The sequence below is a fragment of the Cryobacterium sp. N19 genome, assembly GCF_002929595.1.
Lineage (GTDB): Bacteria > Actinomycetota > Actinomycetes > Actinomycetales > Microbacteriaceae > Cryobacterium > Cryobacterium flavum.
Genome location: NZ_PJJR01000047.1, coordinates 56,930 through 114,600, shown reverse-complemented (window position 1 = coordinate 114,600; position 57,671 = coordinate 56,930). Strand labels below are relative to the sequence as shown.

Below are 57,671 nucleotides of genomic sequence, written 5' to 3'. Positions count from 1 at the left end.
GGACGGAATGCGCAGGGTCAGGTTGGCGCTGGCCGGCTGCACGTCGGTGGCCGGGTTTTCGCTGCGGCTGTCGACCCGGCCGCCGGCCTGTTCCGTGATCGTGACGGCCGATTCGCTCGCTTTCACCGGGTCGGTGGCGGTGATCGAGAGGGATCCGGTGGTGATGACATCGCGGCTGGAGGTGTTCACGTCGCCGGTGGTGCCGGTGACGGAGGACTTATCGCCCGCGGCAGGAGCTACGCCGCCGGAGACGCTTTCCGACGAATTTCCCGAATCGCGGTTCACCGAGCTGCCGCTGTTCGTCGTGCATCCCGCCAGCAAAACGGCCGACAGAAAAACCGCGATCACACCCCAAGTTCGTCTCATGTCTCACTGTATTGGCGCGCCGACGCCCGGGACTGGAGGCAGTCTGGGAGTCGGATCACAATTGGGACTCGATGTCTGTCCCCCGAAGTAAGGTCGTGGGGTCGGCGGTTCAGCCCGACTCGCAACGACCAGGAGGACGACATGGGATTCATTGACGATGCCAAGGATGCACTCGACGCCACCGGCAAGAAGATCGGCCGGGCTGTGGATGACGCCAAGGACCGCGTCGAAGACAAGGCCGATGAGGTCAAAGCCGACGCCAAGGTGAAGAAGGCGGAGGGCGACGTGAAGCACGCCGAGGCCGAGCGGGGCGTCACCGAGGCCAAGAATGACTTCAAAGCCACGCTGCGCGACGATAATTAGATATGACCTGGTGGGCGGAGCGGATGCGCAGAGCGCGTCGGCCCCGCCCGCCGCTCTTGCACGTCGCAACGGATGCCGGCAGCGGCCCGGTCGTCATTCTCGTGCACGGCATCGCGTCGTCGTCGGTCACCTTCTACGAGGTGATCCCGATGCTGACGCCGAATCACCGGGTGATCGCCGTCGACATTCTGGGCTTCGGCCAGTCGCCCGCGCCAGACGGGTGTGAGTACCGGCTGGAGGATCATGTCGGGGCCTTGGCCGCGACCATCCGCTCGCTGAAGCTGAAGGAACCATTCGTTCTGGTCGGGCATTCGCTTGGCAGCCTGATCAGTACCCGGTATGCGGCCATGGAACGGCACGGTCGGTTCTGGGCAGCGTGGCGCCGGCTGGCCGCCCGCGGACCGGTCTCCCGCTTGCTGCTGGTGGGACCGCCGGTGTATCTGTCGCCGAGTGATATCGGGGATCCGCGGGTGCGGGCCCGGGTGAGCGCCTACCTGCGTGCCTACGATTTTCTGCGCGCCAACAAGGAGTTCACACTCGCCAACGCCGCGATCATGTCGCGCCTGCTGCCCAAGGGCATCTTCGAGCTGACCGAGAAAACCTGGACGCCGTTCATCAAATCGATGGAGCACTGCATCGAATCGCAGACCGTGGTGAGCGACATCGCGAGCCTCACTGTGCCGGTCGATGTGATCTATGGGGCGCTCGACGCGTTCATCGCGCAGGGCAGCATGACCGTGATCGAGCGGATGCGCCACGTCACCATGCACCGCGTGGAGGCCAACGACCACATCATTCGGAAGCGCCTTGCCCGGGTGCTGGTGAAGGTGATCGACGGCTAGACGGCCGGGAAGGTGACCCCGGTGAGCTCCTCGGAGAGCGACCAGAGGCGGCGGGCATCCGCTTCATCGAGGGAGCGCGGGGGCAGCTTGGCCGGCGCGGGGCTGCCGGTGAGTTCGCCGAATCCGCCGGGGCCGTAGTAGCCGCCGCCGGCCGCGGCCGGGCTCGTCGCCGCGTAGAGTGCGGGCAGGATGCCCTGGTCGATCTGCTGCCACATCCAGCCGATGCGGTGGCTGGCTTCGTTCACGGCGAGGAAGACCTTCGCCGACGCGCCGTTGTGCGTGGGCCCGGTGATCTGCAGGTTCGTGACGGTCGCGCCGGGGTGCGCGGCGACGCTGCGTACTCCCCAGCCCCCGACAATGCTGCGCCGGTTGAGTTCGCGCGCGAACATGAGCGTCGCCAGTTTGGAGAGAGCGTAGGCGCGGTGCGGGCGGTAGCGCAGGCTCTGCAGGTCGGTGAAGTCGAGGCGGCCGGTGCGGGCGATCAGGCTTGAGAGGCTCACGACCCGGCTGGTTTCGGCGGCGCGCAGCAGCGGAAGCAGGTGGGCGGTGAGCGCGAAGTGGCCAAGGTGGTTGGTGCCGAACTGCAGCTCGAACCCGTCTTCGGTCTCGTCGCGCACGGGCGGCATCATGAGGCCGGCGTTGTTGAGCAGGATGTCGATCGGGCGGCCCTCCTTAGTGAGTTCCTCGCCGAATCCGGCGACGCTTGACAGCGACGCGAGGTCGAGGTGACGGATGCTGAGGGTCGCGTCGGGGTTCTCCTCCTTTATCCGTTTGATGGCCTCGCTGCCCTTCTCCTCGTTGCGCACGGCGAGGATGACCTCGGCGCCCGCCCGGGCGAGGCGGCCGGTGAGTCCGAACCCGAGTCCGCTGTTGGCGCCGGTGACGACGGCGAGCTTGCCGCGCAGGTCGGGAACCTGGATATCGGGGAGGGTCTTGGTGCTGGTCTTCGTCATGAGGCTCCCGTTGTCGTGGTGCTCTATTGAACCCGTTCGGGCGGGGGAAGTCACGCGGCTGCCGGTGTGCCGGGCACATTCACGGGTGCGCACTGGCCGGTCTGCGACTGCTCCGCGGCTGCGATTTCGCTCCAAGACAATGCCCCAACTCCCGCGCATTGGCGCAGCCCCCGCGAATCAGCGCACCTCCCGCGCAGCGTGGCGCCACCTCGCCGGGCCACGTCCCGCCTGACCCACCTGCTCGCACCCTCGCTGAGCTTGCCCCGCTTCTCGCCTGACCCCTCACTCTCGGGGACGGGGCCCAGGCCCCGTCCCCGGGCCCAGTTTACAAACTGGGCCCAAGGCCCGGGCCCGGGCCCCGTCCGTCTTGCCGGCGCCCTGCGGGCCGGAGCGCTCAGCCCTGCGGCGGGTCGCCGATGCGTTCGAGGGCGTCGACGATGAGCGCCCAAAACTTTTCGTGGTCCAGGTCGACGGCCACCTGGGTGGTGCAATCCGATGGGGCCGGCGCGCGAAAGTCCGCTACGGTCATGCCGAGGGTGAGGGTTCCGGCCAGTTCCACGTCGAGCGGAGCCTTCCGCACGGTGATCACACTCGGATCGATCACGTAGGCGACCGCGCACGGGTCGTGCACCGGTGGAAAGTCGAAACCCTGTGCATCCTTGTAGGTCTCGGCGAAGAAGGCCAGCAGATCGCCGACGAACCGGGCCGGCGCCGTGCCGACGGCCGCGATGCGGGCGACGATATCGGGGGTGGCGAGAGCCTGGTGGGTCAGATCGAGCCCGATCATGGTCAACGGCCACTTCTCGTTGAAGACGATGTGGGCGGCTTCGGGATCGATGACGATGTTGAACTCGGCCGTGGCCGACCAGTTGCCCACGTGGTAACCGCCGCCCATCAGCACGACCTGTTTGACCCGCTCGACGATGCGCGGCTCCTTACGGGCGGCGAGGGCGATGTTGGTCAGCGCGCCGGTCGGCACGAGGGTGATCTCACCCGGCTCGTGCGCCATGATCGTGTCGATGATGAGGTCGACGGCGTGCCGGCCGTCGAGCTCGAGCGTGGGTTCGGGCAGCACCGGGCCGTCGAGGCCGGACTCGCCGTGAATCGACGGCGCCGTCTCAATCTGCCGAACCAGTGGGCGCGGGCATCCGGCGGCAAATGGCACCCCGGTGATGCCGGCCACGCGGGCGACCGAGAGAGCGTTGCGGGTGACCTTGGCGAGGGTCTGGTTGCCCATCACGGTGGTCACGGCGACGAGGTCGATGTTCGGATTGCCGTGCGCGAGCAGCAACGCGATCGCATCGTCGTGGCCGGGGTCGCAGTCGAGGATGATTTTGGTGGGCACAGCTCAGGGTACGTGGTCGTGCGCTTTCCGGGCCCGGTGCAGTCTGCAAGACGCAGCGAGGACGGGCGACCAAAGCGACGGGAGGCGCGGCATCCGCTCACCGCATTTCTGATGGTCCGTCCAGAGCGCCTCCGATAAGCTGGGCGCGCGGTTGTAGTTCACATCCGTCCCCGTACCGAGGAGCTTGTTCGTATGACTTTGATCGAGGAATTCCTCATGCCCGGCGGCGGCACGAGCATCAACACCCTGCCCAAGGTCTCCCTGCACGACCACCTCGACGGCGGCCTGCGCCCGCAGTCCATCATCGAGCTGGCCGACTCCATCGGATTCGTGCTTCCCACAACGGATGCTGACGCCCTGGGCGAATGGTTCTCCGACCAGTCCAACGCCGGCTCGCTCGTGGAATACCTGAAGACCTTCGACGTCACGACGGCCGTGATGCAGACCCGCGAGGGCCTCAGCCGCGTCGCCCGCGAATTCGTTGAGGACCTCGCCGACGACGGAGTCATCTACGGCGAGATCCGCTGGGCTCCCGAGCAGCACCTAGCCCGCGGACTCACTCTCAACGAGGTCGTCGAAGCCGTGCAGGACGGTATCGAAGCAGGCATCGAGAACGTCGAGCAGTCCGGCCGCAGCATCCGCATCGGCCAGCTCATCACCGCCATGCGCCACGCGAACCGCGGCCTCGAGATCGCCGAACTCGCCGTGCGCTACCGGTTCGACGGCGTCGTCGGGTTCGACATTGCCGGTGCCGAAGCCGGCTTCCCGGCCGGAAACCACCGGGCAGCCTTCGACCTGCTGGCCCGCGAATTCATGCCGGTCACCGTGCACGCCGGCGAGGCCGACGGACTCGACAGCATCCGCGGCGCCCTGTTCGACGGCCGCGCCCTCCGCCTCGGCCACGGCGTGCGCCTGGCCGAAGACGTCACGATTGAACGTCAGGACGACGACAACACCTTCGTCACCCTCGGCCCGGTGGCCCAGTGGGTGCGCGACCGCGAGATCACGCTCGAACTGAGCCCCTCCTCGAACCTGCAGACCGGAGCGGTCGCCGCCTGGGGCGAGGAACTGTTCGACCACCCGTTCGACCTGCTCTACCAGCTCGGCTTCAAGGTCACCGTCAACACCGACAACCGTCTGATGAGCGACACGACCCTCACTCAGGAGCTCGCCCTGCTCTCGGATGCCTTCGGTTACGACCTCGGCGACCTCGAGACCTTCCAGCTCAACGCGGCCCACGCCGCCTTCCTGCCGCTGGAAGACCGCGAAGAGCTCGTCGAAGCCATCGAAGCTGGCTTCGGCGACGCCTGAGACCGGCCGCCCGAGCCGGCACCTCCACGACCCGGCTCACCCGCACCACCCGTTTACCCGAAAGAAATCATGCCTCTCCCGCACCTCCCGCTAAACGCCATCACCATCGGCGCGCACGCTGACGACTGGCCGGCCGCCATCACGGCGGCCGGTGACGCCCTCGTGCGTTCCGGCGCCGCGACATCCGCTTATACCGAGCGCATGATCGCGGTGATTCGCGAATTCGGCGCGTATATCGTGATCGCGCCGGGCCTGGCGCTCGCGCATGCCCGTCCGGGAGCGGATGTTCTCACCGACGGACTCTGCGTCGTCACCCTCGCCGAGCCGGTCGCCTTCGGGCACCCGCACAACGACCCGGTCAGCGTGATCGTCGGTCTGGCCGTGACCGGCGCCGACGACCACCTGCAGTTCGTCGCCGAACTCGCCAACGTGTTCAACGACCCGAAGGTGATTTCGGCGCTGGCCGGCGCGACCACCGCCGAGTTCGTGCAGAGCGTGTTCGGTCGATCATGAAGATCGTCGTGATGTGCGGAATCGGCCTGGGCACTTCGGCCATCCTCAAGGTCAATGCCGAGCGCGCTCTCGAACGCCTCGACATCGACGCTAGTGTGCAGGCCACGGATGTCGCCGGTGTGCGCGCCGCCGCCGCCGACGCGCAGGTCATCCTGACTTCGTCGGAACTCGTCAACGCGATCGGCAAGACCAACGCCGACGTCATCGTCATCAACAACTACTTCGACGTCGACGAACTCGTCGCCAAGCTTGAGGTCGCCCTGGGCTCCTAGCCCCCGCTTTGTGCGCACGCGGGTAGCGTTCGGTGCCCGCATTGCGGACGGTTTACGCATCGCCGATGGTGCCCGCATTGTGGACGGGGCCCAGGCCCCGTCCACGGGCCCAGTTTATAAGCTGGGCCCCGGGCTATAAGGTGGGCCCGGCGTGCCGATTCCCCCCTTGGAACTTTCCGGGCCCGGTCCCGGAAACCGGGCCCATGATAGATCATGTGCCCGGTCCCCGAAGGTGGGCCCGGCACCCGCACGCCGTCGCCCACTCGGCGAGCGCCGCAAAATGGATACCCGCCAGCGCGAGCACGCCGCGCGGCGGCATCCGCTCGCCGAGCCGTGAGTTTCAGCCCGGTTTAAGCAAAAATGGCCTGAAACTCAAGGGTCGGCGAACGAAACTCACAGCTCGGCAAAACTGACGCTACCGCTCCCTCAAACCAACGGAAGCGGATGCCGCAGCCCAAGCCGCGCCGCGGCATCCGCTCACGACGCTGTGGCATCGTTTCGCGACCAGTACGGCCAGGCACGAGGAGTACGGTTATATGCGTATACATGTACTGACCTAATTGCCTGAAGCATTAGAAAGAAGAGAAAATGCGCGCCGTCGTATTTGAGGCTTGGAAGACTTTCCCGACTTTGAAGGACATCGAGAAGCCCACACCCGGTCCGGGTGAAGTGCTGCTGAAGGTGGCCGGTGCGGGCGCGTGTCACTCCGATGTTGCCGTGTACAGGGATTTCGAGGCAGCCACAGCGCCCCCACAGCTCGCGCCCAGTTATGTGCTGGGTCACGAAAACTCCGGCTGGGCCGAAGAGCTCGGGGAGGGAGTCGAGGGCATCACCCTCGGCGACGCCTTCCTGGTCTATGGCCCGATCGGCTGCGGACACTGCGTGGCGTGTTCCCGGGGCGAAGACACCTACTGCTCCAACGCTGCCACGATGCCGTACCTGGCATCGGGCCTCGGCCGCGATGGCGGCATGGCCGAATACATCGTGGTTCCGGCACGCAATCTGGTGCCGCTCGGCGATGCCGATCCAATTGCGGCCGCGCCGTTGTCGGACGCGGGCCTCACGCCGTATCACGCGATCAAGAATTCCCTGCCAAACCTCGCTGGCGGCGGCAAGTTCGCCCTCGTTGTCGGGCTGGGCGGCCTCGGCCAGGTTGCCGTGCAGATCCTCACGGCGCTCACCGGCGCCACCGTGATCGCGACCGATTCCAAAGCGGATGCCATGACTCGCGCAGAAGCGCACGGCGCCATCACCGTGGCCAGCGGCCCGGACCAGGCCGCGAAGATCCGCGAAATCACCGGTGGACGCGGCGTCGACGCCGCCTTCGATTTCGTGGGAATCGCCCCGACCATCGCCCTCGCCACCTCCGTCATGGCGACCAAGTCGCGCCTCACCGTCGTGGGGATCGCGGGGGGAAAGTACGAGTGGTCATTCTTCACCACGCCCTACGAGTCCACCTTGACGAACACCTATTGGGGAACCATCGAGGACCTCTACGAGGTCGTGGCCATGTACAAGGCCAGGCAGATCACGCCCGATGTCGAACTCTTCGCCATGGAAGACGCCCTCGAGGCGTACCGCAAGCTCGAAGCCGGAGAACTCACCGGCCGCGCTGTCGTCGTGCCGCACCTCGCCCGGTAGCCCGCCGCTGGCTGCGCGCCGGCGGAGGCGTGGCATCCGCTGCACCGTGGACGGGGCCCAGGCCCCGTCCACGGGCCCAGTTTCTAAACTGGGCCCCGGGCCATAAGGTGGGCCCGGCGAGCGGATTCCCCGCCACCCCGCCTTCCGGGCCCGGTCCCGGAAACTGGGCCCATGATCAATCGTGGGCCCGGTTCTCGAAGGTGGGCCCGGCGCGCCGATGCCGCCCTCACGCCGCTGACCGGCCGCGCCGCGCGACTCCGAAACCCCGCACTCCTCCTAGTCCGAAACCCCGCACGGCGCGTGGGCACGCCCAATGACCGCACGACGGGCCTATGCTCAGCGGCATGAGCGACAATGTGAAGCAGGGTGCCAGGGCCGAACATCGCTGGCCGGCCGTACTCGGGTTGCTGATTGCGCTCGCGCTCTACGCGACGCTGCCCAGCACGTTCCTCCCCGGCCTGCGCTACACGGTCGTCGCCATCGGTATCGCCCTGCTGATCCCGCTCATCGCCCTGAACCCGCATCGGCTGCACCGGGAGACCCGCTGGTCGAAATATATCGCCACTGGCCAGGCCTTTCTGCTGGTCGTCGCCAACGAGGTCGCGCTCGTGCAGCTCGTTATCCAGCTCACCTCGAGCGGCAAGAGTGACGGCCCGACCCTGCTGCTCGCGGCGCTGCAGGTGTGGGTGACCAACGTGATTGCGTTCGCCCTGGTCTACTGGGAACTCGACCGCGGCGGCCCGGTCTCCCGGCGGCATGCCGACCGTGCGGACTTTCCCCCGGCCGACTTTCGCTTTCCGCAGGACGAGGACCACGACGCCATCGACGAGGTCGCGGCCCGCTCCTCGCGGCGCATCGGCTGGGTCGCGTCATACTTCGACTACGTGTACTTCTCGCTGTCCAACTCCATGGCGTTTAGCCCGACCGACACGATGCCGCTCTCGCTGCGCGCCAAGTCGCTCATGGCGCTTGAATCGTTCGGCGGCTTCGTGCTGCTCGCCCTCGTGATCGCCCGGGCGGTCTCCCTGCTCGGCTAGCCGCCCCCGAACCACCGCGCCGCGGACGGGGCCCAGGCCCGAGCCCTGGGCCCAGTTTATAACCTGGGCCCGTGGACGGGGCCTGGGCCCCGTCCATGAAAGCCCGAGCACTGAGCAGCGCCCGCGCGCCCAGCCGCACCACCTACGCGATCAGCGCTCGCATGCCCCGATCGAGCTCATCGAGCGCCGCCTGCGCCGCAGCGCGCCGCTCGACCAACGTACCGACCGTGCTGCGGGTGTCGATGTACACCTTAAGTTTCGGCTCGGTTCCGCTCGGGCGCACCATGACGCGCGACCCGTCCGTCAAACGGATGCGCAACACGTCACTCGGGGGAAGGTCGCCCAACCCCCAGCGAAAGTCGTCGATCTCGTCGACCCGAATGCGCCCGACGTGGGTCGGCGGGGACTCCCGCAGACGCGTCATCACGAGCGCGATCGTGGACAGTTCGGACACCCGCACTGAGATCTGACCCGACGCGAAGTGTCCGAACTTCTCGCTGAACAGGTCCAGGTAGCCGGCGAGAGTGGTCCCCTCCGACTTGAGGTCGCTCACCAGCGAGAGCAGCGCGACCGCGGCCGAGATGCCGTCCTTGTCGCGCACGGTCTCCGGGTTGACCAGATAGCCGAGCGCCTCTTCGAAGCCGTAAATCAGGTTAGGCACCCGCGATACCCACTTGAAACCGGTGAGGGTTTCCACGAAACGCAGGCCGTAGGCATCCGCTACCGCGTGCAGGGCGGGAGACGACACGATGGAACACGCGAGTGCGCCGGCCTCCTCAGTGATAACAGCGTCAGGGTCAGAACCAGCCAGCGCAGCGGCCCGCCAGCCGAGAATCGCGCCGACCTCGTTGCCGCTCAATCGACGGTAGCCGCTCGCGCTGGACAGATCGGGGATGGCCACGGCGAGGCGGTCCGCATCCGGATCGTTGGCGATGATCAGCTCGGCGCTCACCTCGCGGGCGGTCTCGTAGGCGAGATCCATGGCGCCGGGCTCTTCCGGGTTCGGAAACGCGACGGTCGGAAATGCGGCGTCCGGGGCGATCTGCGCGTCGACCAGAGTCGGCAGGTCGAAGCCGGCCTTGACGAGCACGCGGCGGGTGGTATCCCAGCCGACCCCGTGCATTGCGGTGTACACCGCGTTCACCTGCGCGCGCGGCGTGTGCGCGATGCCGGCTGTCGCCGCGATGTAGGCGAGCACGACGTCTTCCTCGGCGGTCTCATACGTCCCGCGCGGAAGCTTCAAGACGTGCTCGTCGGCGGCGACGCGCAGAATCTCGTCCGAGATCGCCTTGTCGTCGGGGGAGACGATCTGCGCGCCGTTGTTCGCGCCGCCCAGATACACCTTGTAGCCATTGTCATTGGGCGGGTTGTGCGACGCGGTCACCATCACACCGCAGCTCGCGTCGAAGTGCCGCACCGCGAACGCGAGAACGGGCGTCGGCAGCAGACGCGGCAAGAGGATGGCGCGCACCCCCGCGCCCGCCATCAGCGCCGCCGTGTCGGTCGCGAAGACGTGCGAGTTCTTGCGTCCGTCGTAGCCGACGACCACCGATGGCGTCACGCCGGGCGCTGCGTGCCGGCGCAGGTAGGTGGCGAGGCCGGCCGCGGCCTGCGAGACGAGCACGCGGTTCATGCGGTTCGGTCCGGCGGAAATTTCACCGCGCAGCCCGGCCGTGCCAAAGGCAAGGCGGGTGTCAAAGCGCGAGTGTAGGTTCGACAGGGCCACCGTGTCGCCATCGTCGACGGCATTGATGAGAGCGCGCAGCTGCGCCTGCGTCTCCGGATCGGGATCCTGATTCAGCCAGGACCTGGCCGCCTGCAGCAGCGCCGCTGTGCGGTCGCTCGGAGTCTCCGGCGCCTCGTGCGCGACCGGAGCCGTTGCGAGGTCGTCGACATCGTCGTTTGCCGTGCCATCAGGGCTCATCGTCTGGATGGCAACGGTCCGTTCTGAGCCGGCATCGTCGCTGTCGTGCACGATGGTCTGCATGGCGACGGTGGGCTCGGAGCCGGCATCGTCGCTGTCCTGCACGATCGGCAGGGCGCGGGTCGGGGTGTGCACTTCGTCGGCCGCGTCGGGGTCGGTGACGTGCGGCGCGGCATCCGAGGTGGCTGGCTCCGAGGTGGCTGGCGGCGTTGCGGGCGCGGTAACGGGCGCACCGACGGGCGCAACGACCGGCGCGGTGACCGGCGCAACGACCGGCGCAGTGACCGGCGGGGCCGAAGGGGTCACGTCGGCCGCGGCATCCGCTGGCGGGCCGGAATGGCGACCGCCGCTGCGCGAAACCGTCGGGGCGTCGTTCTCGGAATCGCCACGCTCGCTGCCGGTCACAGCTTGGCCACGATCCGGGCGAGGAGCGCGCTGATCACGGGTTCGGCCAGCGCGCCGGCCTCGATCACTTCGCCGTGACTGAGCGGGGTCTTCTGAATGCCGGCGGCGAGGTTGGTGATGAGCGAGAGCCCGAGAACCTCCATGCCGGCCTGCCGGGCCGCGATGGCCTCGAGCGCGGTCGACATTCCCACGATGTGGCCACCGATGGCCTTGGCCATCTGTACCTCGGCGGGCGTCTCGTAGTGCGGCCCGCGAAACTGGCAGTACACGCCCTCGTCGAGGGTTGGGTCGATGCCGCGCGCGAGATCGCGCAGTCGCTTCGAGTACAGGTCGGTCAGGTCGACGAAGTTCGCGCCCTCGATCGGGGAATCGGCAGTCAGGTTGATGTGGTCGCTGATCAGTATCGGGGTTCCGGGCTTCCACGATTCACGGATGCCGCCGGCCCCGTTGGTCAAAATCATCGTTGTCGCACCGGCCGCCGCCGCCGTGCGCACACTGTGCACAACCCGGCGCACGCCGTGGCCCTCGTAGTAGTGCGTGCGGGCGCCGATCACGAGGGCGCGCTTGCCTCCGGGAAGCAGGATTGAGCGCAGCGTGCCGGCGTGGCCGTCCAGCGCTGGAGCGCTGAACCCGGTGATATCTGCGGCGGCCACGGTGTGCGTGGTCTCGCCGATCAGGTCGGCGGCCTTGGCCCAGCCGCTGCCGAGGGTGAGAGCGATGTCGTGCCGGGGCACTCCCGTGATGCCGGCGATCTCCGCAGCGGCCGAACGTGCTGCCTCAAACGGATCTGTTTCGGGCAGGTCTAACGGGTTGATCTCGTTCGTGAACATTTCACTACTCTAGAACCCCCACCTTGAGCACGGAGATTCTGCGCGAATTCTGCTCATCGGCGCGCCGAACGGCCGTCGAAACGGTCATTCGGCGTGTTTTCGCCCTTTTCGAGGGACAAACCGGGCTCCGCGGACGGCGAAGCGGTTTTGTGGGGGCTCGGCGCCTTGAGAGAATGGAGTACATGGCCTATGAGTTCGAACGCAAGCAGCGCATCGCAGTACTAGGCGGTGGGCCCGGCGGATACGAAGCGGCCATCGCCGGAGCACAACAGGGTGCTGACGTCACCCTCATTGAAAGCGTCGGTGTCGGCGGTTCCGCCGTGATAACGGATGTCGTCCCCTCCAAATCCCTCATCGCCACGGCCGAGGCCTCGAACTCGATCGGCGAGGCCACCGACCTCGGCGTGCAGTTCTTCGTGCGCGGAGAAACGGGCAAGCCCCTGCGCCCGGAAGTGGCCATCAACCTGGCCGCCGTCAACAAGCGCCTGCTCGCCCTCGCCCGCCAGCAGTCCGAAGATATGAAGGCCACGCTCATTCGCGCCGGCGTGCGCTACGTACAGGGCCACGGACGCCTCGACGGCACCACCGGAATCATCGTCGCCACCTCCGGCGACTCGACCGCCACCGACTTCGACCGCATCGACGCCGACACCCTCGTGGTCTCGGTCGGGGCGAGCCCCCGCGTGCTGTCCTCCGCACTTCCCGACGGGGAGCGCATCCTCACCTGGACCCAGCTCTACAACCTCAAGGCCATCCCCGAGCACCTGATCGTGGTCGGATCGGGCGTCACCGGCGCCGAGTTCGCCTCCGCCTATCGTGCCCTCGGCGCCAAGGTCACCCTCATCTCCAGCCGCGACCAGGTTCTGCCCGGTGAAGACGCCGACGCCGCCAACGTCATCGAAAACGTCTTCAAGCGCAATGGCATGACGGTGCTGTCCAAGTCGCGGGCCTCCTCGGTGGAACGCACCAAGACCGGCGTCATCGCCACCCTCGAAGACGGACGCACGGTCGAGGGCAGCCACTGCCTCATCGCCGTCGGCTCCATTCCGAACACCGCCAACATCGGGCTGGAGCAGGCCGGCGTGCAGATCACCGACTCCGGTCACATCCAGGTCAACCGCGTCGCCCGAACCTCGATTCCGAACATCTACGCGGCCGGGGACTGCACGACCGAGATTCCGCTGGCATCCGTTGCGTCGATGATGGGCCGCACCGCCGTCTTCCACGCCATGGGGGACACCGTCAACCCGATCGAGATTCGCAACGTGGCCGCGAACATCTTCACGCAGCCCGAGATCGCGACCGTCGGCTACACCCAGAAGCAGATTGAAGACGGACTCGCCCAGGGCGAGATCTACAAGTTGCCCCTGTCGCAAAACCCGCGCGCCAAAATGATGGGAATCAAGGACGGCTTCGTCAAGCTGTTCGCCCGCACCGGCAGCGGCACGGTCATCGGCGGCGTCATCGTTGCCCCCAAGGCCAGCGAGCTCATCTTCCCGCTCGCCCTCGCCGTCGAGCACCGCCTCACCGTCGACGAGGTTGCGCGAACCTTCCCGGTCTACCCCTCCCTGACCGGCTCCATAACGGATGCTGCGCGAGCGATGCACGTAGTCCTCTAGTTCCTCAATCCCCGCGCCTGCTCGAAAACGAGGCGCGAGGGCTGAAGGCTAGGCGGCGTCGGAGACCGTCAGCAGCACCGAGCCGGAAGAGACCGTCTCGCCGACGACGGCGGCGACGTTGCCCACGGTGCCGTCGCGGTGCGCGACGAGGGGCTGCTCCATCTTCATGGCTTCGAGCACGAGCAGCAGGTCGCCCTTGACGACCAGGTCGCCCTCGGCGACGAGGAGCTTCACGATGGTCGCCTGCATCAGCGCCTTGATGGCGTCTCCGGTGGCGGTGTCGACGGAGTGCAGGCCGCCGCGACGCTTCGGTGCTGGTCCCACCGAACGAGCGCTCGCGCCGCCGGGAAGCAGACGGGTGGGCAACGTCACCTCGATGCGGCGTCCCTCCACCTCCACGACGATACTGTGGCGCTTCTGCTCGCCCGGGGCGTCTTCCATGCTGCCGCTCCACGGTTCGATGTCGTTCTCGAACTCGGTCTCAATCCAGCGGGTGAAGACCGTGAAAGGCTTGCCATCGGTCGGCGCGAAGGCCGGGTCGCGCACGACCTTGCGGTGAAAGGGCAGCACGGTGGGCAGGCCGGCCACCTCGAACTCGTCGAGGGCACGGCGCGAACGCTCGAGCGCTTGTTCACGGGTTGCGCCGGTGACGACGAGCTTGGCGATGAGCGAGTCGAACGATCCGCTAATCACATCGCCCGACTGCACGCCGGTGTCGACACGCACGCCGGGCCCGCCGGCGGGCTTGAAGACGTGTACCGGGCCGGGGGCGGGCAGAAAGCCGCGGCCGGCATCCTCTCCGTTGATGCGAAATTCAAAGGAGTGAGCGGATGCGACCGGGTCGCCGTAGGTCAGTTCGCCGCCCTCTGCGAGGCGGAACTGCTCACGTACCAGGTCGATGCCGGTGACCTCTTCGGAGACGGTGTGCTCGACCTGCAGGCGGGTGTTAACTTCGAGGAACGAGACGGTGCCGTCCTGGCCGATCAGAAACTCGCAGGTTCCGGCGCCGAGGTAGCCGACCTCTTTCAGAATTGCCTTGGACGCGCGGTACATCTCGGTCGTTTGCGCTTCGGTGAGAAACGGTGCCGGCGCCTCTTCGACGAGCTTCTGGTGCCGGCGCTGCAACGAGCAGTCGCGGGTCGACACGACGACGACGTTGCCGTGCATGTCGGCGAGGCACTGGGTTTCGACGTGGCGGGGGGAGTCGAGATACTTCTCGACGAAGCATTCGCCGCGACCGAAGGCTGTAATGGCCTCCCGAGTGGCGGAGTCGAACATTTCGGCAACCTCGTCGCGGGTGCGGGCCACCTTGAGGCCGCGGCCGCCGCCACCGAAGGCGGCCTTGATCGCGACGGGCAGGCCGTGCACGTCGACGAAGGCGAGCACCTCGGCGGCATCGCTGCACGGGTTCAGGGTGCCGGGCGCCATCGGTGCATTGACCTTTTCGGCGATCTTGCGGGCCGAGACCTTGTCGCCGAGCTGCTCGATGGCCTCGGGCGACGGCCCGATCCAAATGAGGCCAGCGCCGATCACGGCGCGGGCGAAGTCGGCGTTCTCGGCCAGAAAGCCGTAGCCGGGGTGCACGGCGTCAGCGCCGCTCCGGCGGGCGATCGACAGAATCTTGTCGATGACCAGGTAAGTTTCGGCGCCGGTGGTGCCGTCGAGACCGTACGCCTCGTCGGCTAGACGGGCGTGCAGAGCGTCGCGATCCTGGTCGGCGTAGACGGCGACAGAGAGAATTCCACTGTCTTTCGCGGCACGGATGACCCGAACGGCGATCTCGCCTCGGTTGGCGATGAGGACCTTCGTTATGAGTGACACAATCACTTAGCCTATTGCCCGCCGCCGCATCCCTTTTGGTTCTGTCCCACAAAAAGACCCGGCAGATTCTTGCGGATGCCTACAACTAGAGTGCTCCGGGGCGATTCCACAGGGTCGGCCACTCGTGTCCGAGGGCGCGCACCAGCCGCCGCAGCGTCGGTAGCGACAGCCCCACCACGGTCGACGGATCCCCGACGATACTCGTAATAAAGGGAGCACCGAGACTGTCGATCGTGAAGGCCCCCGCCACGAACAATGGCTCCCCGGTGGCAATATAGGCGTCGAGCTCGGCGTCGTCGAGGTCGTCGGCGAAGGTCACCTCGGCCACCGCGACCGCGCCGATCGCCCGCCCGGGCCGGCCATCAGCGACCTCGATCAGCCAGTGCCCGGAATACAGCGTGCCGGTGCGACCGCGCTGGCGCTCCCACCGCTCGCGGGCAGCATCCGCTGTGTGTGGCTTGCCGTAGATGACGCCGTCGAGCACGAAGACCGAGTCGCCGCCGAGCAGCAGGCCGGTCAGCGGTTCGTCCAGCCGAGCGGATGCCGCTGCCTCCGCTTTCGCGCGCGCCAGCAGCTCCACGAGCACTCGCGGCTCGAGCGCCGAGCCCACAGCGGCTTCAGTCTCGGCGACGAGCCGAGCCTCGTCCACCTCGGGGTTGATCAGCACCGGTTCGATGCCGGCCGCGCGCAGCAGGGCCAGGCGAGCCGGAGAGGTGGAAGCCAGATAGAGGCGCATGGTGATCCTTTTCAAACGGGGCGTAAGCATCCATTCAAGCAGGCGGCAACCCGCAGCCCGGCAAACGGTGTGGGATCATCGTTAGATGAGCAACACGAGTCACCAGCCCCAGGCCTCCGAGCCGACATTGTCTGCCAGTGTCGGCGACGAGCTTGAACTGAACATCACCAACGTCGCCCACGGCGGAATCTTCATCGCCCGCCACGAGGGCCGCGTCATCTTCGTCAGCGACACCCTGCCCGGCGAACGGGTGCGGGCCCGTCTCACCGAGGCCAACCACAAGAGTTTCTGGCGGGCCGAAACCGTCGCCGTCATCGACGCCGCCCCCGAACGGCAGCCGCATATCTGGAGTGCGGCATCCATTGACCGCGCCCCCGAAAATCGGGCCGGCGGCGCCGAGTTCGGCCACATCGAACTCGGCTTCCAGCGCGAACTCAAGCGCCAGGTACTCGCCGACGCCCTGAAGCGCATGGCCGGGCTCGCCACCGACGTCGTGGTCGAGCCGGTCGCGGTCAGCGTCAAGGCCAGCCCCGGCGACGCGATGGACGGCACCGGATGGCGCACCCGGGTCAGCCTGCACGTGGCCGCCGACGGAACCATCGGCCCGTACGCCGCCCGCAGCCACCGGGTGATTCCGGTCGACGACCTGCCGCTCGCCGAACACGAGCTCGAACTGCGCGCCCCGCTCGACACCCTGTTTCACAACGCAGCTCAAGTGGACCTGGTCGCGCCAAGCAAGGGCGACGTGCAGGTGCTGGTCTCGGCCAAAGACAGCAACGGCAAGCCCAAGCGGGTGCCGCACGGTCTCATTCACGAGATCGTCGCCGACCGCGAATTCGAGCTGGACCGCTCCGGATTCTGGCAGGTACACTCCATGGCCGCCGACACGCTGTTCCACGCGGTGCAGAACATCATCGATCCGTCGTCGTTCGACCCGCGCGCCTCCAACCTCGACCTCTATGGTGGTGTCGGACTGCTCGCCGCGGCCGTCGGCGATAAATTCGGCCCGACGACCCGCATCACCTCGGTCGAAAGCGACCCCGAAGCTGTCGCGTTCGCCGCCCGCAACCTCAAGGAATGGGCCGGTGCCACCGCCGAGGCCGACCGCGTCGACCGATTTCTGCAGCGCCTCTTGCGCGAAGCGGATGCCGCCGAACGCGCCCGTCTCGCCGCCGCCACGGTGGTGCTCGACCCGCCACGCTCCGGAGCGGGCAAGGCCGTCGTTGACCAGCTCGTCGCCATTGCACCGCAACAAATCGTCTACGTGGCCTGCGACCCGGTGGCTCTGGCCCGTGACGTGGCCCTGTTTGCGAAGCAGGGTTACCAGCTGAAGTCCCTGCACGCCTTCGACCTGTTCCCCAACACCCACCACGTCGAAGCCGTCGCGCTGCTCTGCAAATAGCTATCGTTGTACCCAAACAACCCGAAGGCAGCCCTACCGTGAGCAACACAGCAGCAGATCCCGTACCAACCACCCCCACCGACGCGCCCGTTCGCGTCGGTATTGTCGACGACCACGAGTCGGTACGACTGGGCTTACAAGCCGCCTGCGAGAACGCCGGCTACGAAGTTTTGTTCGCGGCAGCAACCGCGCAGGCGCTCGTCGCCGGCCTGGCCGGCCGCAAGTGCGACGTGATCGTGCTCGATCTTTCCCTCGGTGACGGGTCGCTCGTCACCGACAACGTGCACCTCGTGCAAACCACCGGCTCCGCCGTACTCGTGCACAGCATCGCCGACCGGGTCGCCTCGGTGCGGGAAGCCCTCGCTGCCGGCGCGGCCGGGGTCATCCCCAAGTCGTCGCCGACCACCACGGTCATGGCGGCCGTCGCATCCGTTGCCCGCGGCGACGTGCTCAACAACCTCGAGTGGGCCACCGCCATCGACGCCGACCGGGACTTCGCCAAGGCGCAGCTCGGCCGCCGCGAACGCGACGTGCTGCACCTCTACGCTTCGGGCCTGCCGCTCAAGATGGTCGCCATGCAGTTGGGGATCGCGCACTCCACCGCCCGCGAATACCTCGATCGCATTCGCGTGAAGTACGTCGAGGTCGGTCGCCCCGCGCCGACCAAGGTCGACCTGCTGCGCCGCGCCGTCGAAGACGGAATCCTGCCCGGGCTCGACGCCACCGAAGCTGACCGCGGTGTCTAAACGGGCCGCCCGCCAGGGCGACCGCAACCGCCAGGGCACCCTGGTCTCCACGGCAACGCAGCCATTCACGGCCGTCGGTGACGACGCACTCGAGACCGACGGCAGCCTGTTTGGCCACGCCCGGCAGCCGCGCAACCCGATCAGCCACGCGCAGATCGAAATCGTGCTGTCGCGATCGGTGGCCGCCGTCGCGGTGATCTTTGCCCTGCAGTCCGTACCACTTATGCTCGAGCAACTGTCCAGCCGAAAAACCGAGGCGGCCATCCCTCTCGCCGGGCTGCTCGGCCTGTCGATCCTGGTGTTCGTCTTCGCGACTCTCCTGCGACGTGGCATTCGCAGCTCCGCTGCCGTGGTGAGCGGCATCTACCTGGTCGCGCTCCTGGTCTGGCCGCTGGTCATGATTGATCCCACCCTCGTGCTCGCGAGCAAACCGTGGCTGTGGTTCATGTGCACTGTCGCCACCTCCTGTGCCGCCATCGCCCTGCCGTTGTTCTGGGCCGTCGCCTACACCGTGATCACCCCGGTCGCCTTCGGACTCGTGCGGGTGCTGCCGTCCGGCGGCGAGGCCGAGACCGTGCTCGCCGTGCTCGACACGTTCTATGCAATGTTGCTCGGCGGCACCGTGCTCATCATCATCTATGTGCTGCGCGAGGCCACGGCCAAGGTCGATTCCGCCCAGTCCAATGCGCTCGCAAAGTACTCCGTGGCGGTGCGTCATCACGCCACCGAGGTGGAACGTGTCGAGGTTGATTCCATCGTGCACGACAGTGTGCTCGCGACCCTGCTCTCTGCGGCGGGCGTGCGCAATGCCAGGGGCGCGGAACTGGCCGCCGCCATGGCTCGCAGCGCCATCATCCGCTTGCAGGAAGCCAACGGCGAGCGCAATCTTGACGATGCGTCCGTCGCCGTCAGCAAGTTGGTCGCGCGCATCCGCTCCGCCGCGACCGCGACGGGCGTGTTCACCGTGACCGAGCTCTGCGTGGATGGCCTCAGCATTCCGGAGCATGTCGCCGAGGCCCTCTACTCGGCCAGTGTGCAGGCCATGGTCAACAGCGTGCAGCACGCGGGTCCCGCACAATCGCGCAGCGTCACGGTGGGCGGTAACGACCAGAGCGGATGCACGATCGACATCAGCGACACCGGCCGCGGTTTCGACGTGTCCACCGTCGCCAGCGGCCGCCTGGGCTTGCGGGTGTCGATCCATGACCGGGTGGCCACCGCCGGCGGCGTGGCAGTGCTGCGCACGAGCCTGGGCCAGGGCACGACCATCACCATCACCTGGCCACGGCCCGGTGAGGCGGGCGAGCCGATCGCCGACCAGCCAGCCGAGGCGAAGGGCGCGCTGTCCGGGCGCGACGCGGGCGGCCAATGATGACCGGCGTCGTCGTTGTCTCCCGTGCCCTGGCCCTCATCGTGGCGGCCTTCTTCTCTGGCTATCACGTGCTGCTCGGCGTATATTCGCTCGACACACCGCATTCGGCAGCGCCGATTTTCGCTGCCATGGGCCTGTATCTCGTGGCGACGGTTGCGAGCCTCTGGCCCTCCAAGCCGATGCGCATGTCGCTGCCGCTGGCCCTGTTCAATGTGGGTGTCTCGGTGGCGATTCCGCTGATCGTGGGCAGCCAGCTCGACGGGTCCTCCGGCAGGCTGGGGTACGCCACCTGGTACGTGGCCGCGGTGGGCACCTTGATGACGATCACCGCCACCCGCAAGCGCCCGCAGCTGGCCCTGCTGGGGGTCGGCGCGCTCGTCGTGCACAGCGTCATCTGGGCCGGCGTCGGCGAGCTGGGGCACATGGGCGTCATTGGCAGCGTGGTCTGGGTGGTCGCTGCCGGGCTGCTCTCTCGAGCCCTCGTGAAGGCCAGCCGGGATGCGCGCCAGTATGCGCGGGCCGAGCGTGAGGCGAGCGGATGGCATGCCGCCCAGGAGGCTCACCTCTACGAGCGCCAGGTTCGGCTGACCCAGACCATGCGCCTGGCCATGCCCATGCTGCGCCGCATCAGCGAGAGCGACGGCGATCTGAGCGAGGCCGACCGCCAGGAGTGCCGGCTGCTCGAAGCGGCAATTCGGGACGAAATCCGCGGGCGGCGTCTGCTGAACCACGCCGTGCGCGAGCAGGTCATGGCCGCCCGGCGACGGGGTGCGAGCGTCACCCTGCTCGATGAAGGCGGGATCGACGACCTCAGCGGATCTGAGCTCGAGATCGTGCTCAACGCCCTCGCGACGGCCATCGGCCGCACGAACGCGGATAAGATCATCGCCCGCACGTCGGCCGACAGCGCGACCATCGCGGTGACCGTGGTGGGCCTGAACAGCCCCGACCCGGCCGTGAGCGCCCTCGGACCGGACTCATCCGGCGAAGAAGAAGTCGACCTGTGGATGGAGATCCCTCGGCGGGCAGCGACTGCCGTGGTCTGACGGGGGCGTGACTGGCCGCGTGCCGGGGTGCTTGACGGGCGGCGAAGTAGGTGGCGTGACGGACCATCCGCTGGTGGGAACGCGAAAGGGGATCAGCCGAAGCTGATCCCCTAACGACTATTCGAGAAAGGACGCCAACCCGAATGGCATCCGTTCTCGCCCCCAACACATTCGCTCGCTTACCCTAGTCAGCGAATGATTGGTGGTGAAACTCCAGGAGCGTCACCGAGCACCTTCAGTCTGTACTATCCCCGCTGCCCGCACAGTCGGCATTTAGGAGGACAGACCGACCGGCAGTTGCGCCCCCGCATTTTGGGGACGGGGCCCAGGCCCCGTCCCGGGGCCCAGTTTATAACCTGGGCCTGTGGACGGGGCCTGGGCCCCGTCCACAGTAGACACGGGCGAGAGGCGGGGGAGTCAGCCGGTGAAGCCGCGCCAGCGACCGGCGCCGGGGTACACGGGCTTGCGAATGGCACGCTGGTTCTGCTGCCAGGCGCTCTGGCCCAGTTCCGGCGCGGCCCGACGCTCGTCGGACTCTTCCTGCAACAGACCACGGATGACGGCGCTCACCGCCGACACCTCGACATCACTCACACGCGTGGTCACGAAAACCAGCTCTGACGGGTCGAACTCTGAAGGCTTCGAAGATGGCATTAGAGCGGAATATTCCCGTGCTTCTTGGCAGGCAGGGTGGCCCGCTTGGTGCGTAGCGCGCGCAGCGCCTTGATGACCGATACCCGGGTTGCGGCCGGCTCAATGATGCCGTCGAGCTCCCCGCGCTCCGCAGCGAGAAACGGGCTCGCTACGTTGTAGGTGTACTCGTTGGCCAGGCGGGTGCGCACAGCGGCGACGTCTTCGCCGGCCTGCTCGGCCGCCTTGATCTCGGCGCGATAGAGAATGTTCACGGCTCCCTGGCCGCCCATGACGGCGATCTCCGCGGTCGGCCAGGCCAGGTTGGTGTCGGCTCCAAGCTGCTTGGAACCCATCACGATGTACGCGCCGCCGTAGGCCTTGCGCAGGATGACGGTGACCAGCGGCACGGTGGCCTCCGCGTAGGCGTAGAGCAGTTTCGCCCCGCGACGGATGATGCCGGTCCATTCCTGGTCGGTACCGGGCAGAAAGCCGGGCACGTCGACGAGGGTGAGAATCGGGATGGAGAATGCGTCGCAGAACCGCACAAAGCGGGAGGCCTTCTCGCCGGCCTCGATGTTCAGCGTGCCGGCCATGGCGTTGGGCTGGTTGGCCACGATGCCGATCGAGCGGCCCTCGACCCGGGCAAACCCCACGACGATGTTCGGAGCGTACAGCGGCTGCGTCTCGAGAAAGTCGCCGTTGTCGACGATGTGCTCGATGACCGTTTTCACGTCGTAGGGCTGGTTGGGCGAATCGGGGATGATCGTGTTGAGGCGACGGTCGGCATCCGTTGTTTCGAGCTCCACCTCGCTGTCGAACACGGGCAGCTCGGCCAGGTTGTTGTCGGGCAGGTAGCTGAGCAGGGCGCGGGCGAAGTCGAGCGCGTCAGGCTCGTCGCTGGCGAGGTAGTGCGAGACGCCGGAGATCTTGTTGTGGGTGAGGGCGCCGCCGAGCTCTTCCATGCCCACGTCTTCGCCGGTGACGGTCTTGATCACGTCGGGGCCGGTGACGAACATCTGGCTGGTCTTGTCGACCATGATCACGAAGTCGGTCAGCGCGGGGGAGTAGACCGCGCCACCGGCGGCCGGGCCGCAGATGATCGAGATCTGCGGAATGACACCGGATGCCGCCGTGTTGCGACGAAAGATCTCGCCGTACTTGCCGAGGGCGACGACGCCCTCCTGGATGCGCGCTCCGCCGGAGTCGAGAATGCCGATGATCGGTACCCCGGTCTTCAGGGCGAGGTCCATCACCTTGATGATCTTCTCGCCGGCGACCTCGCCGAGCGAGCCGCCGAAGATGGTGAAGTCCTGGGAGTACACGGCCACCTGGCGGCCGTGGATGGTGCCGGTTCCGGTGACGACGGCGTCGCCGTACGGCCGCTTCTTCTCCATGCCGAAGGCCACGGTGCGGTGCCGCACGAACTCGTCGAGTTCCACGAAGGACCCCTGGTCGAGCAGCAGGTCGACGCGCTCGCGGGCGGTCATCTTGCCCTTGGCGTGCTGCTTCGAGGTGGCGGTCGCCCCGCTGGCGGTCACGGCTTCGTGATAGCGCAGCTTGAGGTCGGCGAGTTTTCCCGCCGTCGTATACAGGTCCGGTGCCGCAGCGGGCGTCTTATCAGTCACCGTTTTACTCTACCGGCACCCCCCGGGCGCTTTCCGTTGACGATATTCCACAACTTTGCGGCGCAACACTGGTCGTTTCCCCCTCTGGCCAAGCATTTCAGCCCGCATCGTGGCTCAATCCGCGACCTCTACCGCCCTCCCCGTTCATAACTGCGGAGATCCTGGCCGAAATGGCAAGGAATAACACATTTGGGGTCAGATTCGGCAGAATTACCGCAGTTACGTTTGAAGGAGAGAGTAGCCATGGATTTTTCGCTCAGCCGCACCGAGGTCACCCGGTTCGAGTACCGGTCCGAGGCCGCCTCCACCAACGATGTGCTCAAAGAACTCGCCACAACGGATGCCGCCGCCTGGCCCGATTTCTCGGCCCTCGTCACCGACAACCAGACTCAGGGGCGTGGCCGGCTCGGTCGCGTCTGGCTGGCCCCGACCGGCAAAGCCCTGGCCATCTCGGTGCTGATCCGACCCCAGTTACCGCCGGCGACCCTCGGCTGGTTCCCGCTCCTGGCCGGCGCCGCCATGACCCGTGCCGTCAAAAACGTGGTGGAAAAAAGCATGAAGCCCGTCGAAGGCGTCAAAGAGGCCGAGGACCCCCGCCACGACGTGACCCTGAAATGGCCCAATGACGTGCTCATCGACGGCTACAAGGTGTGCGGAATCCTCTGCGAACTGCTGCCCGACGCCAGCGGCATCATCATCGGCGCCGGCCTCAACCTCTCGCTCGACGAGCACGACCTGCCCACCCTCACCTCCACCTCGCTGCTGCTGGTCACCCGCACCGCGCCCGAACCCGACGCGGTACTCGCCGCCTACCTGCACGAGCTCGCCACGCTGTACCAGGCCTTCCTGAAGGCCAACGGCGACGCCCAACACAGCGGACTGCATCAGCAAGTCGAAGAACTGTGTGGCACACTCGGCAGCGCAGTACGGGTGGAACTGCCCGGCGGCACCGACCTGGTCGGCACCGCCACCGGCATCGACGCCGAGGGAAGGCTGCGCGTCGTCAACCAGGTCGATGGCGAAGAACGGTCTGTCGCCGCCGGCGATGTCACCCACCTGAGGTATTAATAGAAGTAATGAAAGCCAAGAAGACAGAGCCCAACGAGACCGAACCCTCCGGCTACGCCCGCGAGAGCCGGCCCGAGAAGGTCGTTGCCCGCCTGCGCCCGCACGCCCGGGTGCTGGCCTGGCCCACCCTGCTCTTGTTCGCCCTGGCCGGCGGCACCGGCTACTTCTTCGGCAACCTGCCCGAGCCGTGGCAGAACGCCGCCCTGCTCGCCGGTGCCATCCTGCTGGCGCTGCTCGGCTGGCTGCTGCCGCTCGCCGCCTGGCTCACCAAGCGCTACACGATCACCACCCGCCGCATCATCTTTCGCCACGGGTTCTTCGTGCGCATCCGGCAAGAGCTGCTGCACAGCCGCGGCTACGACGTGAGTGTGCGGCAGAACTGGCTGCAGGCCGGGTTCCACTCGGGCACGGTGCTCATAAATTCGGGGCTGGAGCATCCGCTTGTGTTGAAAGACTTGCCCAACGTCGACCTCGTGCAGAGCACGCTGCACGACCTCATGGAGCAGGCCAGCACGGTCATGGGTTCCCGCCGGCAGGAGCAGTCGGCGCTCTCCGAAGAGTCAGCGTTCTGGGGTCGCCGCTAGCCGAATAGCCCCGGTGCGGGTACTGACCACGGCGATACCAACGGATGCCGACGCCCCGCTCCGACTCGGCGCGAACACCCAGTAGCGGTACAGCGCGAAGCGAAACACCGCGCCGAGAATGAGGCCAACGACGTTGCCCGAGATGTTGTCAGCGAGAACGCTGGTGTAGCCGAGCACGTAGTGGCTGAACCAGAGGCAGCCGATACCGATGCCCATGCCCACGAGGCTCACCGCGAGAAACTCCAGGCCCTCGCGAGCCGTGTGGTCCTGCCGGTTTTTGCTGAAGGTCCAGTAGCGGTTGCCTAGCCAGTTCACCAGAATGGCGAGCACGGTCGAGATGACCTTGGCGTAGATGGGGCCGGCGTGTACGTCGGCGGAATCCAGCACGGTGGTGCGCAGAAGGTTGAACACCGTGAAGTCCACCACGAAGCCCAGTGCACCGACGGCGCCGAACTTGAGGCCCTGACTCAGAAAGCTGAGCAGGCGCTGCTTCAGGGTGATCGACATGCGTCCGTCCGACGTTCGGTAAAGTGGCACTAGGAAAGCATTGAAGTCTCGCAGTCTACGGCGTGCTGAAATTGCCTGGCTGGGTATTCCCGTTCGTTTAGCTGAACGCTTGCATAGAAAATGGTGAACAAATGGCTTTAACCGTCGGTGTGATTGGCGCAGGCCAGCTGGCCCGCATGATGATCCCCGCGGCCGTGAACCTCGGCATCGAGCTCAAGGTTCTCGCTGAAGCCGATGGCATGTCCGCCGAACTCGCCGCGGTCCGCGTGGGCGACTACCGCGACCTGGCCACCGTGCTCGCCTTCGCCAAGACCGTCGACGTGATCACCTTCGATCACGAACACGTGCCGCAGGAGATTCTGCGCGAGCTCGTGCGCGAGGGCGTCAGGGTGCACCCCGGCCCCGACGCCCTGCTCTACGCGCAGGACAAGCTGCTCATGCGCGAGAAACTTGCCGAACTGGGCCTGCCCGTGCCGGACTGGGCCCGCATCACTGACGTGGCCGGCCTCGCCGACTTTTTGAAGGACCACGGCGGCCGCGCCGTCGTGAAGACCGCCCGCGGCGGCTACGACGGCAAGGGCGTGCGCGTGGTCAGTCACGAACACGACGTTGACGACTGGTTTCAGGCGCTCGCCGAAGACGGCAACGGCGGTGCCCTGCTGGTCGAAGAGCTCGTGCACTTCAGCCGCGAGCTCGCCCAGGTGGTCGCCCGCCGCCCCAGCGGCGAGATCGCCGTCTGGCCGGTCGTGGAGACCGTGCAGAAAGACGGCGTCTGCGCCGAGGTCATCGCGCCGGCCCCCCAGTCCATGGGGCGTCTCGCCGACGTCGCCACCGACATCGCCGTTGCCGTGGCCGAGGGCATCGGCGTCACCGGGGTGCTCGCCGTCGAGCTGTTCCAGACCACGGATGAGCGCCTCCTCATCAACGAGCTGGCGATGCGCCCGCACAATAGTGGTCACTGGTCGATCGAGGGTTCGACCACGAGCCAGTTCGAGCAGCACCTCCGCGCTGTGCTTGATCTGCCGCTGGGCGCAACCGGCGCCCGGGACCCGTGGACGGTGATGGTGAACATCTTTGGTGGACCCGCGTCAGGCTCGCTGGGTGATCGTTATGGGAGCGCTCTCGCGGAGCATCCGCTTGTAAAGGTGCACAACTACGGCAAGGCATCGAGGCCCGGCCGCAAGGTGGGCCACGTGACGGCGGGCGGCGACGATCTCGATGAAGTTGCCTATCAGGCGCGCGCCACTGCACAAATCTTTCAGGACTGAGCCATAGGATCATCTGCGTGCCAGATAACACCGAGACATCCACTGTGCCTACTGACGGCAGCAAGCCTATCGTCGGCCTGGTCATGGGCAGCGACTCCGACTTCACCGTCATGAGCGCTGCAGCTCAAACCCTGAAGGACTTCGGGGTCGCGCACGAGGTGCAGGTTGTCTCTGCACACCGCACCCCAGAACGGATGCTCGACTACGGCCGCACCGCGCAGGCCCGCGGCCTCAAGGTGATCATCGCCGGAGCCGGGGGAGCCGCGCACCTGCCCGGCATGCTCGCCGCCATGACCACGCTGCCCGTGGTGGGCGTGCCCGTTCCTCTCGGGCTGCTCGACGGCCTCGACTCGCTGCTGTCGATCGTGCAGATGCCGGCCGGCGTTCCGGTGGCTACCGTATCGATCGGCGGAGCGAAGAACGCCGCGCTGATCGCGATCAAGATTCTGGCCACGAGCGACGACGCGCTGCGCGTGAAGCTCGAAGACTATTCGGTACAGCTCGCAGATCTGGTTGAGCAGAAGAACCGGGACCTCCAAGAGCGATTATGAGTAGTGTTTCCGACCCGATCCGGCACCCGAATTCCGGCTCCGCACGCATTATGACGACGCGTGCGTGGTGGCTTGTCGTACTCAATTTCGTTCTGCCCGGTTCGGCGCAGGTGCTGGCCGGCAACCGTCGGCTCGGCCGGTTCGGCCTTGGTGCCACCCTCACCCTGGTGGCCGTGGCCATCATCGCCGGCGCCGTCTATCTGTTCTGGCCCGAAGTGCTGCTCACGGTGTTCACGAGCACGATCGGCCTCTGGGTCGCCGCCGCAGTGCTCGCGTTCTACGCGGTCACCTGGCTCGTGCTCACCGTCAACACCCTCAGCCTGATCAACCTGATCAAGGCGGCGCCCGGTGCCCGCCCGCTCATCGCGGCGTTCTCCGCCGCGCTCATGGTTATCGTCTGCGGCACAGCCGGCTACGGCGCCTTCGTCGCCACCTCGGCCAGCGGCTTTCTCTCCTCCGTCTTCGTCGCGGGCCCGAGCCAACCGCCGGTCGACGGCCGTTACAACATTCTGCTGCTCGGCGGCGATGCCGGTGCCGACCGGATGGGCCTCCGCCCCGACAGCATCTCAGTGGTCAGTATCGACGCCACAACCGGCCAGGCCACGACCATCAGCCTGCCGCGCAACCTCGAGAACGCGCCGTTCTCGGCCGGATCCTCCCTCGGCGCCCTCTACCCCGAGGGCTATGGCTCGATCGACGGATGCGACGTCTCGGCCTGCATGCTCAACTCCATCTTCACCGAGGCCGAGTTGAAACGCCCGGAATACTACCCCAACGCCACGGCCGAGGGCAGCTCCCCGGGAATTCAGGCCACGCTCGAGGCCGCACAGGGCATCACCGGACTCACCATCCAATACTTCGTGCTCATTGACATGCAGGGCTTCTCCGACCTCATCGACGCCCTCGGCGGCGTCGACATCGACGTGAAGAACCGGGTTCCGGTGCACACCGACGAGACCTTCACCAAGGTGCTGTTCTGGTTTGAGCCCGGCATGCAGCACATGGATGGCTACCACGCCCTCTGGTTTGCCCGCTCCCGCCACGGCACGAGTGACTACGACCGCATGCAGCGCCAGACGCAGATGCAGGAGGCCCTGCTCGCGCAGGCCAGCCCGGCGAACGTGCTCGCCAAATTCCAGGGAGTGGCCGCCGCCGGCACGCGCGTCGTCAAGACCGACGTGCCGCAGGGCATGCTCGGCTACTTCGTGAACCTCGCCTCGAAAACCAAGGAACTGCCGGTCATCTCGGTGCCCCTGATTCCCGAGAACGGTGTCGACCCCGAGAACCCCGACTACGCCGCCATCCAGGCCATGATCGCCGCGGCGCTGGCCCCCGCGCCCACCGCCACACCCACCCCGTAGCCCTTCGTTACCAACCGCGTTCGCGCGCAAGTGTGAAGATCGATTTTGACACCGTCGTCGCGAATCCCTGTTCCTCCGAGCCACCACTGACGTTCCCGGCGGCATCCGCGAATGCGCCGGCAACATTGCCGCGTATGTAGCGAACACGCTCTTCAGCGTAATCTGCAGGGATCTGCAGTTTCGCGGCCACCGCGAGAAAGTCCTGGAGCCCGATGGCGTCCATGCGATACTCGTCACCGACCTTCATGGCCGAGCGAAGCGCACCAGTCGCCGGATACGGCGCATGCGTACCGAGGTCATAAAGCGGGGCGAGCACAGCGCGGTCGCCACGCAAGAGAATCGAAATGTTCTTTGCATGCGCGTCGGTGCAAGCGGCCGAAACGTTGAACACGAGGGAATCAAAGAACCGCTTCTGGCCTGCCTCCCGATTGTTTAAGGGCAATCGGCCGAGCAATTGAGCGATGGTGCCAACGCCCGGGCCGCCGTCCTGCTGATACTTGAGGTCTGGTGGAACGCTTAGAGCCTGGCAGAGGGCTTCCTGATGTAGCCGTGCCCATCGTCCGTCGAATTGTCGTCGGTCGTATCGGCGGGAGACAAAGACGCGATCGTCCTGCTCCGTCGTCGTGAGCTCGTGGTCGGCGACGTTGAGCCCCAGAAGCCGGGCCGCGCGCATCGTCACATACTCGTTCACGTCGTGATTGGAATACGGCGCGATGGCCGGTTTTAGTATGTGCGTGGTCGGCGTGGAATCGTTGGGCACGCCCCACCCGCCATCATCGAATCGGAATAGGGCAACCTTGGGCTGCGCGCCAGGCAAACTCCACCGCGCGTCGTCGCCGCGCTGTCCCCAGGTATCGGAGTGCTGAACGATGTCGTTGATGAGGCTACTGAATTCAGCATCGGAAAGTCGTTCGACGCCTCCCTGTCGAGTAGCGGCATCGGTCGAGGTCTCATCGGGCGGCAGAATTTGTGCGGCTCCCGCGGCATCCGGGCCGACGTGGGCCAGCAGCCCGAAAGCGTTTCGAGCGGATGTTTGATACGTTGCAGCTAGCTCAGCAAGCTTGGTCGGGCTGTCGGTCAAAAGGCCCTGCAGGAAGGCCGTGACGACCCGCGATGGGTGCTCGCGCCTTGCCAGCGGCATGGAAAGCGATAAGGGCGTCGACCGACTATCCAACCGGTATCGTTCGTCGTAGGCGAAGGTGGTGTTGCCCTGTTTGGTTTGGGCGAGCGTGCCGACGCGCTCGCCGTCGAGGTGTACGTAGAGTTCGGTGTTCACCGGTCATCGCCCCAGATCGGCAAAGACATCGTCAAGCACATTGTGCGGGTCCGGGGCTCGATCGCTGACATTCAGGGCGAGCTGCAGCACCTGAAGCACGTCAAAAACGCGAAAAAGTGATACGCCCACCTTCGCGGATTCAAAGTTGACGAGCCATTCCCGAGAGACTTTTGCGCGGTCGGCTACTTGCTGTTGGGTAAGTCCCAAGGCCTCGCGTTTCGCGCGCGCCAGCGCACCAAGATCTTGTGCGGAACGTGTATACACTTTAGCCTCCAAGGTGGATGATCGTCCACAGTTTCCATTATGGATGATCATCCACAATCCAGCAAGTGCATGATCGTGCACATACTCTCCGGAACAGCAACCCACATCGCGAAGCGGCCACCGACGAGTAGGTCACCCGTCGGCGATCGGCGGCTAACCCTCGCTTCACTCACCATCGCGGCGAAAGGAGAACTTCTTGTGCCCGAAGAAGCTCAGCAACGTCGTGACCAGGAGAATGAACAGCTGGGCGAGCAGCGGCGGCACCAGCACGACTTCAACCAGCAGCGGCAGCGCGGCCGCATTGATGCCGATCGCCACCAGGTACACGCTCACGAATCGGGCGAAATCCCGAAGCACGTGCCCGTGCACCACGAAAACGAACCGTCGGTACAACACGAACGCCAGGGTGATGCCGACCACGTAGGAGAGCGCGAGGCTGATCAGGTAGCCGAGGTAGACATCCGCGAACACCCAGAGGGTGAAAAAAGAGAAGACCAGGTACCCGACCGCCGTGTTCGTGGCGCCGACCGTGAGAAACCGCACGCGCTGGTCTCGCAGAAGCCTCCGCATGGGCTACAGGTCCGCGTGTAGCTGCCAGACCCGTTCGGCCGAGTCGCGCCAGCTGAAGGCCCGCGAGCGGTCGCCGCCGAAGATGGTCATGCGGTTGCGCAGCACGCTGTCGCCGAGCACTCGGTTGATCGCATCCACGAGTCGGGCCGGGTATTCCTTGGGGTCTGACCGCTCGACCGCGACGCCGGCATCGCCGGCCGCTTCGAGCAGTGCCGGGGCGTCGGAGTGCACCACCGGGGTCCCCAGGTGGAAGGCCTCGATGATCGGCAGTGCGAAGCCTTCTTCCAAGCTCGGATACACGAAGACGCTCGCCCGGGCAATCACCACGGCCAGATCGGAGTCGCTCAGGCCCGACAGTGCGCGCACGCGCCCCGGTGCGAGCCCGGCCTCGTCGGCGACCGACGCGAGGTCGAGTTCGCCCCAGGTGTCCGGTCCGAGCACGATCAGCGGTAGGTCCGGCGCGCCCGGTAGCCCGAGCGCTGTGATCAGCGCGGTCACGGCCTTGCGCGGGTCGAGCGACCCGGAGGTCAGGATGTACTGTGACGGCAGCTCCAGCGCCTGCAGGCGCTCTTCCACCAGGGGAATGGCCGGCAACACGAGCCCGCGCCCGACGGCGCCGCCGATCACGCGCACCCGGTCGCCCAGGTCCATGATCTCGGTCAGCTGCCTGGCCACGGCGTGGCTCGGCACGACGATTGCGTCCGCGTGCTTGCGGGCGCGCTTGAGCATGCCCTTGGTCCAGGCCACGGTCGTCGGGGTCAGCGACGACGGATGCGTCCACGCCAGCACGTCGTGCAGCGTAACTGCAATCTGGGTGCCGTCGTCGGCACGGTTGTGGCGGCGCAGCGGCGCAAGCAGTCCCGGCGCGTGAATCAGGCCGGTGCCCGACGCTGCGGTCACGCCGAGCGCCCAGGCCGTGGCCAGCTCGCGGCGGGCCAGCGTCGTCTTGTGCAGGTTGGCCAGGCCGGGCAGGGCGGCCTCAATGAGTTCATACTGTGCGGGTGGCGACGACGAAACGATGCCCTCAACGTCGCACTCGGCCGGCGCGGTGGCAATCAGTGCACGCGTGAGTTCCTCGGTGTAACGCCCGACGCCGCCCGGAACCGGGGCGACCATCTGGTCGACGACTACCCGCAGAGTGATCATGCTGTCTCGAAAACCCCCGCGGCAAAGGCCTCGGCCTGGGCGTCCTGCCAGCTGCGCATTGGCGCGAGCCCCGCGGCGGCCCAACCGGCGTGACCGAGCACCGAGTAGGCCGGCCGGGGTGCGGGCAGCACGAAGGCTGAGCTGTCGGTCGGCAGCACGCGCTCGGGGTCGAGTCCGGCCAGGGCGAACACGGCGCGGGCCTGGTCGAACTTCGAGGCGACCCCGGAGTTCGTGCCGTGGTACATGCCGGCGGGCGCATCAGAGTCGAGCAGCAGCACGATCTGCGCGGCAAGATCCACCGTCCACGTGGGCTGGCCCACCTGGTCGGTGACAACGCTCAACGTGTCGCGCGTGCCAGCGGCCTTGAGCATGGTCTTGGCGAAGTTCGGGCCGTTCTTGCCGTACAGCCAGGCGGTGCGCACGATGTAGCTGCGCGAGCCGTTTTCCACCTGCACGAAATCCTCGCCGGCCGCCTTGCTGCGGCCATATGCAGAGATTGGGCTGTGCGGAGTGTTCTCGGCGTAGGGCGTGGTCGCGCTGCCGTCGAAGACGTAGTCCGTTGAGATCTGCACGAGCTTGGCTTGCAGAGCGGATGCCGCCACCGCCAGATTGTACGGCCCCACCGCGTTCACGGCGTAGGCCTCGTCTTCATGCATTTCGGCGTCGTCGACCTTGGTGTACGCGGCGCAGTTGATGATGACGTCGTGCCCGGCAACGGCGGCCTTCACCGCGTCGAGATCAGTCACGTCGAGGTCGCTGCGGCCGAGGGCTGTCACGTCGCGTCCGGCGAGAGCCGTCTGCAGGTCACGGCCCAGCATGCCGGTGGCGCCGGTGATGAGATAACGGGTCATGTTAGTTCAGCGCCGCACGAGCCTTGAGCGGTTCCCACCACTGACGGTTGTCGCGGTACCACTGCACCACGTCGGCAAGGCCCTGTTCGAACGGAACCTCGGGGGCATAGCCCAGTTCGGCTTGGATCTTGGAGATGTCCACCGAGTAGCGCAGGTCGTGGCCGAGACGGTCGGCGACGCGGTCGACATAGGACCAGTCCTTGCCGGTCGAGTCGAGCAGAAGCTGGGTGAGTTCCTTGTTGGTCAGCTCGGTGCCGCCGCCGATGTTGTAGATCTCGCCGGCGCGGCCGCCGACGAGCACCATCGCGATGGCGCGGGTGTGGTCGTCCACGTGCAGCCAGTCGCGAATGTTGTTGCCGTTGCCGTAGAGGGGAACGTGCAGGTCGTCGATCAGGTTGCTGACGAACAGCGGAATGACCTTTTCGGGAAAGTGGTACGGGCCGTAGTTGTTCGAGCAGCGGGTGATCGACACGTTGAGTCCGTGCGTGCGGTGGTAGCTGCGGGCGAGTAGGTCGCTGCCGGCCTTCGACGCTGAATAGGGGGAGTTCGGCTCGAGCGCCCGCTCCTCGTTCCAGGAGCCTTCGGCGATCGAGCCGTAGACCTCGTCGGTGGAGACGTGCACGAACCGGGCCAGCTTGTGGCGCAGCGCCGCGTCGAGCAACTGCTGGGTGCCGAGCACGTTGGTCTCGACGAAGATGGTCGAGTCCATCACCGAGCGGTCGACGTGCGATTCTGCGGCGAAGTGCACCACCGCGTCCAGTCCGGGAAACAGGGTGTCGAGCAGTTTGCCATCGCGGATGTCGCCGTGCACAAAGCTGTAGCGCGGTGAATCGGCGATCGGGGCAAGGTTTTCGAGGTTGCCCGAGTAAGTCAATGCGTCGAGCACAACAACCTCGGCGCCTTGCAGGCCCGGGTACTTGTCTTCAATCGTGCGTCGCACAAAGTTGGAGCCGATAAAACCGGCGCCGCCGGTGACGAGGATCTTCATATAGGAATAACCGTTCCGTTCGCTTGCATGGCCTCCGCGATTCTACCGGACGCCCGTTGGTAGACTGCCCCTCGTGCAGATTCGTGAACTCTCCATCCCCGATTCCTTTGAAATCACCCCCAAGCAATTCGGTGACGATCGGGGGGTGTTTCTGGAGTGGTATCGCTTCGACAAACTTGAAGAACAGGTCGGGCACAAGCTGGACTTGGCGCAGGCGAACACCTCTGTGTCCAAGCGTGGCTCCGTGCGCGGCATCCACTTCGCGGATGTGCCCCCCAGCCAGGCCAAATACGTCACTGCCGTTCATGGCGCTGTTCTCGACTACATCATCGACATTCGCGTTGGCTCGCCGACGTACGGCCAGTGGGACAGCGTTCTGCTCGACGACACCGACCGTCGCGCTGTCTACATCGCCGAGGGCCTCGGCCACTGTTTCGTCGCACTGACCGACAATGCGACGGTCAGCTACCTCGTGAACAGCACGTTCAGCCCGGGCCGCGAACATGGCATCAGCCCCCTCGATGAAGAGGTCGCACTCGTGTTCCCGCCCGAGGCCGGCGAACTGCTGCTGTCGCCCAAAGACACGGATGCTCCCACTCTCGCGGCCGCAGCGGCTGCCGGCCTGCTCCCCACTTGGGACGCCGCACGCGCCTACTATGCCACTCTGAACGACAGGAACTAAGACAGATGCGCGGAATTATCCTCGCCGGCGGCTCGGGCACGCGCCTGTGGCCGATCACCAAGGGCATCTCGAAGCAACTCATGCCCATCTACGACAAGCCGATGATCTACTACCCCTTGTCGACGCTGATGATGGCCGACATCAAAGATGTTCTGATCATCACGACACCGGAGTACAACGAGCAGTTCCGTGCGCTTCTCGGGGACGGCTCTGACATTGGGATTCGCATCGAGTATGCGGCGCAGCCATCGCCGGATGGCCTCGCGCAGGCCTTCATCATCGGAGAAGAATTCATCGGCGACGAGAGCGTCGCTCTCGTGCTCGGTGACAATATCTTCCACGGCGCTGGCCTCGGTTCGGCGCTGCGGGGCAATGCGGAGATCGACGGTGCGCGTATTTTCGCGTACCACGTCAGCAATCCGACAGCGTATGGCGTCGTTGAGTTCGACGAATCCGGTACTGCCATCTCCATTGAAGAGAAGCCCACGAAACCGAAGAGCAATTATGCGGTTCCGGGCCTTTACTTCTATGACAACTCGGTAGTTGAAATCGCCAAGACGATCGAACCGAGCGCCCGAGGCGAGCTCGAAATCAGCACGATCAACGAGCGCTATCTTGAACAGGGAGCCCTGCACGTGCAGGTACTCGACCGCGGAACCGCCTGGTTGGACACCGGAACATTCGAATCAATGATGCAGGCATCAGAATACGTGCGCGTGATTGAAGACCGCCAGGGCTTCAAAGTGGGCTGCATAGAGGAGATCGCCTGGCGCGCGGGTTGGATCACGGATGCCCAGTTGGCAGTCCTCGCCGCGCCACTGCTCAAGAGCGGATATGGTCGTTACCTCGCTGGCCTCATTGAATAGGAACTGTGGCCCGTTGCGTCCTTCCTGTATAACCACAGACGGGTGTGTTCAGTGACGAAGTACGAAATATCCCAAGAATCGACGCAGCGTTCTCCGGGACTTGATGCATTGCGCGTGGTGAGCATTCTGGCGGTCATCTTCGGTCATGTGTACACAGGCCCCCTGACACACCAATGGATCTACGCTTGGCATGTTCCGCTGTTCTTCATGCTCGCTGGGTATTTCTGGAAATCAGGACGCAGCTGGGCCCGCGAACTCCAAAACCGATCTGGCACACTGCTTCTCCCTTACGTGGGGTGGTTCATTGTGGTGTCTGCCATCTTTCTTTCGGTCGGCGCCTTAGACGGTCCTGTCAGTTTGAACTCGTTACTTCCCGGTTTATGGGGCGGATCTCATGCCCAAGGTCCGTTTGGCACATTTTGGTTTATTTCCGTGTTCTTCTTTTCGGTGATGCTATACCGCGGAGTCGAGCGATTGCCTAGGATAGTTCAGGCATTTTTAGCAATTGCGGGATTAGCCCTTGTGTATGTCAATGGAGAATTTTTAGCAGGTCTTCCCTTGGGTATCGGTTTGGCCTTTCCCTGTCTCACATTTGTTCTCGCCGGGCGAATCCTTCGGCTCGCCGAACCTCGCCTAACGCATCCAGTAATCTCTGGAGTCCTGCTCTTATTTGCTGCTATTCTCGCCATAGCATTTATTCCACAGGATTATGTGGACTTAAAGAATGGTCTATTCGGCACCCCCGGAATTGGTGTGATGATTGCTGTTTCTGCTGGCGCCGGAATGATCTTGGTCGCTCGAGGTGTTTCCTTAGGGATTCACACCGCAAGTTTGTCCGTCGCTCTCGGCACGGTGGGTATTGCTGTCGTGCTTGCGCATCCGGTAGTCATCTGGGCATTTAGAACACACGAGGTCATGCCGAAATGGACGCTGCTTGCTGCTGTACTGCTGCCTTGGTCGGTGGCCATGCTGCTGAGGGTGTCGCCATTGTCGGTAATTCTGGTTGACGGAAGAAAGGTTTCGTCGCGTTACAGAAATCTCGCTTCTTCCCGCACATCCGCAAGGTGAAGGGTCAGCCCAAATCTCTGTTCAGGAAGACGAAGAACTCGTCCTTGAGGTCCCGTAGCGCGTGATACTGGTTCGTCTCTTCAAGTACTGCAGTTATGTGGGCGGAGGACTTCCGAATTATCCATCCGCGAGTGCGCGCATAATGCGACATCCATTGGTCTTCAAGCATGAAGTAGCGCACTGGAATATCGAAGAAGTTGCGATCCTCAACGATATCCAAGTCTACTGCGGCACCTCCGGTTCCGCAGTAGTCAGCAGGATCACCTGCCGCAAGTTGGGAGCGGTTCCAGTGCGAACCGTGGTTTCGGAAAGCCCACCAAGAATTGATCGAGTGCGGTTCGTATCCCGCCAGAGTGTCTTCAATAAATGTCTCGTTTAGGTCCTGGTCATCGTCCACCATAATGAAAGGTCCGCGGATCCCCTGCTCCCACAGTGTTCTGGCCACTACGAAGCGTGCCATACCCCCGATATTTATGGAATTGGAAAGCAACTCAATGGACGCGAGGGCACCGTAACGGGCGGCAAGGTGCACCTGCGCACCGTAGTAGTCAGCATCACGTGGTGCGTTGTTCCATAGAATGACTCGAAGACTTCGACTTGTTGACTGACGAGAGAGACTTTCAAGCATTGTGCCCAGTCGCTGAGGTCGGTTCCAGAGACACATTACAACTGGCAACGCAGACGAATCGTGGGAACCGTTCGCAACCGCGAGAGGGAGACCTTCGTTGAGGAGGCGACGTACTTCGCGGGCCCGTTCGCTATTGGCTCGGAGGTCGCGGAGCCGTCTTTGTTTGCCGCGCCACCAATCCAAGATCTTCGCGGGTGCGGCAGTTGTGGCCGCGATTGCTATCGCCTTTTGCGCGTTGGCACGTTTTACAACCAAGACAGCCCGATCGGAAACTCGCACTACCTTTCGTGCCCGCATCATTTGCATTTCACTCCGCAAGCTTTCTACCTCGTTTGCTAGATCCACGAAACGAAGAAGTCTTGATTCGCGTATTCCATGCAGTGTTCGCAGGAATTCCGTCTCCGTTTCGACCACGAGAGGGCGACGCAGGACTTCAACGGGTAAGGGGTCACCAGACATGCCGTCGTGGTCTATTGAAGCGCTGGAATTCCATCGCACATATCGATCGATTCGTGCGTCCGGGGGATCAACGAGACGTGATGAGACTGGGACTAGAGGAATGCGGTACGGGGGCTGAATACTCTCAAGCACTTGCCGTAGTGTCAATGAACGGTCTTCGGCGAGCCAAAAGTCCCCACTTTGGCCACTGAGGACGCAGGTTGCGCCGTGGCTTGTCAATGCCTGACGGGCTAGACGTTCATCCAAATTCGTATCATGCGAGGAATATTCACGGTTATCTGGGACGTGAACGATTCCTTGGCGAGCGTAGCCGGCCAGGATACGCGTGACGTCGGAAGATCTTGTCGTGTCGGCGACGATAAACGCGTCAACACCTTGCGCCAGGTGAAATTCGATCATTTCGCTAAAAAGCACCGGGTCGATGCCCGCTGTAAAGGTCATAATGCACTTCACTTTTGCACTCCCTCGGACTAGGAATAGTTTGGTACGGCTAGGCTGCAAGAGAATCACTTCACAACTTTTACAATAAGAAACAGGTGCTTTGACATTCATGACTTGGTTGCCAATGAGCGGCGAAGGTCACCCGTTTTTACTTACGAGGCACTGACCACTTCGTAATGGTGCGGACTGTCGATCGGGTCCAATTCCGCGACTTCTGGAGCGCATAATTTATAAGGATCGGTCATGGTTCGGAGTAGCCTAACTATCGGGATGAGGAATTTGGAAATTCTGTCTAACGGAGGCAAACAGTTTGAGCGCTACATTGGAAATTCTTTAGGATATGAATAGATCGCAAACGATATGGTCTGCTCTTAGCGGTGGAACCATTTGCGGAAACTGCCGAGCCGCCGCCACGGCCGAGTGATTCGCCATGACGAGCTGGATTCGATCTCAGCGACTTGCTTGCGCAAGTCACTCAGTATCTGATTCCGCTGGCTCAGTACTCGCGGGTTACGGTCCGCGGCCGGTAGCGGTGCCAAGCAGAAACGTATCAATGGGAGCAGCATCAGGGGCCAAGTCATGGTCACAGCAAACTCTGATACGCGAGCTGCTGTTTCACCGAGTCGAGTCTGGTCATAGAGCAGCTTCTCGAGCGCCTCAACCAGCGCTTCCACATCTTGCGCAGGGACCGTCGCGCCAAGGTCGTGCTTCCGAATGAGTTCGGCAAACGTATCCCCCTCCGTCCCTACGATGGGGAGTGATGCCCAGAGATAGTCCAGCATACGGGTCCGAAAACTGTAGGCCGTCTCGATATGGTCGAGATGCGTACTTACCCCCACATCGGCATCCAAGAGGTAATTGGCCCGCTCGCTATACGGCACCCAATTCTCGTTGAAGAAAACCACTCGGTCTGTTAGTTCTAATCTATCTGACAGCTCGCGAGAGCGACGTGCCATATCCATTTCAGGAACGTGGGGGTTAGGGTGTTTAACACCGAGAAAGAAGAGCCGCAGGTCGGGATGGGTTTTCGACAAACGCCCCACGGCCTCAATGAGGGTGATCGGGTCAAACCAGTTATATATGCCGCCGCCCCAGAGAATAACCTTATCGGTCAAGCTGATTCCGTCGACGACGCCGCGGATGCCGTGTTTCGTCTGGACGGGGGGAACTGCGTCAATTCCAAAAGGGGCAACTGCCAAGAGAGATCGAAGGCTGGGATCTTGGTCATAAGTAGCGGGATTGACCCGGGCAAGACCGGCCAGTTGGCCCAGCCAAAAGTCTCGCTGTTTTTCGGATGCGCACAGCATGAAGTCCGCGCGTTCCATTTGATCATTCATGACTTCGACTGAATCAAGTGCCACGGCGTAGCGGTCAGGCTCAGACAGGTCCTTGCCCTGCTCCAACTGTTCGAGGTGCAGAGGGTCGTAGATATCTGCCACGAGGATCGTGTCGAGATCCTTTATCCAAGGATGGCTCCGCAGTATGTGCCCCTGAACGATTATGACGTCTGCCCAGGCTGCATGTGGCCTCAAGAGGTCCTTCTGGGCGTGGAACACTCCGAAATCGGGGTGAGAGGTTGAGGCCGCCTCTGTTGAGACCAAGCGAACAGTGGCAACGGCTGACAGTGCACGTGCAATCTCCCACGCTCGGATGGCAGGTCCAGCCATTCGCGTCCCGACGGTATCGGGTGTCACGATCAGGACGTTACTCAAGTTTTCCGATTGCGAAATACGGACCATAGTTGATCTTCCTGTCCGATCCGGAAATTCCGGGTCGTTCGAATGATTAAGTGTCTGGACTACCGGGTCATCCACCAGCGTCTGGACGCCAGCGCCAATCGGAGTATGAGCCGAGCGGGAGTCTGATACCAGGCGCTGTAGCGACGTGATAGATAGAGGTAGGCGCTGTCGTGGTGGACCCGCTCCATCTGTTTAGCACTGCGTGAGGTGGAATGGGCGCCCGTATGCACGACTTCGGCCTCCGGAACGTAGACGTTACGCCAGCCGGCCGCCGAGAGTCGGGCACCGAGGTCTACGTCCTCAAAATACATGAAATAGCTGGGATCAAAACCGCCGATAGCGTCATAGGCAGTCCGGCGAAGCAAGAGGCACGCACCCGACAACCAGCCAGCGTCACGGCGTTCAGGCCCATAGTGCTGCTCGGCTCGATAACTCCGTGACCAAGGATTCGTGGGCCAGACACGCCCGAACAGGGCGTGACCGACTCCCGTCCGTAGCGATGGGAGGTCGCGCGCCGACGGGTAGATGCCGCCGTTCGCGTCAAGAATTCGCGGGCCGAGTGATCCTGCCTCTGGAACTTCCATCGCTGCTTTGGTGAGCCAGCGCACCGCGCCCGTTGAGAAAGTTACGTCGGGGTTGGCTATCAGGAGGAAGTCAGCGTCCTTCCCCGCCGCAGCGACTCCAGCGGCAATTCCCCCGCCATAACCGCGGTTGTCTGACAGTTCGATGAGCTTGGCACCATATTGTACGATCGCGGCGCGCTCGACCGTCAGGTCGCTAGACGCGTTATCAACAACGATAACCTCCAAGGATTCGAGCCCATTGTTTGACAGGGAATCGAGAAAAGCGGTGAGTGCCACGCCGGAATTATAGGTCACTGTTATCACAACAACATTAGGCAGACTAGGCACGATCATGGCTATCAATTCAACTCAGAAATCAGACGCAGGATTGTTGGTTTAGGACTCGATAAAGGCAAAAGTCGGCTCGGCATACGTCATCCCTACTGCGAGTGAGTCGTTTACCACGTCGAAGGAACACGCCTGGCTCAGATCAGCAAAATGCCTACCGGTTGCATCAATCAGTGACACATTCACAAAATACTTCCCAGTTCCGAAACGGGAATCGCGTAGCGTGAATTTCACCTTGTAAATGCCCGAACTCTGGTGCAGCTCGAGGCCCAAGCGCCTAGTCGTGGTGCCATACGCGACCTGGCCCAGCGTGTTGTCAATCTGGATCGCACATGCCCAAGAATCTGGCGCTTGAATCAGTTCTAGGTCCAAGGTGATGCTGATGTCGTCGCCCGCGCCGACTGGCCCAGTGGCTCGACCCAAGGGGCCGGCAGTTGCAGACAAGATCGTGGCTTCTCGGCTAGTGACGATTGCGGCGGCTGCCGCGCTTCCGGTTGCCGCCTGAGCATCCGCTTCGGCGATCCTGCGATCCTCAAGGATGTTCCGGAACGCCACGACTGCGCCCCGAGGCTCTCCATCGAAGACGACCTCCCCACGGTTCAAGAGAATTGCGCGATCGCATAGCTCTGTCACTTGACTCAACGAGTGCGTAACAAGCACAATCGTTCGCCCCTCCGCCTGAAATGCACGGATCTTATCGAGACATTTTCTCTGGAAGGCCTCGTCGCCGACGGCCAGGACTTCATCGACGAGGAGTAGATCAGGATTCGTGTGAACTGCAACGGCGAATGCTAAGCGCACATACATTCCAGAAGAATAGAACTTGACTTGCGTGTCGATAAATTCGCCGATGCCAGAAAACGCCAGGATGTCGTCGAACTGTGCTTCTGTCTCTGCCCGACTCAGTCCCATGATTGACGCGTTCAGATAGACATTTTCACGGCCCGATAGGTCCGGGTGAAAACCAGCCCCGAGTTCGAGAAGGGCAGCGATGCGTCCTCGACGCGAAACCTTGCCCGTTGTGGGATCCAAGATGCCGCCGATCACTTTTAGCAGTGTGCTCTTCCCCGAACCGTTGTGACCGATCAACGCAACTGTGTGACCGGCCTCGATTGTGACGTTGATGTTGCGTAGGGCCCAGAACTCCTCACGGTGGCGTCGACCTCGGCGCCCGAAGGTGACCAATCGTTCCTTGAGTGAATTGTCTTTTCGCAGCACGAACCGTTTAGAGACGTCCTCGATCACTACAATATCGGGAGCAGAGGTCATCGGTGCAGTCCAGTACTTTCTGATTGAAGCATCACTTCGTTGCTAAGGGACACGGTTAGAGCGCCTGAGCAAAGTTGCCTTGGAGTTTTGCAAATACTCGTTGGAACAGTCCTAACAGTATGAGTCCGATGAAGAATGCGATACCAAGTCGGAGCATGAGGTCTGCCGGGTAGTCTGCAATTCCCTGCCCCCCCATCCACAAGGATTTTTGGAATCCCAACACGGAGAGAGTGATCGGATTGTTGGTGTACAGGTCCAAGAGCAGTCCGTGACCCAAGATATCCCGAACCATCGACCACGAGTAGACAATCGGTGAGGCCCATAAAAGGAGTAACAGAATCACCTCTACGAGGTATTGAACATCGCGGAGAAAGACGTTTACGGCAGCGAGCAAGAGGCCGAACGCCGTTCCGAATACCAAGAGGACCAGTACAGAAGGTAGGAAGTAAACAAGGTCGATAGTCGCTGGAAACGATCCCAACATGGCGGTGGCGATAAGAATTATCGCAATTTGAATTATGAAGTTGAACATCGCGGAGCCAACTGTGGCAAGAGGAAAGACTTCGCGCGGCAAGTAAATCTTCTTGATTAGCCCAGCATTTCCAACGATTGATGCCGTGCTGCCGCCAATGATTTCGCTCAGGAGACCATAAGCAGTCAGCCCGGTGAAAACGTAGATCGCGAATTCCGGGATTCCTCGCTCTGCGCCCAAGAACTTTCCGATGACCACGTAATAGATGAGGAGTTGGGTGAGTGGCCGCACCAAAGTCCAAACGAAGCCGAGCGTGCTGTCCTTATATCGAGACTTGAGGTCCCGCCGCACAAGGAGTGAAAGCATTTCCCGGTGGCGTAGAATTTCAAGCAAGGAACGGACGAAACTTCGCGATGTTCCACCAGAGCCAACTGGTACTAGTCGCTCCTGTGACAGCGCATCGAATCTAGCCTGTGAGGACATGGGTTTCACTTCATTCCGGTGAGTAGGACTGGGCAAGTATACGCGATGGCGTCGGTGCGATGTCCGAACCAGCCAGTTACGCAGAGGCGCCGCTAGGGGCGAGCGAAACGTCTCAGGAATTCCGCGGTCCTGTCGACGAGTCTCACAACGCGACGATTTGTCGTTCGTTTTAGAAGATCCAGCGCGCCGGCCTCGGCGGCCTGTAGCGCGACGGTGCGATCCAGTAAGTCTTGGACTCGCGCGTTTGCGGCATCCAGATGTGCGGATTTGTCAGCTAGCTCAGCCTCCATTGTGAACAATCGAAGCTCCAGATCACCAATGACCTTCCCGAAAGCGCGGTCCCGCCCATCGGACTCGTCAACTGCGACATCCGCGACTGGTGAGGCTAAGGCCTCAGCGATTCTCAGATCTCGAACAAAAGACCCTGAGGCTAAACCATCAGCTAGGGCCGCCTGAGTGGGGTGTCGATAGAGGTACGACGCGTAGAGGGTGTCATCGAGCAGTCGGTGGTAGTCGCGCATCCCATGGTGATTCGGGCTGGGGACCAGTCCGCTGGAGTTCAGGTAGGCGCTTCCGGCGTTGCGAACCTTTCGGCTGAATTGCTCCCAGGATCGCCAAGGGAAATGTAGAACTTCCAGCGCCATGGCCTCAGGCGGAGCACCAAAACTTTGCAGGCTAACCAGATGGTTTCCCTGAACCACTTCGACCGCCGAGTCCCCTACGTGAACGGCGTTGGGTGTCGAGTGAGAACGTAGCCCCACAGCGTTCAATTCCGCGATTGTTCGGTGATCGCGATAGGTGAGGCGCTGTAGGCCTGTGCCCCTTAGGGCGGGGTGGCCAATCATGTCTACTACCTCAACGAGAAAGGATTGGATCGAAGGGTCAAGTTCGAGGAACACGGCACGAAGGGTGAGGGTGGGGTCGCGGGGTATCCAGAACTCATCGGCGTCAGCATTGATGACCCAGTCAGCGTCGTGGATCTTGCGCGCGTCTTGCGCCATGAGCGTCACCACCCGGCCCTGCTGTTTTTGATGGACGGGGTCGTGGCGCAGGTCAACGAACCCACGTTGGACGTATTCCTGCAAGATCTCGGTCGTACCATCGACCGATCCGTTATCTGTTGCAATGATGACATCCACACCCTGATTCAGATGGTGTTCAATCATCGCGCCAACAATGTCAGCTTCGTCTCGGACCATCATGGTCATGGCAAGTTTCATGGATTTCGGACCTCTGGGACAGAGCCATCGCGGCAGGGAGTGTATTTGGTCATGTCAATAGCTTGGCTCCTGGGCTAGCGATTTAGAACGTCACGCACAGCCAGGAGATAGGTTCGTCCGAAACGTTGGGAGGGCTCTAGCACTGTGCCCTCCGCCCATTCATTCCACGCGTTAAGGAACACGATGCGATTCCCCAAATCTCGGTCAGCCACTGCTGAAACGGCTGCGTTAAGCCACCTTCGAAAGGTGTATGGATTGGACCCATACCAGAGGTGCGGTTGCCATTGACGTCTGGCTGTGTTGTCGAAATTGACCATAACTCCCGGATATCGCGCCGCGTCGATCGGCTTCAGCAACTCTGCTACGGAATCGCGCACCATCGCGGCATAGCTCAATATTCCGCCCTCAAACCGGTGATCAACGGCGAGGCCGTCTCTCGGCTGGCTCCTCCAAGGTCGGTTGTGGGGGGCAAACTCGAGAAATGCGTCTAATCCACTGGCATCAATATCGCCTTCGAAGCCGTCCATATTGCTACCGACGTCAACCGTCACAAGAGTGAGGCCGGGAAGTCCCGCGGCTAGCGCGGCATCACGCCAATAATCCAGTACTTCCTTGAAGTTAGGAATCTGTGTAATTCGGTATACGGATACCAGCGGTTTCCCGTCAATCTTTATATACCGAGGGTCCGTGAGAAGCGGCATGACATCATGGATGAATTCGGTAGCGGGTACCTCATCATAATCTTGCGCTATCAGGACATTCTCCGCACCTCCGTCCCAACGACGTGTCCAATTCTCGTTAGCCCACATGATGCAGAAGGGGGCATCGTCCGTGCTGGCGACGAGATTCTCGACTGGCATGTTCATCAGCTTCTTGCCAGCAAACCAATAGTAGTAATACATGAATCCCTCGATACCAGCATTCGCGGCAAGTTCGAATTGCTTTTGCCGGACGTCACCGTGCGCTAGGTCGTAGAACCCTAAGTCGGACGGCAAGAAGGGCTGATTGTGGCCCAAAAAGACGGGCTTTCCTGCTGCGACGTTCGCCCATTCTGTAAAACCGGTGCCCCACCAAGCGTCATTCTCTGGGAATGTATGGAACTGCGGCAGGTAGAACGGAATAACACGAGCGCGAGGCGTTCTTTGCTCTTCGCGGCGGTAGTGTGCCCACTCATCGCTCCCCGTGACCGATAGATCCTGATGCTCTCTGAGCGAGTAGCCTGCCTCCTTCGTCAGAATGCCTATGGTTCGCTCGATCGCATGCGCTGTTGTTCCGTCTATCTGGCCCTGCTCGTCGTCAAAATCCTCCGAATCTAGATCAAGTGCCCATAGCCCTTGTAGGACAAAACCGCGCACCCAGTACATCGACCCTGCAGCAAAGCGCAGTGAGTGGGGGTCGAGAATCAATTGCAAGCGGAGCAATATCTCAGCAGTCAGGTCTTGGTCACCTCCCCAGAACTCTGGACCGACAATATTTCCCTCTGTAGTCAGAAGGCCTAGGCTTGGGTCTTCGGCGAATTCCGAGAGGAGATTCTCGACGTTCGCCCGTGAGCCAAGGAGTCCCGTTACGAATCCGTTACGCCACGCATCGCCGCTACCCTCAAGCAGTGCGTGTTCCTCCCGCCAGGCGCTCTTCTTTGTGTGAATCTTCAATATAAGGTCGTAGGGCTCCAGCAGGCCTGCGTTCACCAAAGAGATGAGGGGGAGTATGTCTCGTCCACGATTCGGGACGTCAAGAATCGAAACATGCGATAGCAGCGGCAGATGGCTCGTTTGCAAATCGACGTGATGCCCACTTGCATTCGTGATGATCAGGTCAAATTCCACGGGAATATATGCAAGTTCCTCGATTAGCTCTGCGACGAGATCGACATAGTAGACGTGGAGGACCACTGCGATACGCGATGGGGACTCTGGCGTGCTGATCGATCCAGCCCAGGAATGGGGAATCGCGGGGCGCATCTTTCCGGAACGTCGCCCCACCCAGGACGAATGGCTTGCGGGGTGCTCGAATCTCGGTGCTGGTGCCTCTCGCGGTGCCAGGCGACGGGACATCATCCCGAGGCCGGCGCTGACGTAGTGTTTGATCTGTTGTGCTCGCTTCATCGCTTGGGGTCTCAGTTCGTCAGGAATTCGGTTCACAGCCAGTCGCGCGGGTTGACACCAAATCGCGATCGCACAACCTGTGGGACGGATCCGCCGTCGGGTACAACGGCAGGATTGACAAGAATTTCACGCTTGACGAACGGAAATCCCAATTCAAGGAGAGTCCTCCACCCGCGCATAGTTGGGTTTTCGTCTGTCGCAACGATGCGTTCCGACTCAAAGCACGCCGAAGTCGTGAAGCCCTCGGCATAGAGAAGTCGGCTAAGCCCCATCTCGTATCGGTGAATGATTGCCGCCTTATCTGTTTCGACGACTAAGGACGTCCAAAATTGCCTCAGCGCAGGGTCGTTGAGGACTCCACCCCGGTATCCGACGAAGAAACTTTGGATATGCGAATGCATCTGCAATGTATTCGTCGCGCCCCAGACATCGGTGGTGCTGGTCTCGAAATTCTCGAGTAGAGGCGCCAAATCGGAGAAGGGCCCTACCAAGCTGTCGTTAGCCAGTATGACAAATTGCTTCCGACGGATTTCGTTGAAGAGCGCGAGACCAACCGCCCACGAGCCGAAGTCGTAACCCACATTGGGCCTCCGGATAACAATCGGATTGCCCGAATAGTCGTCGGGCCAGTCCAGAGGGCGATGATCCTCGCCTGCGCGCACCAAGACAACGGTGTATTGGGACTTTTCGAATTCTCGAATCAGTGTGGACAGAGATGTCGACACCGAATTGTCCTTGGCGAAACTGGCGATGACGGCGACCCGATCCGACTTTGGGAGCTTGCGTCGAGTTCCCTCGATCCTCGCTGCATGCAGGGCGGATGGCAGAATCCTCCGGGATTGTTCGCTGCGGATAAGCACTCGTATTCTCTATCGGCGGCTGAGCATACGCAAGGGGAGGGTCAAACGCCACGACGACGACTTTCGCAGAGCGCTTACCTGCTCGCGATAACGTTCGCCCTGTGCGCGAGCAGCAATCAATTGCAAGCGGAGGTCTTCAAGGTCAGGTGCGGTGCGAGCGATCTCGGCGCGCAGCGAGCGGATTTCGAGACGAGCCTGGCGAAGCTCGAAGCTCTCCGCCACGGCGGGATCTGTTTCTGTCGGGAGAGTAGGAGTTTCGTTAGACATAGTGGCCGATCTGTCGAGTGTGGAATGACTCATCGATGATAGGGCCCGACCAGTAGGCGCTCGTCCTCGGCTGGGCCTTCGTCTGTGGTATTCAGGGACTTGGAAAGAACTATTACCCCAACAGCTAGTGCTGCGGCGAAACAGCAAGCGATGGCAATCCATCCGAATGGAGGTTGCCAATTGGGTTGGCCAATCATGGCGATCCAAGTAAGATCCCACGACAAGCCAACGACATAACGCTTCAGTGCCCAGAGGAAGGCGGCTAGTTGCGCAAACGCAATCATCACGATTGCCAGGCGCGGTAGGCGTTTGAGAGGTGACGGCCACGTTGGGGAAGCTCCCTCATCTAGGGCAAGGCCGGAAACGACAATCAAACACACAAATATTGCAAGTGTGTACCGACCCTGCCAGACATAACCCCATTCCGCCGCGAGGCTTGCTTGTATGAGGGCCGGAAGCAGCACCAGAGCGGTGGCGAGCACAATTAGGCATGCGCGGAAACGCCAGGACCCGAAGAGAAAGGCACCCACAACGAGAGTGCCCGAGGCCACGATCCAGACGATAAGAGTGAAAGCGGGTGCGGGTGTGTCGAGCCAGCCGAAAACACCAATCCATCCATATCCAAGGTCGAAAGTTCGATCCAACGACGTGATGAATGCTGTAAGCCATGGCGTGCCCACGCCGACGGATTGAAATTCTTGAGTCAGACCCTTAGGCGTAAGAAACCACCACAGTGCAAATACCACGGCAGTGCCCATGACCGCAGTCCCAACCCAAGCAGTTGGGCGGGAAAACACCGCCTTGAGAACTGCGGGTCTCGCCAAAATTAAGGCGATTACACTTATGATCAGCAGCCAGAATAGGGACAGGCTACGCGTATTGACTAAGAGAAATACACTCAAGGCAAGCAATGCTATGCGTTCTAAGAGGACCGAACCCGACGAATCTTCTCGGAAAATAAGCGTCATTAAAGCGAGGGTCGCAACGGCAGCACAAACTTCCACTGCGTTGGGATTGATGGTTCCAGATAGAAAGAGGACCATTGGGGTGACTGCGACGGCAACCGAAAACAGGGTCCATCGGCGACGGGGGAGCTGTGCGATCGCCATGAACGCGATCGCTAGAAGAGCCGAGCACATCAAAGCCACCATGGCTCGCATCGCGTACATTGCCTTGTTGCCGTCGAGGAACAGTGTCGGCAGCCCGGTGATGGCATAGAAAACAGGAGTGTTCAGAGTCGCGGTCGTGTATCCGGTGACCAATTCGTTCGGTTGATCTGTCACTGGAACTTGGCAGGCAGCCGTCGTGAGGATCATGTTTCTAAAGCAGGTGAGATCCATGGATTCCGCCAGGTAGCGAGGAACCAGTACTTCGGATGTGCCAGGTTCCCTGATCGACAGCTGTCCGGTCAGGTCACCTTGAACGACGGCAGCAGCTCTCATTGCGTGTGCTGGTTCATCTGGGCTGGACATCAATGGTGAGGCCAGGCCCCAAGACATCATCAACGTGAAAATAATAGGAAACGAAACCACAAGCGGTTTCCAACGCCAGCGTGTGTTGGTGCGTGTTGGAGCTGTGACGGTCGAGTGCATTCGCTTTTCTAACTGCTTTCTAGGACACGGCGATTCCCTCCCCGTCGATCCCACCTTAGCTCGGAGCTCTGTTGTGAAGCTCCGAGGGTTACGGATGTGCCTTGCTAGGCTCTCCGAGTATTTACTTTTCAGGGGGAAGGCATCAATGCCGCGGAGTTTCGAATTTCTCGAAGATTTGGAGGGGCAGTGATCTCTCAGCAACCATCGAGTATAGAGAGTGACCTGGTTCACTACGACCCGCACAAATGGCCGACGGTCACGTGACAACGGGAATGGCGTTTCTGGCCGCCTTTCTGGGCCTTATTCTCCCAGGCCTGGCTCTTGGCCGACTTCTGCCCAATCGAGTTCCGGGACTTGTCCGATTCTCGACGGCACCCATACTCTCATTTGGGATAATCTACATGGTCGGCTTAGGTGCACAGAGCCTCAAACTTCCAGTCATTCCCGCGGTGTTGGCATGCTTGGGCGCGATCTTGGCGGCTTGGCTGGCGGTCGAGCTTCGGCGTGTCATCTTCTTGGGGTTGACCCTTGGCGGGCACTTGAAACGCCTGTTGGCTGCGCTGAGGGCGCAGCCGGTATCGAAGTTGGCGTCCCTTGCGGTGCTCGGCGTTGGAATAGTCGTCGCTCTGACGCTGTGGCATCGCTTTCAGTCCTCCTTTGTCGTTCCTCCGGGGTGGGACGCCATGCATCACGGCTACTTCACTCGACAAATCCTTGAATTTGACACGCTGGACACATCGGTGGTTTTGTCGCCCACCCCGGGTGAGGCTGACGGAACCACGAGTTTCTATCCCCTCGCGTACAACCTGTTCATTGCGGTACTGCAGACAGTGAGCAGCTCGAACGTTTCCACCCTCATGACCGCAACGACTACTCTTGTCGCCGGCCTATTCCTTCCACTTGGTATGTTTGCCTTGGCGAGAAGATTGAGTCCCGCCCAGCCGTTAGTAGCAGGGTTTGCTTCTCTCGCAAGCTCTTTACCCATCTATCTATATTGGGTGCTCGAGTCCGGCCGCACAAACGCCGTCCTGGGGCTAGCTCTGGTTCCCGCCGTCGTCATTTTGGTCATCAGCGGAGGTTGGAATCCACGTTGGCGTGATCTGCCCGTAGCCGCACTCGCGGTGATAGGAATCACCGGTCTGCACACTTCGGAACTACCGATGGCTGCCGCCGTGGCATTTATCGTCATGTCGGTAGCCGCCGTTCAGAAGCGGACGTGGCTGGGGATGCTTCGGTGGGGAAGATGGGCCTGCGCTATGACCTCCGCCGCGATCTTGCCTCTGCTCTTTCTGGAGCCGGGGTTGATCGGTTCCGCATCTCAACGGTCCGAGATCTTTGTCGATGTGGCTGCCCACACGATTCCGATACAGAATGCATTGTTTTCGGCGTTGACGGCGGGTTCGGACCTTAGCGCAGCGTTGGGGTCCGGAGGGGGAGCGTTTGACCCAGGGCCGTGGGTCTGGGCTTTCCTGGTTCTCGGAGGCTGCATCCTGACCGTGCGAGATCGGTGGTCCAAGTTCTTCGGCGTCTCGGTAGCGTATGGTTTCTTTGTCCTTCTGATCGTCGGTCTTCAAACGGGCAGGCTTGGGTTTCTCTCAGTTCTGACCGTGCCCTGGTACCAAGATCCGGGTCGGCTTTGGTGGACTCTGACCATTCTCGGCGCGATACCTGCCGCTGTCGCAATTGCCGCAATCGCTGGATTATGCGGCACTGCAGTATCGACTGCCCAGAACAGGCGCATGCGAAGTCGTGCCCCGGAAGAGTTTCAAGAAAGACGGAATCGATCAGTGTCGACACTTGCGCCAATTGTCAGCGCGACCGTGGGAATTCTGCTGGTTCTCGGGTTGGCTCTGCCACCTGTGGCCGCCGCATCAGCGTCAGTCAACGCCAACAAGGGTCCAGTCCGAGCGGATAGTGTAGCGGCGTTTGAGTACCTCAGGGACAACTTGGATTCTGTAGATCGCGTATTTGATGACATGCGAGTCGATGGCGCGCTCTGGATGTACAACGATTATGCCGTCGAGCCTCTCTTCGGTAACTCGCCGTATGTCGGCGCCGAACCTGACTCCTGGCTTGATCGTCTTTGGCTCAGGGAGAATCTTGAACGAATCGGCGAGGACGACTGCGTCGAGGGCCTGCTCAAGGAATACTCGGTGACGCATGTGTACTACGGCGAGCGTTTCATGTCGGATGCCTATCACCGTATCTCGCTCGATTTCCTGAAGTCTGACAGTCATTTCACTGAAGTTTTCAGCCAGGATCAGGTGCACATATTCAGAATCAATCTGACACCTGGATCGCCGAATTGTGGCTCACCCACCGTGCCCGCGTCAAGGGACGCATTTTAGGTTGTGACGGCAAGACCCCAGTTATGACCAATACAAGGGGTTCTGACCTAGTCTTGACCTTGTGCCGGCGCATTCGCGGCGCGAAATAGGAGATGGTATGCGCACGCGGTTTCTGGTCGCTGGAGTTCTGCTCGGATTGATGGCCATGTTGGGGGCGATCGTCGTTGTCGTACCAGACAAGGCGTCCGCAGTCGTTGGCTCGGGGTTCGACGCGGGAAACATTATTTCAGACGAAGTGTTTTTCAATCGGACGGCCATGAACGTTGTCGAGATTCAATCCTTCCTGGATGCAAAAGTTGGGACGTGTCAGAACACACTCTGTCTCAATGTGTACCGTGTCGACACTCCGAGCGTCAGCGCTGAAACCTACTGCAGCGCGTATCAAGGTGCTGCAGGGGAATCAGCGGCCACGATTATCTTCAAGGTCCAACAGGCCTGCGGCATCAGTGCGAAAGTGATCCTCGTGACGTTGCAGAAAGAGCAAGGTCTCGCCACGCGAACCGCTCCAACGGACGGAATTCTTAGAAAAGCTATGGGCATGGGATGCCCTGATACGTCCGTATGTGACGCGCAATACTATGGATTTTTCAATCAGGTCTATGCAGCTGCTCGGCAGTTGAATCGCTATAACAACGGCAGCTTCACGTATATCAAAGTCGGGCAATACAACAATGTGCTCTGGCACCCGAATGCTTCGGCCTGCGGATCATCACCGGTCTTGATCAAGAATAAGGCAACGGCAGCGCTCTACTACTACACGCCGTACCAGCCGAATGCTGCTGCCTTAGCCAACCTTGGCGGTACCGGTAACGCCTGTTCCTCATATGGCAATCGCAATTTCTGGGTGTACTTCTCGGATTGGTTCGGGTCCACCCAGAGCGAAGTCGGCGGAAACTCCATACGGGCGGTCTATTCAGCGTCCGGCGGAGCGAGTGGACCCCTTGGGGCGGCAACAAGCGAACTGATTCCGATGTCGTATCACGGTGGCGGTTTCGGCCAAGCATTTCAGAACGGCTCCATCTACTGGAGCCCGAGTACGGGTGCGCATATCGTGTCAGGGACCGTTTTGCCTTACTACTTTGCTAAATCCGGGGCAGCGGGGCCATTGGCGTGGCCCAACAGTCCTGCCTCAGTCATCACTGACAATGGGGGAGGTACTGGTCAGTCATTCCAGAATGGATCCGTGTATGCATCACCTACGGCTGGAACATGGAGCGTGAGGGGCACGATACGTTCGGAGTATTGGAAGACGGGAGGTTCCGCGGGTCCGCTGGGTTGGCCAACAAATGACGCGTCTGCGATCTCTGCGAACGGCGGCGGTTCGAGTCAGGAGTTTCAAACCGGAACGATCTTGAGCCAAACTGGACGCAGCACGTATGCGACGAGCGGATCGATTCGAGATCGGTACTTGGCCTTAACAGGGCCAGCAGGAGTGCTGTCGTGGCCGCAAAGCCCAATTCTTTCTGTCGCGCAGAATGGCAGCGGACAAGGTCAACAGTTCGCGGGCGGATCAGTATATTCGTCCGCGTCCAATGGCACGTGGGAAGTTCGTGGACCAATCCGTGACTTCTACTTCTCCAAGAATGGTGCTGCTGGCGAATTAGGGTGGCCAACAGCGGCGCCGGAGTGCTCGGTCGATAATACTAGTTGTTCTCAGTCGTTTCAGGCAGCCACGGTTGCATGGACTTCGGCTGGCGGTGCACGGGTCGTGTCCGTCGGGATCGACGCGGAATTTGCGCGACTGGGCGGCGTGAGCGGCACCTTAGGAAAACCGATCAGTGATGTCCTCGTGATTTCCCAGAACGGAGGCGGCCTGGGGCGCGCCTTCGAGTTCGGATCCATATACGAGAAGAAGTCCGGAGAGGCATTCACCACTTCCGGTGCCCTTCGATCAGCGTATTTCTCTCGCGGTGGAGCTGCTGGAGGTCTCGGTTGGCCCTTGGCCCGCATCGATTGCAGTCGTGGCGGTGGAAGTTGCATGCAGCAGTTCGAGAAGGGGTGGCTGTACGCAACGCCATCCGGGGCGACGTGGGAGAGCGCCCCCGAAATCGATGCCGTCTACCTCGCCCTCAACGGACAAAATGGCGCACTTGGCAGCGCAACGAGCGGGGTCGTTCAGATACCCCAGAACGGCGCGGGGGTCGGTCAGGCATTCTCCGGCGGTTCGATCTACTGGTCGGCTGCTGCAGGCGGGTACGCAGTAACGGGATCAATTCGACAGTTCTATTTTACTTTGGGAGGTTCGGCGGGAAGCCTGGGATGGCCGATTGCGCCAGCCGAATGCTTGACATCGGACTCTAGCTGCTTCCAGGACTTTCAAACTGGAAGGATTTTGATTTCTGCGCAGGGCGAGTCGAGAGTCGGATTGGCAGCGATTGAGGACCTCCACTCCACGCTGAGCGCAGATCTCGGCAATCGGACGAGTAGTCTCATCACTATCCCTGACAACGGCGGCGGCTTTGGTCAGGCGTACGGGCGAGGATCAATCTATTCATCGATCGCTGGAACGTACGCAGTTTCGGGTGCTATTCGAAGTTCATATTTCGCCCAGGGCGGTGCAGCGGGGAATTTGGCTTGGCCAACGAGCGCTGCGGATTGCGGAACCGGGGGTTCCTGTTCTCAGGCCTTCCAAGGTGGGACCATAGTTTGGTCGGAGGAGTCGGGCGGTAATATCCAATAAGGCCGGAGCAAGGGATCAGGAATCTAGTCCGCCGACAGAAACAAGATACTTAGCTATCTCCAGAGCGCTCGTGGCCGCGGGAGAAGGCGCATTCAAGACGTGAATCTGTCGCGCCGCCTTCTCAATGACGAAGTCATGGGCAAGCGTTCCATCCGGGAGTATGGCCTGGGCGCGGACGCCGGACCCGGCACGAACAATGTCACTGCTCCCAATTTCTGGCACGAGGCGCGAGAGGCTGGACGCGAACATGCGAGTCGACAGCGACCGAGCTATTTCCTTCCCGCCGGTCAGGATATTCTTGCTGGCCAATCTCAAGAATCCGCGGTAGGCCACTGAGTCATAGGTGTCGCGGAGACTGACTTGTCCCCACCTATACCCCTCGCGCGCGAGGGCTAGCACCGCATTCGGCCCGGCGTGTACGGAACCATCGATCATGCGGGTTAGGTGTACACCGAGAAAGGGAAGGTCAGGATCAGGCACTGGATAAACCAAGCCTCGGACAAGGTCGCGCTTTGACTCGACGAGCTCGTAGTACTCTCCGCGAAAGGGAATGATCCGCACTTTCGGCTGAAGTCCGGCAAGCCGAGCAATGCGGTCGCTATGCAACCCAGCGCAATTCACGAGAAAATCTGCTCTCACCGTTCCTGACTCGTGCGCAACAGTGACTTCCTTGTCGGAGACACGGATGTCTGTAACTCTGGAGCCGAGAATGAGGTTCGCCCCGGTGTTGACCGCCAACTCTGCCAGTTTCCGAGCGACGGCGGGATAGCCGATTATCCCGGTTGACTCGACGCGCAACGCTGCGACAGCATTGACGTGGGGCTCGAACTCGCGGGCCTCCGAAGCCGAAATCAAACGGACGGGTGCGCCATTAGCAATGGCTCGTTCGTGTAAGGCCGCCAGTCGCGGAGCCTCCTTGTCGCTCACCGCAACAATAAGTTTCCCGCAGGCCGCGTAGGGAATTCCATGATCTCGAGCAAAGGCAAACATGGACGCATTGCCTGAAGTGCAAAGCGTGGCTTTAAGGGAGCCGGGCTTGTAATACGGGCCAGCGTGGATGACTCCTGAATTGTGGCCGGTCTGGTGCGCTGCCCAGCTATCTTCCTTCTCAACAAGGGTCACTGTCTTGCCCGTGCGGGACAACAGTTCAGCGACAGCGAGACCGATGATTCCACCGCCAATTATGACGACTCGAGTGGCAGTCATTTCTTCCATTCAGTCCGAGGGTAGAACCCAACCCTACAGGCGGCGCGATTCTCTGCCGGCCTGCCTGCGTAGACTAGGTCGGGTGATGACTTCGCTCACACCATTGTTGAAAAGAGATAGAGGACTACTTGTCAAGTATCGTTTCGCTCGGCCAGCCGACTGTCGGCGCGGAAGAGCTCCAAGCTATCGCCGATGTATTCGCATCCGGGTGGCTATCCGGCGCCGGACCCACGTGCGCGACATTCGAGAGGCGCTTCGCGGAACTGACTGGGACGTCCGATGCGCTCGCCACGAACAACTGCGGGGCTGCCCTGCACTTAGGCTTGAGCGTTCTGGGCGCATCAGCGGGAGATGAGGTGATTGTCGGGGACTATACCTTCCCTGCGACGGGACATTCGGTTGCCTGGGCTGGCGCGACACCTATTTTTGCAGACATCAGACCTGATATTTGGAGTGTCGACCCCGCTGCGGTCGAAGCAGCGATAACTCCTCGTACCGTGGGCATTCTGGCCGTGGATGTTTTCGGCCAACCAGCCGACTACGACGAACTGCAGGCGATCGCAGACAAACACGGGCTATGGCTCATGGAGGATGCAGCCTGTTCAGCGGGCGCGAGCTATAAGGGGCGCCCTGCGGGAAGCTTGGCCGATGTGGCGACTTTCAGTTTTCATGGCCGGAAAGGCATAACCGCCGGCGAGGGCGGTGCGCTCACGACAAATAGATCGGACCTGGCCGATCACGCTCGAAAGCTCCACACGTACGGAATAGCCCCGGCTCTTTCTCGTGAAGGAAATACTGATCTGCCGATACCCTCGTTCGACGAACTGGGATTCAACTATCGACTATCCGACGTAGCTGCCGGGATTATGCTGGCACAGCTAGATCGTCTGGAGACGCTAGTCGCCTCTCGTCAGCGTATTGCGAACCAGTATGCGACCCTCCTTGTTGATGTCGACGGAATCTCGGTGCCGGTAGCTCTGCCGGATCGAGTTCACCCTTGGCAGTCCTACGTGATCACTCTCGACCAAAACGTAGACCGAGGGAAGGTCGCCAGCTATCTCAAGGCGAATGGAATTCAATGTAACTTCGGTACCTACGCCTCACACGTTCAACCTATCTACGGATTCTCCGGTCACCTCCCCGTCAGCGCAGACCTCTTCAAACGGCACTTGGCGATTCCGATGCACGCCAATCTTTCGGAAGACGAAGTGGATCGGGTCGTAGCCACGTTGCGCGCTGCTCTCACCACTTGATCGTTCCGCCCCCTGCACACGAAATTAGAAGGAAAAAACAAAGTGACTGTATCTGAAAAGAATGAAACCGTTTTCGTTACCGGGGGCGCCGGATTCATCGGTCTTCACGTGGTGAAGCAGCTACTTGAAAAGGGCTATCGTGTTCGAATTTTTGACAATATGGTTCGGGGTGACCGGGATGCAGCAAGTGCGCTGGTCGCCCTTGGCAGAGTAGAGGTCGTCGATCAAGACGTCCGTTCGGGAGCGGCAGTCGCCGCAGCAATGCGCGGTTGCACCAGGGTGATCCATCTAGCAGCCGACTCGATAAACAAGAGTGTCGCTGATCCCTTCAGTTCCCTCGATGGCAACATCGTTGGGTCCCATAATGTGTTTGCTGCGGCAGCCGAACAAGGTATCAAACGAATCGTCTATGCTTCCAGCGCTTCCGTGTACGGAGATCCGGACAAGCTTCCGATGCATGAGGACGACGCACTCAGCCCGCTCACTCCCTACTGCATCGGAAAACGCACCGGCGAGGACCTCCTCGGATACTACGAGCGCAAAGCCGGCTTGTCTTGGATTGCACTTAGGTTCTTCAATGTTTACGGTCCTGGTCAAAAGACGACCGCCTATTACACGTCAGTCATCAATCACTTCGTCAATCGGCTGCGAAATGGTGAGGCCCCGGTCATCGATGGGAAGGGCGAGCAATCGATGGACTTTATTCACGTTCACGACATCGCACGCGCTGTCGTTCTGGCGGTCGATTCTGAGCAGGGAAACGTGCCCATCAACGTAGGAACAGGAATTGACACAAGCGTGGCCGATCTCGCACGTATTCTCATAGATGCCATCGGAGTTGACGTCGACCCGATTTTCAATCCGAGAGATGTCCTCGTCAGCCGTCGTGCAGCTGATGTGCAGCGGGCTAAGGACATTATTGGCTTTGAATACTCGATCCCTGTGAACGAGGGCATGACAGCCCTCATTCGTTACGAGACACAGCACAGTAAGTGAGTGCGTTGGCTCCGGGAACAATTCCACCGAACGCGTACCACGAACAGGCTTGGATCATTGGGGAACCACTCATCGGCGTCGGAACCTGGATTGGTGCGTTTACCGTCATTGACGGTTCTGGGGGCCTAACGATTGGAGAAGGATGTGATATCGCATCTGGCGTCCACATCTACACCCATAGCAGTGCGTTAAGGTGCATTTCTGGTCGCGCATATCCATCCGTGGACAGGCAGTCCGTTCGAATTGGAAATCGGGTCTTTATCGGGGCGAACGCGGTCGTGAACATGGGGGTAACGATCGGTGACGAATCAATCGTGGCCGCTGGCGCAGTTGTTACTCGCGATGTTGAGCCTCGCACGGTTGTCGCAGGGGTGCCGGCCACGGTGGTCGCGACGATTGATCTGACCGATACGTCTCATCCAAAGGTCCGGCCTCTTCACGTGATTTCATGAAAATTGTCGTGGTTAACAACTTCTTTCCGCCGCGACCGGGTGGCTCTTCACATTTGGCTGACCATCTGGCGAAGCAATACGCTTCGGCGGGCCATGAGGTGCTCGTCCTGACGGCCGGCTACCAGGGCGCCCCCGCCATTGAAGAACGTGACGGACTGCGAATCGTGAGGCTTCCAGCGTGGTCGTTGCCCAAATCCCGGTTTGCGGCCAACTTCGACATTGCCTTCACGGTGTCACGCAGCACGATTAAAGCAGTGGGCTTGATGCTCGACGAATTCCAGCCGGACGTAATCCATCAGCACGGGCAGTTTTTCGATTTGACCTGGATAACTGGTGCATGGGCACGCAAACGTGGCACTTCAACTTTATTGAGCATTCATACACGGTTGTACAGCCCGAATTTCCTGCATAATTTCATTTATCGGATGGGTGACATGA

The 57,671-nt window shown here is 62.1% G+C and carries 52 protein-coding genes (2 of these 52 running past the window's edge); 26 read left to right on the top strand and 26 right to left on the bottom strand.

Annotation, left to right across the window (positions count from 1 at the left end):
• A protein-coding gene (locus CXY78_RS05960; RefSeq protein WP_104088560.1) for a DUF4349 domain-containing protein crosses the window boundary here: on the bottom strand, positions 1 to 366 show its beginning. It extends 495 nt beyond the left edge of the window; only the first 366 of its 861 coding nucleotides appear in the window; its start codon is at positions 364 to 366; its stop codon lies off the left edge, out of view.
• 141 nt (positions 367 to 507) lie between these two features.
• On the opposite strand from CXY78_RS05960, the gene CXY78_RS05955 reads away from it, so the two are divergent.
• Both CXY78_RS05955 and CXY78_RS05950 read left to right on the top strand, forming a co-directional pair.
• Positions 508 to 729 carry a hypothetical protein gene (locus CXY78_RS05955; protein WP_092341596.1) on the top strand — a complete coding sequence of 74 codons (222 nt, stop codon included), beginning with the start codon at positions 508 to 510 and terminating at the stop codon, positions 727 to 729.
• Between the two features lie 2 nt (positions 730 to 731).
• Positions 732 to 1,571, top strand: coding sequence for an alpha/beta fold hydrolase (locus CXY78_RS05950; RefSeq protein ID WP_104088558.1), 840 nt, complete (start codon positions 732 to 734; stop codon positions 1,569 to 1,571).
• Here the strand turns inward: CXY78_RS05950 and CXY78_RS05945 are convergent.
• Together CXY78_RS05945 and CXY78_RS05940 are read right to left on the bottom strand one after the other, a co-directional pair.
• On the bottom strand, positions 1,568 to 2,524 hold the full coding sequence (locus CXY78_RS05945; protein ID WP_104088557.1) for an SDR family oxidoreductase: 957 nt from the start codon (positions 2,522 to 2,524) through the stop codon (positions 1,568 to 1,570). The genes CXY78_RS05950 and CXY78_RS05945 overlap by 4 nt on opposite strands.
• A gap of 394 nt (positions 2,525 to 2,918) precedes the next feature.
• Positions 2,919 to 3,869, bottom strand: a complete 951-nt coding sequence (locus CXY78_RS05940; protein WP_092341599.1) for a nucleoside hydrolase — start codon at positions 3,867 to 3,869, stop codon at positions 2,919 to 2,921.
• A 192-nt stretch (positions 3,870 to 4,061) separates the two neighbouring features.
• Between CXY78_RS05940 and CXY78_RS05935 the strand changes: the two genes are divergently transcribed.
• The 5 genes from CXY78_RS05935 to CXY78_RS05915 all read left to right on the top strand — a co-directional run bounded on the left by CXY78_RS05935 (position 4,062) and on the right by CXY78_RS05915 (position 8,643).
• On the top strand, positions 4,062 to 5,180 hold the full coding sequence (locus CXY78_RS05935; protein ID WP_092341600.1) for an adenosine deaminase: 1,119 nt from the start codon (positions 4,062 to 4,064) through the stop codon (positions 5,178 to 5,180).
• A 69-nt stretch (positions 5,181 to 5,249) separates the two neighbouring features.
• The gene (locus CXY78_RS05930) at positions 5,250 to 5,693 is read left to right on the top strand and encodes a PTS sugar transporter subunit IIA (protein ID WP_092341601.1); all 444 of its coding nucleotides are present in this window, start codon (positions 5,250 to 5,252) and stop codon (positions 5,691 to 5,693) included.
• The gene (locus tag CXY78_RS05925) at positions 5,690 to 5,965 is read left to right on the top strand and encodes a PTS sugar transporter subunit IIB (protein WP_092341602.1); all 276 of its coding nucleotides are present in this window, start codon (positions 5,690 to 5,692) and stop codon (positions 5,963 to 5,965) included. Before CXY78_RS05930 ends, CXY78_RS05925 begins: the two co-directional genes overlap by 4 nt.
• A gap of 588 nt (positions 5,966 to 6,553) precedes the next feature.
• Positions 6,554 to 7,606, top strand: coding sequence for an NAD(P)-dependent alcohol dehydrogenase (locus tag CXY78_RS05920; RefSeq protein WP_104088555.1), 1,053 nt, complete (start codon positions 6,554 to 6,556; stop codon positions 7,604 to 7,606).
• A 344-nt stretch (positions 7,607 to 7,950) separates the two neighbouring features.
• The gene (locus tag CXY78_RS05915) at positions 7,951 to 8,643 is read left to right on the top strand and encodes a DUF1345 domain-containing protein (RefSeq protein ID WP_092341635.1); all 693 of its coding nucleotides are present in this window, start codon (positions 7,951 to 7,953) and stop codon (positions 8,641 to 8,643) included.
• 142 nt (positions 8,644 to 8,785) lie between these two features.
• Here CXY78_RS05915 and CXY78_RS05910 read toward each other — a convergent pair whose 3' ends face one another.
• Positions 8,786 to 10,567, bottom strand: coding sequence for a phospho-sugar mutase (locus CXY78_RS05910; RefSeq protein WP_104088624.1), 1,782 nt, complete (start codon positions 10,565 to 10,567; stop codon positions 8,786 to 8,788).
• Positions 10,568 to 10,968: 401 nt separating this feature from the next.
• The gene (locus CXY78_RS05900) at positions 10,969 to 11,802 is read right to left on the bottom strand and encodes a purine-nucleoside phosphorylase (protein ID WP_104088552.1); all 834 of its coding nucleotides are present in this window, start codon (positions 11,800 to 11,802) and stop codon (positions 10,969 to 10,971) included.
• Positions 11,803 to 11,984: 182 nt separating this feature from the next.
• Between CXY78_RS05900 and CXY78_RS05895 the strand changes: the two genes are divergently transcribed.
• The gene (locus tag CXY78_RS05895) at positions 11,985 to 13,421 is read left to right on the top strand and encodes an NAD(P)H-quinone dehydrogenase (RefSeq protein ID WP_092341605.1); all 1,437 of its coding nucleotides are present in this window, start codon (positions 11,985 to 11,987) and stop codon (positions 13,419 to 13,421) included.
• Positions 13,422 to 13,469: 48 nt separating this feature from the next.
• Here the strand turns inward: CXY78_RS05895 and CXY78_RS05890 are convergent, their stop codons facing one another.
• Together CXY78_RS05890 and CXY78_RS05885 are read right to left on the bottom strand one after the other, a co-directional pair.
• Positions 13,470 to 15,242, bottom strand: a complete 1,773-nt coding sequence (locus CXY78_RS05890; protein WP_104088622.1) for a biotin carboxylase N-terminal domain-containing protein — start codon at positions 15,240 to 15,242, stop codon at positions 13,470 to 13,472.
• A gap of 85 nt (positions 15,243 to 15,327) precedes the next feature.
• Positions 15,328 to 15,978 (bottom strand): nucleoside triphosphate pyrophosphatase, encoded by a 651-nt coding sequence (locus CXY78_RS05885; RefSeq protein WP_174774993.1) that lies wholly within the window; start codon positions 15,976 to 15,978, stop codon positions 15,328 to 15,330.
• An 85-nt stretch (positions 15,979 to 16,063) separates the two neighbouring features.
• Between CXY78_RS05885 and CXY78_RS05880 the strand changes: the two genes are divergently transcribed.
• From CXY78_RS05880 to CXY78_RS05865, 4 genes are read left to right on the top strand one after another with little or no spacing between them, the layout of a single operon-like run.
• A complete protein-coding gene (locus CXY78_RS05880) occupies positions 16,064 to 17,380 on the top strand; it encodes a class I SAM-dependent RNA methyltransferase (protein ID WP_092341606.1) in 1,317 nt (438 codons plus the stop codon).
• Positions 17,381 to 17,418: 38 nt separating this feature from the next.
• Positions 17,419 to 18,126, top strand: a complete 708-nt coding sequence (locus CXY78_RS05875) for a response regulator transcription factor (RefSeq protein ID WP_092341607.1) — start codon at positions 17,419 to 17,421, stop codon at positions 18,124 to 18,126.
• Complete coding sequence (locus tag CXY78_RS05870) at positions 18,119 to 19,498, top strand: sensor histidine kinase (protein ID WP_104088550.1); 1,380 nt, start codon at positions 18,119 to 18,121, stop codon at positions 19,496 to 19,498. The genes CXY78_RS05875 and CXY78_RS05870 overlap by 8 nt, the downstream gene beginning before the upstream one ends.
• Entirely contained in the window at positions 19,495 to 20,544 is a 1,050-nt protein-coding gene (locus tag CXY78_RS05865) for a hypothetical protein (RefSeq protein WP_233197437.1), read from the top strand. Before CXY78_RS05870 ends, CXY78_RS05865 begins: the two co-directional genes overlap by 4 nt.
• A 417-nt stretch (positions 20,545 to 20,961) precedes the next feature.
• On the opposite strand, the gene CXY78_RS05860 is transcribed toward CXY78_RS05865, so the two are convergent.
• Together CXY78_RS05860 and CXY78_RS05855 are read right to left on the bottom strand one after the other, a co-directional pair.
• Positions 20,962 to 21,150 (bottom strand): acyl-CoA carboxylase epsilon subunit, encoded by a 189-nt coding sequence (locus CXY78_RS05860; protein WP_158253279.1) that lies wholly within the window; start codon positions 21,148 to 21,150, stop codon positions 20,962 to 20,964.
• A gap of 47 nt (positions 21,151 to 21,197) precedes the next feature.
• Positions 21,198 to 22,802, bottom strand: a complete 1,605-nt coding sequence (locus CXY78_RS05855; RefSeq protein ID WP_092341610.1) for an acyl-CoA carboxylase subunit beta — start codon at positions 22,800 to 22,802, stop codon at positions 21,198 to 21,200.
• Between the two features lie 243 nt (positions 22,803 to 23,045).
• Between CXY78_RS05855 and CXY78_RS05850 the strand changes: the two genes are divergently transcribed.
• Positions 23,046 to 23,870: a biotin--[acetyl-CoA-carboxylase] ligase gene (locus CXY78_RS05850; RefSeq protein WP_104088547.1), complete on the top strand. Its 825-nt coding sequence runs from the start codon at positions 23,046 to 23,048 to the stop codon at positions 23,868 to 23,870.
• 8 nt (positions 23,871 to 23,878) lie between these two features.
• Positions 23,879 to 24,454, top strand: a complete 576-nt coding sequence (locus CXY78_RS05845) for a PH domain-containing protein (RefSeq protein ID WP_092341612.1) — start codon at positions 23,879 to 23,881, stop codon at positions 24,452 to 24,454.
• On the opposite strand, the gene CXY78_RS05840 is transcribed toward CXY78_RS05845, so the two are convergent.
• Positions 24,431 to 24,961 (bottom strand): GtrA family protein, encoded by a 531-nt coding sequence (locus tag CXY78_RS05840; protein ID WP_104088546.1) that lies wholly within the window; start codon positions 24,959 to 24,961, stop codon positions 24,431 to 24,433. The two genes, CXY78_RS05845 and CXY78_RS05840, sit on opposite strands and share 24 nt — an antisense overlap.
• Positions 24,962 to 25,092: 131 nt before the next feature.
• Here CXY78_RS05840 and CXY78_RS05835 point away from each other — a divergent pair, with 131 nt between their 5' ends.
• The 3 genes from CXY78_RS05835 (at position 25,093) to CXY78_RS05825 (ending at position 28,141) form a co-directional block, all read left to right on the top strand.
• Positions 25,093 to 26,229, top strand: a complete 1,137-nt coding sequence (locus tag CXY78_RS05835; protein WP_092341614.1) for a 5-(carboxyamino)imidazole ribonucleotide synthase — start codon at positions 25,093 to 25,095, stop codon at positions 26,227 to 26,229.
• A gap of 83 nt (positions 26,230 to 26,312) precedes the next feature.
• Positions 26,313 to 26,780 carry a 5-(carboxyamino)imidazole ribonucleotide mutase gene (purE, locus tag CXY78_RS05830; protein ID WP_092341640.1) on the top strand — a complete coding sequence of 156 codons (468 nt, stop codon included), beginning with the start codon at positions 26,313 to 26,315 and terminating at the stop codon, positions 26,778 to 26,780.
• Positions 26,777 to 28,141: an LCP family protein gene (locus CXY78_RS05825; RefSeq protein WP_233206102.1), complete on the top strand. Its 1,365-nt coding sequence runs from the start codon at positions 26,777 to 26,779 to the stop codon at positions 28,139 to 28,141. Before purE ends, CXY78_RS05825 begins: the two co-directional genes overlap by 4 nt.
• Before the next feature lie 7 nt (positions 28,142 to 28,148).
• Here the strand turns inward: CXY78_RS05825 and CXY78_RS05820 are convergent, their stop codons facing one another.
• The 6 genes from CXY78_RS05820 to rfbB form a co-directional block, all read right to left on the bottom strand.
• A complete protein-coding gene (locus CXY78_RS05820) occupies positions 28,149 to 29,417 on the bottom strand; it encodes a HipA domain-containing protein (RefSeq protein ID WP_104088543.1) in 1,269 nt (422 codons plus the stop codon).
• 3 nt (positions 29,418 to 29,420) lie between these two features.
• Positions 29,421 to 29,681, bottom strand: a complete 261-nt coding sequence (locus tag CXY78_RS05815) for a helix-turn-helix domain-containing protein (protein ID WP_158253278.1) — start codon at positions 29,679 to 29,681, stop codon at positions 29,421 to 29,423.
• A 165-nt stretch (positions 29,682 to 29,846) separates the two neighbouring features.
• Positions 29,847 to 30,251, bottom strand: coding sequence for a GtrA family protein (locus tag CXY78_RS05810; RefSeq protein ID WP_104088540.1), 405 nt, complete (start codon positions 30,249 to 30,251; stop codon positions 29,847 to 29,849).
• 3 nt (positions 30,252 to 30,254) lie between these two features.
• Positions 30,255 to 31,397, bottom strand: a complete 1,143-nt coding sequence (locus CXY78_RS05805; RefSeq protein WP_104088538.1) for a glycosyltransferase family 1 protein — start codon at positions 31,395 to 31,397, stop codon at positions 30,255 to 30,257.
• The gene (rfbD, locus tag CXY78_RS05800) at positions 31,394 to 32,248 is read right to left on the bottom strand and encodes a dTDP-4-dehydrorhamnose reductase (protein ID WP_104088537.1); all 855 of its coding nucleotides are present in this window, start codon (positions 32,246 to 32,248) and stop codon (positions 31,394 to 31,396) included. Before rfbD ends, CXY78_RS05805 begins: the two co-directional genes overlap by 4 nt.
• Position 32,249: 1 nt before the next feature.
• Positions 32,250 to 33,236: a dTDP-glucose 4,6-dehydratase gene (gene rfbB / locus CXY78_RS05795; RefSeq protein WP_104088535.1), complete on the bottom strand. Its 987-nt coding sequence runs from the start codon at positions 33,234 to 33,236 to the stop codon at positions 32,250 to 32,252.
• 73 nt (positions 33,237 to 33,309) lie between these two features.
• Here rfbB and CXY78_RS05790 point away from each other — a divergent pair, with 73 nt between their 5' ends.
• The 3 genes from CXY78_RS05790 to CXY78_RS05780 are packed head-to-tail and all read left to right on the top strand — an operon-like array spanning position 33,310 to position 35,852.
• Complete coding sequence (locus CXY78_RS05790; RefSeq protein WP_104088534.1) at positions 33,310 to 33,918, top strand: dTDP-4-dehydrorhamnose 3,5-epimerase family protein; 609 nt, start codon at positions 33,310 to 33,312, stop codon at positions 33,916 to 33,918.
• A 5-nt stretch (positions 33,919 to 33,923) separates the two neighbouring features.
• Positions 33,924 to 34,784 carry a glucose-1-phosphate thymidylyltransferase RfbA gene (rfbA, locus tag CXY78_RS05785; RefSeq protein ID WP_104088532.1) on the top strand — a complete coding sequence of 287 codons (861 nt, stop codon included), beginning with the start codon at positions 33,924 to 33,926 and terminating at the stop codon, positions 34,782 to 34,784.
• A 51-nt stretch (positions 34,785 to 34,835) separates the two neighbouring features.
• Positions 34,836 to 35,852, top strand: a complete 1,017-nt coding sequence (locus tag CXY78_RS05780; RefSeq protein WP_158253277.1) for an acyltransferase family protein — start codon at positions 34,836 to 34,838, stop codon at positions 35,850 to 35,852.
• Positions 35,853 to 35,856: 4 nt separating this feature from the next.
• Here CXY78_RS05780 and CXY78_RS20690 read toward each other — a convergent pair whose 3' ends face one another.
• The 9 genes from CXY78_RS20690 to CXY78_RS05730 all read right to left on the bottom strand — a co-directional run bounded on the left by CXY78_RS20690 (position 35,857) and on the right by CXY78_RS05730 (position 48,298).
• A complete protein-coding gene (locus CXY78_RS20690; RefSeq protein WP_158253276.1) occupies positions 35,857 to 37,392 on the bottom strand; it encodes a hypothetical protein in 1,536 nt (511 codons plus the stop codon).
• A 359-nt stretch (positions 37,393 to 37,751) separates the two neighbouring features.
• Entirely contained in the window at positions 37,752 to 38,819 is a 1,068-nt protein-coding gene (locus CXY78_RS05770; RefSeq protein ID WP_233206101.1) for a glycosyltransferase, read from the bottom strand.
• A 359-nt stretch (positions 38,820 to 39,178) separates the two neighbouring features.
• Positions 39,179 to 40,036 (bottom strand): glycosyltransferase family 2 protein, encoded by an 858-nt coding sequence (locus CXY78_RS05765; RefSeq protein WP_104088526.1) that lies wholly within the window; start codon positions 40,034 to 40,036, stop codon positions 39,179 to 39,181.
• A gap of 42 nt (positions 40,037 to 40,078) precedes the next feature.
• Positions 40,079 to 41,299, bottom strand: coding sequence for an ABC transporter ATP-binding protein (locus CXY78_RS05760; protein WP_104088524.1), 1,221 nt, complete (start codon positions 41,297 to 41,299; stop codon positions 40,079 to 40,081).
• A gap of 55 nt (positions 41,300 to 41,354) precedes the next feature.
• Positions 41,355 to 42,254 carry an ABC transporter permease gene (locus CXY78_RS05755; RefSeq protein WP_104088523.1) on the bottom strand — a complete coding sequence of 300 codons (900 nt, stop codon included), beginning with the start codon at positions 42,252 to 42,254 and terminating at the stop codon, positions 41,355 to 41,357.
• Positions 42,255 to 42,346: 92 nt separating this feature from the next.
• The gene (locus CXY78_RS05750; protein WP_233206099.1) at positions 42,347 to 43,474 is read right to left on the bottom strand and encodes a glycosyltransferase family 2 protein; all 1,128 of its coding nucleotides are present in this window, start codon (positions 43,472 to 43,474) and stop codon (positions 42,347 to 42,349) included.
• Positions 43,475 to 43,548: 74 nt separating this feature from the next.
• Complete coding sequence (locus tag CXY78_RS05745) at positions 43,549 to 45,528, bottom strand: glycoside hydrolase family 99-like domain-containing protein (RefSeq protein ID WP_255410391.1); 1,980 nt, start codon at positions 45,526 to 45,528, stop codon at positions 43,549 to 43,551.
• An 83-nt stretch (positions 45,529 to 45,611) separates the two neighbouring features.
• The gene (locus CXY78_RS05740) at positions 45,612 to 46,439 is read right to left on the bottom strand and encodes a rhamnan synthesis F family protein (protein WP_233206097.1); all 828 of its coding nucleotides are present in this window, start codon (positions 46,437 to 46,439) and stop codon (positions 45,612 to 45,614) included.
• 296 nt (positions 46,440 to 46,735) lie between these two features.
• A complete protein-coding gene (locus CXY78_RS05730) occupies positions 46,736 to 48,298 on the bottom strand; it encodes a DUF2142 domain-containing protein (RefSeq protein ID WP_104088517.1) in 1,563 nt (520 codons plus the stop codon).
• 245 nt (positions 48,299 to 48,543) lie between these two features.
• On the opposite strand from CXY78_RS05730, the gene CXY78_RS05725 reads away from it, so the two are divergent.
• Together CXY78_RS05725 and CXY78_RS05720 are read left to right on the top strand one after the other, a co-directional pair.
• Complete coding sequence (locus CXY78_RS05725) at positions 48,544 to 50,646, top strand: DUF6541 family protein (RefSeq protein ID WP_369827261.1); 2,103 nt, start codon at positions 48,544 to 48,546, stop codon at positions 50,644 to 50,646.
• Positions 50,647 to 50,743: 97 nt separating this feature from the next.
• Complete coding sequence (locus CXY78_RS05720) at positions 50,744 to 53,326, top strand: hypothetical protein (RefSeq protein ID WP_104088514.1); 2,583 nt, start codon at positions 50,744 to 50,746, stop codon at positions 53,324 to 53,326.
• A 15-nt stretch (positions 53,327 to 53,341) separates the two neighbouring features.
• On the opposite strand, the gene lhgO is transcribed toward CXY78_RS05720, so the two are convergent.
• A complete protein-coding gene (lhgO, locus tag CXY78_RS05715) occupies positions 53,342 to 54,541 on the bottom strand; it encodes an L-2-hydroxyglutarate oxidase (protein ID WP_233206096.1) in 1,200 nt (399 codons plus the stop codon).
• Between the two features lie 119 nt (positions 54,542 to 54,660).
• Between lhgO and CXY78_RS05710 the strand changes: the two genes are divergently transcribed.
• The 4 genes in view from CXY78_RS05710 to CXY78_RS05695 are tightly spaced (at most 42 nt apart) and all read left to right on the top strand, a layout consistent with a single transcriptional unit that may run on beyond the window.
• Positions 54,661 to 55,785: a DegT/DnrJ/EryC1/StrS aminotransferase family protein gene (locus tag CXY78_RS05710; RefSeq protein ID WP_104088511.1), complete on the top strand. Its 1,125-nt coding sequence runs from the start codon at positions 54,661 to 54,663 to the stop codon at positions 55,783 to 55,785.
• 42 nt (positions 55,786 to 55,827) lie between these two features.
• The gene (locus CXY78_RS05705; protein WP_104088510.1) at positions 55,828 to 56,781 is read left to right on the top strand and encodes an NAD(P)-dependent oxidoreductase; all 954 of its coding nucleotides are present in this window, start codon (positions 55,828 to 55,830) and stop codon (positions 56,779 to 56,781) included.
• The gene (locus tag CXY78_RS22070; RefSeq protein WP_158253275.1) at positions 56,778 to 57,233 is read left to right on the top strand and encodes an acyltransferase; all 456 of its coding nucleotides are present in this window, start codon (positions 56,778 to 56,780) and stop codon (positions 57,231 to 57,233) included. Before CXY78_RS05705 ends, CXY78_RS22070 begins: the two co-directional genes overlap by 4 nt.
• On the top strand, positions 57,230 to 57,671 hold the 5' end (the start) of the coding sequence (locus tag CXY78_RS05695) for a glycosyltransferase family 4 protein (RefSeq protein ID WP_104088508.1). It continues 770 nt past the right edge of the window; only the first 442 of its 1,212 coding nucleotides appear in the window; the start codon lies at positions 57,230 to 57,232; its stop codon lies beyond the right edge, outside the window. The genes CXY78_RS22070 and CXY78_RS05695 overlap by 4 nt, the downstream gene beginning before the upstream one ends.

Coding starts and splice junctions, on each gene's coding strand:
- CXY78_RS05805 (WP_104088538.1), bottom strand. CDS start 31,397: ATGATCACTCTGCGGGTAGTCGTCGACCAGATGGTCGCCCCGGTTCCG.
- CXY78_RS05760 (WP_104088524.1), bottom strand. CDS start 41,299: ATGACCTCTGCTCCCGATATTGTAGTGATCGAGGACGTCTCTAAACGG.
- CXY78_RS05935 (WP_092341600.1), top strand. CDS start 4,062: ATGACTTTGATCGAGGAATTCCTCATGCCCGGCGGCGGCACGAGCATC.
- CXY78_RS05885 (WP_174774993.1), bottom strand. CDS start 15,978: ATGCGCCTCTATCTGGCTTCCACCTCTCCGGCTCGCCTGGCCCTGCTG.
- CXY78_RS05810 (WP_104088540.1), bottom strand. CDS start 30,251: ATGCGGAGGCTTCTGCGAGACCAGCGCGTGCGGTTTCTCACGGTCGGC.
- CXY78_RS05880 (WP_092341606.1), top strand. CDS start 16,064: ATGAGCAACACGAGTCACCAGCCCCAGGCCTCCGAGCCGACATTGTCT.
- CXY78_RS05835 (WP_092341614.1), top strand. CDS start 25,093: ATGGCTTTAACCGTCGGTGTGATTGGCGCAGGCCAGCTGGCCCGCATG.
- CXY78_RS05945 (WP_104088557.1), bottom strand. CDS start 2,524: ATGACGAAGACCAGCACCAAGACCCTCCCCGATATCCAGGTTCCCGAC.
- CXY78_RS05845 (WP_092341612.1), top strand. CDS start 23,879: ATGAAAGCCAAGAAGACAGAGCCCAACGAGACCGAACCCTCCGGCTAC.
- CXY78_RS05850 (WP_104088547.1), top strand. CDS start 23,046: ATGGATTTTTCGCTCAGCCGCACCGAGGTCACCCGGTTCGAGTACCGG.
- CXY78_RS05840 (WP_104088546.1), bottom strand. CDS start 24,961: ATGTCGATCACCCTGAAGCAGCGCCTGCTCAGCTTTCTGAGTCAGGGC.
- lhgO (WP_233206096.1), bottom strand. CDS start 54,541: ATGGAAGAAATGACTGCCACTCGAGTCGTCATAATTGGCGGTGGAATC.
- CXY78_RS05920 (WP_104088555.1), top strand. CDS start 6,554: ATGCGCGCCGTCGTATTTGAGGCTTGGAAGACTTTCCCGACTTTGAAG.
- CXY78_RS05950 (WP_104088558.1), top strand. CDS start 732: ATGACCTGGTGGGCGGAGCGGATGCGCAGAGCGCGTCGGCCCCGCCCG.
- CXY78_RS05765 (WP_104088526.1), bottom strand. CDS start 40,036: ATGATCGTGCCTAGTCTGCCTAATGTTGTTGTGATAACAGTGACCTAT.
- CXY78_RS05900 (WP_104088552.1), bottom strand. CDS start 11,802: ATGTTCACGAACGAGATCAACCCGTTAGACCTGCCCGAAACAGATCCG.
- CXY78_RS05955 (WP_092341596.1), top strand. CDS start 508: ATGGGATTCATTGACGATGCCAAGGATGCACTCGACGCCACCGGCAAG.
- CXY78_RS05915 (WP_092341635.1), top strand. CDS start 7,951: ATGAGCGACAATGTGAAGCAGGGTGCCAGGGCCGAACATCGCTGGCCG.
- CXY78_RS05925 (WP_092341602.1), top strand. CDS start 5,690: ATGAAGATCGTCGTGATGTGCGGAATCGGCCTGGGCACTTCGGCCATC.
- rfbB (WP_104088535.1), bottom strand. CDS start 33,236: ATGAAGATCCTCGTCACCGGCGGCGCCGGTTTTATCGGCTCCAACTTT.
- CXY78_RS05755 (WP_104088523.1), bottom strand. CDS start 42,254: ATGTCCTCACAGGCTAGATTCGATGCGCTGTCACAGGAGCGACTAGTA.
- CXY78_RS05750 (WP_233206099.1), bottom strand. CDS start 43,474: ATGAAACTTGCCATGACCATGATGGTCCGAGACGAAGCTGACATTGTT.
- CXY78_RS05725 (WP_369827261.1), top strand. CDS start 48,544: ATGGCCGACGGTCACGTGACAACGGGAATGGCGTTTCTGGCCGCCTTT.
- rfbD (WP_104088537.1), bottom strand. CDS start 32,248: ATGACCCGTTATCTCATCACCGGCGCCACCGGCATGCTGGGCCGTGAC.
- CXY78_RS05825 (WP_233206102.1), top strand. CDS start 26,777: ATGAGTAGTGTTTCCGACCCGATCCGGCACCCGAATTCCGGCTCCGCA.
- CXY78_RS05910 (WP_104088624.1), bottom strand. CDS start 10,567: ATGAGCCCTGATGGCACGGCAAACGACGATGTCGACGACCTCGCAACG.
- rfbA (WP_104088532.1), top strand. CDS start 33,924: ATGCGCGGAATTATCCTCGCCGGCGGCTCGGGCACGCGCCTGTGGCCG.
- CXY78_RS05865 (WP_233197437.1), top strand. CDS start 19,495: ATGATGACCGGCGTCGTCGTTGTCTCCCGTGCCCTGGCCCTCATCGTG.
- CXY78_RS05895 (WP_092341605.1), top strand. CDS start 11,985: ATGGCCTATGAGTTCGAACGCAAGCAGCGCATCGCAGTACTAGGCGGT.
- CXY78_RS05720 (WP_104088514.1), top strand. CDS start 50,744: ATGCGCACGCGGTTTCTGGTCGCTGGAGTTCTGCTCGGATTGATGGCC.
- CXY78_RS05745 (WP_255410391.1), bottom strand. CDS start 45,528: ATGTCCCGTCGCCTGGCACCGCGAGAGGCACCAGCACCGAGATTCGAG.
- CXY78_RS05730 (WP_104088517.1), bottom strand. CDS start 48,298: ATGCACTCGACCGTCACAGCTCCAACACGCACCAACACACGCTGGCGT.
- CXY78_RS05930 (WP_092341601.1), top strand. CDS start 5,250: ATGCCTCTCCCGCACCTCCCGCTAAACGCCATCACCATCGGCGCGCAC.
- purE (WP_092341640.1), top strand. CDS start 26,313: ATGGGCAGCGACTCCGACTTCACCGTCATGAGCGCTGCAGCTCAAACC.